At 72.2% G+C, this 57,671-nt stretch carries 54 protein-coding genes, 1 tRNA gene and 1 other RNA gene (1 of these 56 running past the window's edge); 24 read left to right on the top strand and 32 right to left on the bottom strand.

The window, feature by feature from the left end; genetic code table 11:
• Positions 1-50: the end of a Type 1 glutamine amidotransferase-like domain-containing protein gene (locus tag ACXR2U_RS15280; RefSeq protein ID WP_458825912.1), read on the top strand. It extends 679 nt beyond the left edge of the window; only the last 50 of its 729 coding nucleotides appear in the window; its start codon lies beyond the left edge, outside the window; the stop codon is at positions 48-50.
• A gap of 2 nt (positions 51-52) precedes the next feature.
• On the opposite strand, the gene ACXR2U_RS15275 is transcribed toward ACXR2U_RS15280, so the two are convergent.
• Complete coding sequence (locus ACXR2U_RS15275; RefSeq protein ID WP_458825923.1) at positions 53-2,185, bottom strand: MMPL family transporter; 2,133 nt, start codon at positions 2,183-2,185, stop codon at positions 53-55.
• A 244-nt stretch (positions 2,186-2,429) separates the two neighbouring features.
• Here ACXR2U_RS15275 and lipB point away from each other — a divergent pair, with 244 nt between their 5' ends.
• The 8 genes from lipB to ACXR2U_RS15235 all read left to right on the top strand — a co-directional run bounded on the left by lipB (position 2,430) and on the right by ACXR2U_RS15235 (position 10,586).
• Complete coding sequence (gene lipB, locus ACXR2U_RS15270; RefSeq protein ID WP_458825911.1) at positions 2,430-3,119, top strand: lipoyl(octanoyl) transferase LipB; 690 nt, start codon at positions 2,430-2,432, stop codon at positions 3,117-3,119.
• Entirely contained in the window at positions 3,116-4,081 is a 966-nt protein-coding gene (gene lipA, locus ACXR2U_RS15265) for a lipoyl synthase (RefSeq protein ID WP_458825910.1), read from the top strand. The genes lipB and lipA overlap by 4 nt, the downstream gene beginning before the upstream one ends.
• 51 nt (positions 4,082-4,132) lie before the next feature.
• A complete protein-coding gene (locus ACXR2U_RS15260; protein ID WP_458825909.1) occupies positions 4,133-4,894 on the top strand; it encodes a DUF4191 domain-containing protein in 762 nt (253 codons plus the stop codon).
• A gap of 17 nt (positions 4,895-4,911) precedes the next feature.
• The gene (locus ACXR2U_RS15255; RefSeq protein WP_458825908.1) at positions 4,912-5,358 is read left to right on the top strand and encodes an RDD family protein; all 447 of its coding nucleotides are present in this window, start codon (positions 4,912-4,914) and stop codon (positions 5,356-5,358) included.
• Between the two features lie 101 nt (positions 5,359-5,459).
• On the top strand, positions 5,460-6,884 hold the full coding sequence (gene glnA / locus ACXR2U_RS15250; RefSeq protein WP_458825907.1) for a type I glutamate--ammonia ligase: 1,425 nt from the start codon (positions 5,460-5,462) through the stop codon (positions 6,882-6,884).
• A gap of 109 nt (positions 6,885-6,993) precedes the next feature.
• Positions 6,994-7,983 (top strand): alpha/beta hydrolase, encoded by a 990-nt coding sequence (locus ACXR2U_RS15245; protein WP_458825922.1) that lies wholly within the window; start codon positions 6,994-6,996, stop codon positions 7,981-7,983.
• Between the two features lie 76 nt (positions 7,984-8,059).
• Complete coding sequence (locus ACXR2U_RS15240) at positions 8,060-9,127, top strand: alkene reductase (protein ID WP_458825906.1); 1,068 nt, start codon at positions 8,060-8,062, stop codon at positions 9,125-9,127.
• A gap of 190 nt (positions 9,128-9,317) precedes the next feature.
• Positions 9,318-10,586, top strand: a complete 1,269-nt coding sequence (locus tag ACXR2U_RS15235) for a choice-of-anchor P family protein (protein ID WP_458825905.1) — start codon at positions 9,318-9,320, stop codon at positions 10,584-10,586.
• A gap of 90 nt (positions 10,587-10,676) precedes the next feature.
• Here ACXR2U_RS15235 and ACXR2U_RS15230 read toward each other — a convergent pair whose 3' ends face one another.
• From ACXR2U_RS15230 to ACXR2U_RS15185, 10 genes are all read right to left on the bottom strand, one after another.
• Positions 10,677-11,345, bottom strand: a complete 669-nt coding sequence (locus ACXR2U_RS15230; protein WP_458825904.1) for a response regulator — start codon at positions 11,343-11,345, stop codon at positions 10,677-10,679.
• On the bottom strand, positions 11,342-12,592 hold the full coding sequence (locus ACXR2U_RS15225; RefSeq protein WP_458825903.1) for a sensor histidine kinase: 1,251 nt from the start codon (positions 12,590-12,592) through the stop codon (positions 11,342-11,344). The genes ACXR2U_RS15230 and ACXR2U_RS15225 overlap by 4 nt, the downstream gene beginning before the upstream one ends.
• Entirely contained in the window at positions 12,589-13,590 is a 1,002-nt protein-coding gene (locus tag ACXR2U_RS15220) for a D-alanine--D-alanine ligase family protein (RefSeq protein WP_458825902.1), read from the bottom strand. Before ACXR2U_RS15220 ends, ACXR2U_RS15225 begins: the two co-directional genes overlap by 4 nt.
• Positions 13,587-14,744, bottom strand: a complete 1,158-nt coding sequence (gene alr / locus ACXR2U_RS15215) for an alanine racemase (RefSeq protein WP_458825901.1) — start codon at positions 14,742-14,744, stop codon at positions 13,587-13,589. Before alr ends, ACXR2U_RS15220 begins: the two co-directional genes overlap by 4 nt.
• Positions 14,741-15,379, bottom strand: coding sequence for a M15 family metallopeptidase (locus ACXR2U_RS15210; protein WP_458825900.1), 639 nt, complete (start codon positions 15,377-15,379; stop codon positions 14,741-14,743). The genes alr and ACXR2U_RS15210 overlap by 4 nt, the downstream gene beginning before the upstream one ends.
• Complete coding sequence (locus tag ACXR2U_RS15205; protein WP_458825899.1) at positions 15,376-16,056, bottom strand: DUF6518 family protein; 681 nt, start codon at positions 16,054-16,056, stop codon at positions 15,376-15,378. The genes ACXR2U_RS15210 and ACXR2U_RS15205 overlap by 4 nt, the downstream gene beginning before the upstream one ends.
• Positions 16,057-16,223: 167 nt before the next feature.
• Complete coding sequence (locus tag ACXR2U_RS15200; protein ID WP_458825921.1) at positions 16,224-19,265, bottom strand: bifunctional [glutamine synthetase] adenylyltransferase/[glutamine synthetase]-adenylyl-L-tyrosine phosphorylase; 3,042 nt, start codon at positions 19,263-19,265, stop codon at positions 16,224-16,226.
• Positions 19,266-19,321: 56 nt separating this feature from the next.
• Complete coding sequence (locus ACXR2U_RS15195; RefSeq protein WP_458825898.1) at positions 19,322-20,218, bottom strand: type 1 glutamine amidotransferase; 897 nt, start codon at positions 20,216-20,218, stop codon at positions 19,322-19,324.
• Between the two features lie 28 nt (positions 20,219-20,246).
• Complete coding sequence (glnA, locus tag ACXR2U_RS15190) at positions 20,247-21,608, bottom strand: type I glutamate--ammonia ligase (RefSeq protein WP_458825897.1); 1,362 nt, start codon at positions 21,606-21,608, stop codon at positions 20,247-20,249.
• A 54-nt stretch (positions 21,609-21,662) separates the two neighbouring features.
• The gene (locus tag ACXR2U_RS15185) at positions 21,663-22,949 is read right to left on the bottom strand and encodes a L,D-transpeptidase (protein ID WP_458825896.1); all 1,287 of its coding nucleotides are present in this window, start codon (positions 22,947-22,949) and stop codon (positions 21,663-21,665) included.
• 298 nt (positions 22,950-23,247) lie between these two features.
• On the opposite strand from ACXR2U_RS15185, the gene panB reads away from it, so the two are divergent.
• From panB to ACXR2U_RS15170, 3 genes are read left to right on the top strand one after another with little or no spacing between them, the layout of a single operon-like run.
• Positions 23,248-24,147, top strand: a complete 900-nt coding sequence (gene panB, locus ACXR2U_RS15180) for a 3-methyl-2-oxobutanoate hydroxymethyltransferase (RefSeq protein ID WP_458825920.1) — start codon at positions 23,248-23,250, stop codon at positions 24,145-24,147.
• Positions 24,148-24,199: 52 nt separating this feature from the next.
• A complete protein-coding gene (locus ACXR2U_RS15175; protein ID WP_458825895.1) occupies positions 24,200-25,165 on the top strand; it encodes an ABC transporter ATP-binding protein in 966 nt (321 codons plus the stop codon).
• Positions 25,162-25,959, top strand: a complete 798-nt coding sequence (locus ACXR2U_RS15170) for an ABC transporter permease (RefSeq protein WP_458825894.1) — start codon at positions 25,162-25,164, stop codon at positions 25,957-25,959. Before ACXR2U_RS15175 ends, ACXR2U_RS15170 begins: the two co-directional genes overlap by 4 nt.
• 135 nt (positions 25,960-26,094) lie before the next feature.
• Here the strand turns inward: ACXR2U_RS15170 and ACXR2U_RS15165 are convergent, their stop codons facing one another.
• The 3 genes from ACXR2U_RS15165 to rnpB all read right to left on the bottom strand — a co-directional run bounded on the left by ACXR2U_RS15165 (position 26,095) and on the right by rnpB (position 27,816).
• Positions 26,095-26,901: a hypothetical protein gene (locus ACXR2U_RS15165; RefSeq protein WP_458825893.1), complete on the bottom strand. Its 807-nt coding sequence runs from the start codon at positions 26,899-26,901 to the stop codon at positions 26,095-26,097.
• Positions 26,902-27,033: 132 nt separating this feature from the next.
• A complete protein-coding gene (locus ACXR2U_RS15160) occupies positions 27,034-27,216 on the bottom strand; it encodes a hypothetical protein (protein WP_458825892.1) in 183 nt (60 codons plus the stop codon).
• Between the two features lie 177 nt (positions 27,217-27,393).
• An RNA gene (rnpB, locus tag ACXR2U_RS15155) (RNase P RNA component class A) lies at positions 27,394-27,816 on the bottom strand.
• Between the two features lie 97 nt (positions 27,817-27,913).
• Here rnpB and ACXR2U_RS15150 point away from each other — a divergent pair.
• Together ACXR2U_RS15150 and ACXR2U_RS15145 are read left to right on the top strand one after the other, a co-directional pair.
• Positions 27,914-28,690 (top strand): sulfite exporter TauE/SafE family protein, encoded by a 777-nt coding sequence (locus ACXR2U_RS15150; RefSeq protein ID WP_458825891.1) that lies wholly within the window; start codon positions 27,914-27,916, stop codon positions 28,688-28,690.
• Between the two features lie 3 nt (positions 28,691-28,693).
• Complete coding sequence (locus ACXR2U_RS15145) at positions 28,694-29,926, top strand: SLC13 family permease (RefSeq protein ID WP_458825890.1); 1,233 nt, start codon at positions 28,694-28,696, stop codon at positions 29,924-29,926.
• A 69-nt stretch (positions 29,927-29,995) separates the two neighbouring features.
• Here ACXR2U_RS15145 and ACXR2U_RS15140 read toward each other — a convergent pair whose 3' ends face one another.
• From ACXR2U_RS15140 to ACXR2U_RS15125, 4 genes are all read right to left on the bottom strand, one after another.
• The gene (locus ACXR2U_RS15140; RefSeq protein ID WP_458825889.1) at positions 29,996-30,736 is read right to left on the bottom strand and encodes a zinc ribbon domain-containing protein; all 741 of its coding nucleotides are present in this window, start codon (positions 30,734-30,736) and stop codon (positions 29,996-29,998) included.
• Between the two features lie 13 nt (positions 30,737-30,749).
• Positions 30,750-31,922, bottom strand: a complete 1,173-nt coding sequence (locus ACXR2U_RS15135; RefSeq protein WP_458825888.1) for a Nif3-like dinuclear metal center hexameric protein — start codon at positions 31,920-31,922, stop codon at positions 30,750-30,752.
• Between the two features lie 10 nt (positions 31,923-31,932).
• A complete protein-coding gene (locus tag ACXR2U_RS15130; RefSeq protein ID WP_458825887.1) occupies positions 31,933-32,793 on the bottom strand; it encodes a hypothetical protein in 861 nt (286 codons plus the stop codon).
• A 572-nt stretch (positions 32,794-33,365) separates the two neighbouring features.
• Positions 33,366-33,437, bottom strand: a tRNA-Val gene (locus ACXR2U_RS15125).
• A gap of 71 nt (positions 33,438-33,508) precedes the next feature.
• Here ACXR2U_RS15125 and ACXR2U_RS15120 point away from each other — a divergent pair.
• Entirely contained in the window at positions 33,509-34,414 is a 906-nt protein-coding gene (locus ACXR2U_RS15120; protein ID WP_458825886.1) for an SURF1 family protein, read from the top strand.
• Positions 34,415-34,451: 37 nt separating this feature from the next.
• On the opposite strand, the gene ACXR2U_RS15115 is transcribed toward ACXR2U_RS15120, so the two are convergent.
• Positions 34,452-34,946, bottom strand: a complete 495-nt coding sequence (locus ACXR2U_RS15115; RefSeq protein ID WP_458825885.1) for a peroxiredoxin — start codon at positions 34,944-34,946, stop codon at positions 34,452-34,454.
• Positions 34,943-35,332: a DUF3052 domain-containing protein gene (locus tag ACXR2U_RS15110; RefSeq protein WP_458825919.1), complete on the bottom strand. Its 390-nt coding sequence runs from the start codon at positions 35,330-35,332 to the stop codon at positions 34,943-34,945. The genes ACXR2U_RS15115 and ACXR2U_RS15110 overlap by 4 nt, the downstream gene beginning before the upstream one ends.
• Positions 35,333-35,524: 192 nt before the next feature.
• Here ACXR2U_RS15110 and aceE point away from each other — a divergent pair, with 192 nt between their 5' ends.
• Positions 35,525-38,272, top strand: coding sequence for a pyruvate dehydrogenase (acetyl-transferring), homodimeric type (gene aceE / locus ACXR2U_RS15105; RefSeq protein WP_458825884.1), 2,748 nt, complete (start codon positions 35,525-35,527; stop codon positions 38,270-38,272).
• A gap of 60 nt (positions 38,273-38,332) precedes the next feature.
• On the opposite strand, the gene ACXR2U_RS15100 is transcribed toward aceE, so the two are convergent.
• Genes ACXR2U_RS15100 through ACXR2U_RS15090 form a run of 3 tightly spaced genes read right to left on the bottom strand, consistent with a single transcriptional unit; the run spans position 38,333 to position 40,837 of the window.
• On the bottom strand, positions 38,333-39,328 hold the full coding sequence (locus ACXR2U_RS15100; protein WP_458825883.1) for an aldo/keto reductase: 996 nt from the start codon (positions 39,326-39,328) through the stop codon (positions 38,333-38,335).
• A 2-nt stretch (positions 39,329-39,330) separates the two neighbouring features.
• Complete coding sequence (locus tag ACXR2U_RS15095) at positions 39,331-39,744, bottom strand: MerR family transcriptional regulator (RefSeq protein WP_458825882.1); 414 nt, start codon at positions 39,742-39,744, stop codon at positions 39,331-39,333.
• Positions 39,745-39,796: 52 nt separating this feature from the next.
• Positions 39,797-40,837 carry a PHP domain-containing protein gene (locus ACXR2U_RS15090; protein ID WP_458825881.1) on the bottom strand — a complete coding sequence of 347 codons (1,041 nt, stop codon included), beginning with the start codon at positions 40,835-40,837 and terminating at the stop codon, positions 39,797-39,799.
• A gap of 104 nt (positions 40,838-40,941) precedes the next feature.
• Between ACXR2U_RS15090 and ACXR2U_RS15085 the strand changes: the two genes are divergently transcribed.
• The 5 genes from ACXR2U_RS15085 (at position 40,942) to ACXR2U_RS15065 (ending at position 45,283) form a co-directional block, all read left to right on the top strand.
• Entirely contained in the window at positions 40,942-41,883 is a 942-nt protein-coding gene (locus tag ACXR2U_RS15085; protein ID WP_458825880.1) for an ACP S-malonyltransferase, read from the top strand.
• 5 nt (positions 41,884-41,888) lie between these two features.
• Entirely contained in the window at positions 41,889-42,848 is a 960-nt protein-coding gene (locus ACXR2U_RS15080) for a beta-ketoacyl-ACP synthase III (protein WP_458825918.1), read from the top strand.
• 74 nt (positions 42,849-42,922) lie between these two features.
• Positions 42,923-43,165, top strand: coding sequence for an acyl carrier protein (locus tag ACXR2U_RS15075; RefSeq protein ID WP_458825879.1), 243 nt, complete (start codon positions 42,923-42,925; stop codon positions 43,163-43,165).
• 36 nt (positions 43,166-43,201) lie between these two features.
• Complete coding sequence (locus tag ACXR2U_RS15070; protein WP_458825917.1) at positions 43,202-44,437, top strand: beta-ketoacyl-[acyl-carrier-protein] synthase family protein; 1,236 nt, start codon at positions 43,202-43,204, stop codon at positions 44,435-44,437.
• A 240-nt stretch (positions 44,438-44,677) separates the two neighbouring features.
• The gene (locus tag ACXR2U_RS15065) at positions 44,678-45,283 is read left to right on the top strand and encodes a helix-turn-helix domain-containing protein (RefSeq protein WP_458825878.1); all 606 of its coding nucleotides are present in this window, start codon (positions 44,678-44,680) and stop codon (positions 45,281-45,283) included.
• Positions 45,284-45,313: 30 nt separating this feature from the next.
• Here the strand turns inward: ACXR2U_RS15065 and ACXR2U_RS15060 are convergent, their stop codons facing one another.
• The 3 genes from ACXR2U_RS15060 to ACXR2U_RS15050 all read right to left on the bottom strand — a co-directional run bounded on the left by ACXR2U_RS15060 (position 45,314) and on the right by ACXR2U_RS15050 (position 47,702).
• Positions 45,314-45,838 carry a DUF3145 domain-containing protein gene (locus ACXR2U_RS15060; protein ID WP_458825877.1) on the bottom strand — a complete coding sequence of 175 codons (525 nt, stop codon included), beginning with the start codon at positions 45,836-45,838 and terminating at the stop codon, positions 45,314-45,316.
• A gap of 137 nt (positions 45,839-45,975) precedes the next feature.
• On the bottom strand, positions 45,976-46,617 hold the full coding sequence (locus ACXR2U_RS15055; protein ID WP_458825876.1) for an MBL fold metallo-hydrolase: 642 nt from the start codon (positions 46,615-46,617) through the stop codon (positions 45,976-45,978).
• A complete protein-coding gene (locus ACXR2U_RS15050) occupies positions 46,614-47,702 on the bottom strand; it encodes an S-(hydroxymethyl)mycothiol dehydrogenase (protein ID WP_458825875.1) in 1,089 nt (362 codons plus the stop codon). The genes ACXR2U_RS15055 and ACXR2U_RS15050 overlap by 4 nt, the downstream gene beginning before the upstream one ends.
• Before the next feature lie 109 nt (positions 47,703-47,811).
• On the opposite strand from ACXR2U_RS15050, the gene ACXR2U_RS15045 reads away from it, so the two are divergent.
• The 3 genes from ACXR2U_RS15045 to ACXR2U_RS15035 are packed head-to-tail and all read left to right on the top strand — an operon-like array spanning position 47,812 to position 50,239.
• Entirely contained in the window at positions 47,812-48,714 is a 903-nt protein-coding gene (locus tag ACXR2U_RS15045) for an HAD family acid phosphatase (RefSeq protein WP_458825874.1), read from the top strand.
• Positions 48,715-48,757: 43 nt separating this feature from the next.
• Positions 48,758-49,540, top strand: a complete 783-nt coding sequence (locus ACXR2U_RS15040) for a VOC family protein (protein WP_458825873.1) — start codon at positions 48,758-48,760, stop codon at positions 49,538-49,540.
• 42 nt (positions 49,541-49,582) lie between these two features.
• The gene (locus ACXR2U_RS15035; protein ID WP_458825872.1) at positions 49,583-50,239 is read left to right on the top strand and encodes a DsbA family oxidoreductase; all 657 of its coding nucleotides are present in this window, start codon (positions 49,583-49,585) and stop codon (positions 50,237-50,239) included.
• Here the strand turns inward: ACXR2U_RS15035 and ACXR2U_RS15030 are convergent.
• Genes ACXR2U_RS15030 through ACXR2U_RS15005 form a run of 6 tightly spaced genes read right to left on the bottom strand, consistent with a single transcriptional unit; the run spans position 50,223 to position 57,467 of the window.
• Positions 50,223-52,205, bottom strand: coding sequence for a hypothetical protein (locus tag ACXR2U_RS15030; protein WP_458825871.1), 1,983 nt, complete (start codon positions 52,203-52,205; stop codon positions 50,223-50,225). The two genes, ACXR2U_RS15035 and ACXR2U_RS15030, sit on opposite strands and share 17 nt — an antisense overlap.
• Positions 52,202-53,215, bottom strand: a complete 1,014-nt coding sequence (locus ACXR2U_RS15025) for a glycoside hydrolase family 130 protein (RefSeq protein WP_458825916.1) — start codon at positions 53,213-53,215, stop codon at positions 52,202-52,204. Before ACXR2U_RS15025 ends, ACXR2U_RS15030 begins: the two co-directional genes overlap by 4 nt.
• A 59-nt stretch (positions 53,216-53,274) precedes the next feature.
• Positions 53,275-54,174: a carbohydrate ABC transporter permease gene (locus ACXR2U_RS15020; RefSeq protein ID WP_458825915.1), complete on the bottom strand. Its 900-nt coding sequence runs from the start codon at positions 54,172-54,174 to the stop codon at positions 53,275-53,277.
• Complete coding sequence (locus ACXR2U_RS15015; RefSeq protein ID WP_458825870.1) at positions 54,171-55,118, bottom strand: carbohydrate ABC transporter permease; 948 nt, start codon at positions 55,116-55,118, stop codon at positions 54,171-54,173. The genes ACXR2U_RS15020 and ACXR2U_RS15015 overlap by 4 nt, the downstream gene beginning before the upstream one ends.
• A 10-nt stretch (positions 55,119-55,128) precedes the next feature.
• Positions 55,129-56,409: an extracellular solute-binding protein gene (locus ACXR2U_RS15010; RefSeq protein ID WP_458825869.1), complete on the bottom strand. Its 1,281-nt coding sequence runs from the start codon at positions 56,407-56,409 to the stop codon at positions 55,129-55,131.
• Entirely contained in the window at positions 56,406-57,467 is a 1,062-nt protein-coding gene (locus ACXR2U_RS15005; RefSeq protein ID WP_458825868.1) for a LacI family DNA-binding transcriptional regulator, read from the bottom strand. The genes ACXR2U_RS15010 and ACXR2U_RS15005 overlap by 4 nt, the downstream gene beginning before the upstream one ends.
• Between the last annotated feature and the right edge of the window lie 204 nt (positions 57,468-57,671).

The raw sequence follows: 57,671 nt of genomic DNA, 5'->3' as shown, positions 1-57,671 counted from the left end.
GACCCGAGGGCACCGCCGTCGAGACCCCGCTCGACGTCACCCGCCTCTAGGGCTACTCCGCCCCGGCCGCCAACCGCGACGACCACCAGATCTTCCGGCCGATGTCGTGCGAGAGGGCCGGCACGAGGATCGAGCGGACGATGAACGTGTCGAGCAGGACGCCGAACGCCACGGCGAAGCCCACCTCGGCGAGCACGACCAGCGGCAACACGCCGAGCACGGCGAACGTCGACGCCAGCACCAGACCGGCCGACGTGATGACGCCGCCGGTGACCGCGAGGCCGCGGGTGATGCCCCGGTGGGTGCCGACCTCGAGGGTCTCCTCCCGGATGCGGGTCATGAGGAAGATGTTGTAGTCGATCCCCAGAGCCACGAGGAAGACGAACGCGTAGAGCACGAACGACGTGTCGGCCGCGGCGAACCCGAAGACGTGCTGGAAGAAGAACCCGCTGACCCCGAGGGTCGCGAAGAACGAGAGCACGACCGTTGCAATGAGCAACAACGGTGCCACCAGCGCCCGCAGCAGCAGCGCCAGCACGACGAGGATCACGACCAGCACGATCGGGATGATGACGTTGCGGTCGCGGTTGGCTGCGTTCGCGACGTCGAGGTTGGCGGCCGTCGACCCACCCACCAGCGCGTCGGCACCGGGCACGGCGTGGACGGCGTCGCGCAACCGCTCGATGGTGGCGGTGGCGGCCGGTGAGTCGTACGACGACACCAACTGCGCCTGCAGGACGGTCCGGCCCTCCTTCGGCTGCACCGAGAAGTCCGACGGCAGGCAGCCGTCCGCGCCGGGCCGGACCTGCTGTCCGGACGCGAACGCGTCGGCGAGCTTGCGGTAGTCCGGCTGCAGGCAGACCGCACCGGGGACGTCGGTCGCGACGCCGTCGGTCGCCTCCACGGCGTCGGTCACCGCGCCGAGCGCCGACGCGTTCAGCACGATGATCGCGGGCGCCCCTGCTCCCTGGTCGAACTTCGCGTTGTAGATCTCCTGACCCGTGACGGCGTCCGGGGTGTTCGTGAACTGCTCGGTGTTGGACAGCGTGCCCAGGTGCAGGTTGGGGATGAGCGCGACCAGCGCGAACAGCACGACGGCCACGGTGATCCAGCCGGCGCGGGCGTGGTCGCTGACGAACCCCGCGATGCGACCCCACACCGCGTGGGTCTGCATCTCGCTCTGGCCGTCGGGCCGGGGGCGCTTCGGCCAGAAGATCCAGCGCCCGGACACCGCCAGGAACACCGGCAGGAACGTCAACATCACCAGCACCGTGCACGCGATCCCGACCGCGCAGACCGGGCCCAGGCCGCTGTCGGCCTTCAGCGTGCCGAACAGCAGGCACAACAGGCCGAGGATGACGGTCGCGGCCGACGCCACGATCGCCGGCGCCGCGCCCTTCCACGCGCGCCACATCGCGTCGAAGCGGTTCTCGTAGTTGTGCAGTTCCTCGCGGTACCGGCTGACCAGCAGCAGGGCGTAGTCGGTTCCCGCGCCGATCACGAGGACCGAGAGGATCCCCTGACTCTGCCCGGACAACGTGATGAGGTCGGCCTTGGCGAGGTAGTAGACGACGATCGAGGAGACCCCGAGCGCCAGACCGGCCGACAGCAACGGGTAGATCCACAGCACCGGGCTGCGGTAGACCAGCAGCAGCAGGACGATCACCACCACACCGGCGATGCCGACCAGCTTGCCGTCGATGCCCGCGAAGGCGTCGATGAACGCCACGAGCAGCCCGCCCGGCCCGGCCGGGTGCACGGACACGCCGTCAGGAGCGTTGTCCTCTGCAACGGCGATGACCTTCTTCTCGACGTCGGCGAGGACGTCACCGTTGACCGTGTCGTCCCCGGTCGCGGCGACCAGCGGCACCTGCAACGACGCCGCGGTGCCGTCCTCGGACCAGGTGGTCACCCCGACCTGGTCCTGCGCGACGCCGTCGACGGCGACCAGCTTCGGCCGGGTCGCCTCGATGGCCTGCCTGTCGGCCGAGGTCAGCCCGCCGTCGCGCTGCCACACCACGAAGCCGGGGATGGTCGAGGAGTCCGAGAACACGTCCGCGACGTTCGACGCCTCGGTGGACTCCGCCGACTCCGGCAGGTACGCGGAGTTGTCGTTCTTCTGGACCTCACTGAGCTTGCCCTGGTAGCTGCCGCCGAGCCCGCCCAGCAGCAGCCAGACGATCATGATCACGACACCCGCACCGACCCGTTTCCACCCCCAGGCGCCGGAGGAACGGGCGACGTCCCCCCGCTCGTCACCGGAGGGCGACGGCGGCTTCTCGAGCGTGGGGGTGTCGGTCACGGGTCGCTCCTCGGTCGAGCGGGGCGGAGAACGGGTGGCGGTCGGCGCCCAGTCTCCCGAACCGACCCACCGCGGTCATCCGGGTTGTCCCTGAGCCCCCTCTCCGGGGCGGCGTACCGTCCGCGACGTGACCACGACCGCGCTCCCCGACACGCGACTGGCCGGCGCCCTCGACGTGCGCCGGCTCGGCCGGATGGCCTACGTCCCGGCGTGGGACCTGCAGCGCGAGGTCCACGCCGCCCGGGTGGCGGGTGACGCCCCCGACACCGTCCTGCTGGTGGAGCACGACCCCGTCTACACCGCGGGCAAGCGCACCGAACCGCACGAGCGTCCCGTCGACGGCACCCCGGTGGTCGAGGTCGACCGTGGCGGCAAGATCACCTGGCACGGCCCCGGCCAGCTGGTCGGCTACCCGATCCTCGCCCTGCCGGACCCGGTCGACGTCGTCGCCTACGTCCGGCGCATGGAGCGCATGCTCATGACCGTCTGCGGCGAGTTCGGCCTCGCGACCACGCAGGTCGAGGGCCGCAGCGGCGTCTGGCTGCCCGCCGACGACGGCTGGAACGGCGACCGCCCCCCGCGCCCGGAGCGCAAGATCGCGGCCATCGGCATCCGTGTCGCCCGGGGGGTCACCCTCCACGGCTTCGCGCTCAACGCCGACCCCGACCTCGCGGCGTACGGCGGCATCGTCCCCTGCGGGCTGGACGACGTCGGCGTGACCTCGCTGAGCGCCGAACTGGGCCGCGACGTCACGGTCGAGGAGGTCCTGCCGGTCGTGGAGGCGAACCTGGCGATGCTGCGTACCGTGGACGCGTGACCTCCGCACCACCGCAGGACCCCCAGCCCCAGGACGTCGCCGCGCCGGCCGGACGCAAGTTGCTCCGGCTCGAGCAGCGCAACGCCGAGACCCCCATCGAACGCAAGCCGGCGTGGATCAAGACCCGCGCCAAGATGGGCCCGGAGTACACCGCCGTGCGCAACCTGGTCGCGGCGGAGGGGCTGCACACCGTGTGCCAGTCCGCGGGCTGCCCCAACATCTACGAGTGCTGGGAGGACCGGGAGGCGACGTTCCTCATCGGCGGTGACCAGTGCACCCGCCGGTGTGACTTCTGCCAGATCGACACCGGCAAGCCCGCGCTCCTCGACCGCGACGAGCCCCGTCGCGTCGCCGAGTCCGTGCAGACCATGCAGCTGCGGTACGCCACGGTCACGGGCGTCGCCCGCGACGACCAGCCCGACGGCGGTGCGTGGCTCTACGCCGAGACCGTCCGCCAGATCCACGCCCTGAACCCCGGCACCGGCGTCGAGGTGCTGATCCCCGACTTCAACGCCGTCCCCGAGCAGCTGGCCGAGGTCTTCGGCTCGCGCCCGGAGGTGCTCGCCCACAACGTCGAGACCGTCCCGCGGATCTTCAAGCGCATCCGTCCCGGGTTCCGCTACGAGCGGTCGATGGGCGTGCTCACCTCGGCCCGCGAGGCGGGCCTGGTCACCAAGTCCAACCTGATTCTCGGCATGGGCGAGGAGCGCGAGGAGATCAGCCAGGCCTTGCAGGACCTCCACGACGCCGGCTGCGACCTGGTCACCATCACCCAGTACCTGCGCCCCTCGCCCCGGCACCACCCCGTCAGCCGGTGGGTCCGGCCCGAGGAGTTCGTGGAGCTGCGCGAGGAGGCCGAGGAGATCGGCTTCGCTGGCGTGCTGTCCGGGCCGTTGGTCCGGTCGTCGTACCGGGCGGGCCGGCTCTACCAGCAGGCCGTCGCCGCGCGCACCACCGCCTGAGCCCCGCACTCCCGGCGGCCCGGGCGTCCGGCCGCCGGTAACCTCGGTGCCATGGCGGCGACGAAGTCCGGGGCAGGGAAGCCCAAGCTGACGGGCGAGCAGAAGAAGGCCGCGCGCGCGGCGAAGCGGGTCCAGCGCAAGCAGACCTGGAAGAACCTGCTCCAGGCGTTCCAGATGACCCGCAAGACCGACAAGCTGCTCGTGCCGATCATGGTCGGCGCCTTCGTCGTCGTGGTGGCCGTGGTCTGGGCCATCGGGTCGCTCGCCCTCGGCCAGCCGCTGTACTTCACCCTTCCGCTCGGCGCCCTGCTCGGCCTCGCGGTCGCCATGCTGCTGTTCTCCCGCCGCGCCCAGACCTCGGCCTACAGCCAGGCCGAGGGCCAGCCCGGCGCCGCGGCGTACGTGCTGGACAACCTGCGCGGCGACTGGCGGGTCAAGCAGGCCGTCGCCGGCAACACCCACCTCGACGCCGTCCACCGCCTCATCGGCCGGCCCGGCATCGTCCTGGTCGGCGAGGGCGCCGCGCACCGCATCCGCGGCCTGGTGGCCCAGGAGAAGAAGAAGACCGCCCGGGTCGCGGGCGACACCCCGATCTACGACGTCATCGTCGGCCGCGACGACGACGAGGTCCCGCTGGCCAAGCTCAACGGCTACCTGATGCGGCTGCCGCGCAACCTGTCGGCCGAGCAGGTCAGCGCCCTCGACCGCCGCCTCGCCGCGCTCGGCGGTGGCAAGATGCCGCTGCCGCAGGGCCCGATGCCGCAGGGCGCCAAGATGCGCAACGTCGCCCGCACCGCCCGCCGCCGCAGCTGAACCCGACGCCCGCGACCATGTCCTCGACCGGCACCGCCCGCGGCGCGTCGCTCGGCCTGCCCGCCGACGGCCCGGGCTCCCCCGCGACCTTCGGCCCCCGCCTCGTCGCGCTCGTCGTGGACTCCGTGGCGTCCGTGCTGGTCGCGGCGCTCGTGCTCTCGTTCACCCCCCGCGACAACGACCTGCCGGGGGTCGCGAGCCACCTGCCGGGTACCTGGAGCCTGGTCCCCCTCGCGGTCGACTACCTCGTCGGCGCGCTGTTGACCGGCCAGACCCTCGGGATGTACTTCGTCAAGCTCCGGATGGTGGCGGTGGACCGGCAGCCCTCGCCGTCGCGGGTGCGGCCCCTGCAGCTCGTGATCCGGACCGTGCTGCTGTTCCTGTTCGTCCCGGCCGTGATCGTCGACCGCGACGGCCGCGGCCTGCACGACCGGATCAGCGGCACCGTGATCGTCCGCGCGTGAGCTCCGGCGTAGCGTCCCCACCGCGACACCGTGGAAACAACTCCGAAACCCCCTGTCCCTAGCCTTCCGCTGGAAGCACGTGGCCTACTCACGGAGGATGGATGTTCCAGAGCGCTGACGAGGTCCTGAAGTACATCAAGGACAACGACGTCGAATTCATCGACGTCCGGTTCACCGACCTGCCGGGTGTGCAGCAGCACTTCAACCTGCCGGCGTCGAACTTCGGACCGGAGGCCTTCACCGACGGCCAGATGTTCGACGGCTCGTCGATCCGCGGTTTCGCCTCGATCCACAAGTCCGACCTCAAGCTCATCCCGGACCCCGCGACGGCCTACGTCGACCCGTTCCGCAAGGCCAAGACGATCGCGATCAACCACTCGATCGTCGAGCCGCGCACGGGTGAGCCGTACGAGCGTGACCCGCGCCAGGTGGCGACCAAGGCCGAGGCCTACCTGAAGTCGACCGGCATCGCCGACACCACGTACTTCGGCCCCGAGGCCGAGTTCTACATCTTCGACGAGGTCCGGTACGAGACGAGCATGAACGGCTCGTTCTACAAGGTCGACTCCGAAGAGGGTTACTGGAACACCGGTCGTGACGAGGAGGGCGGCAACCTCGGCTACAAGACCAACGTCAAGGGCGGCTACTTCCCCGTCTCGCCGTACGACCACCAGGCCGACCTGCGCGACGAGATGAGCACCGAGCTCATGAACGCCGGGCTCAAGCTCGAGCGCGCGCACCACGAGGTCGGCACCGGCGGTCAGGCCGAGATCAACTACCAGTTCAACACCCTCACGCACGCCGCGGACGAGGTGCTGTTGTTCAAGTACATCATCAAGAACGTTGCATGGCGCAACGGCAAGTCGGCGACCTTCATGCCGAAGCCGTTGTTCGGTGACAACGGCTCGGGCATGCACTGCCACCAGTCGTTGTGGAAGGACGGCGACCCGCTGTTCTACGACGAGCTCGGCTACGCCGGTCTCTCGGACATCGCGCGCTACTACGTCGGCGGCCTGCTGCACCACGCGCCGTCACTGCTGGCCTTCACCAACCCGACGGTCAACAGCTACCACCGTCTGGTGCCGGGCTACGAGGCGCCGGTCAACCTGGTCTACAGCGCGGGCAACCGCTCGGCGTGCATCCGCGTGCCGATCACCGGGACCTCGCCGAAGGCCAAGCGCATCGAGTTCCGCGTGCCCGACCCGTCGTGCAACCCGTACCTGGCGTTCGCCGCGATGATGATGGCGGGCCTCGACGGCATCAAGAACAAGATCGAGCCGCCGACCCCGGTCGACAAGGACCTCTACGAGCTCCCGCCGGACGAGGCCAAGTCGATCCCCCAGGTGCCGGGCTCGCTCGCCGCGGTCCTCGACAACCTCGAGGACGACCACGCCTACCTCACAGAGGGCGGCGTGTTCACCGAGGACCTCATCTCGGCGTGGATCACCTACAAGCGCGACAACGAGGTGGACCCGGTGCGCCTGCGCCCCCACCCCTACGAGTTCGACCTCTACTACAACATCTGATCCATCCCGCCCGCCCGCACATCTGATCCATCCCGCCTCCCGCACCTCTGACCAGCCCTCACAGCCCCGGTCGACCGTCGTCGACCGGGGCTGTGCGGCGTCCGGCACAATCGCCGCCGTGACCTGGGCACCGGACATCCTCGGCGACGGCTACTCCCGCCTCGACCTCGAACTCGGCGACGACCCCGACGGCGAGGGGGCGATCGAGGCGGTGCTGGTACGGCGGGAGGTGCGTCCCGGCGAGACCGTCCACGGCGCCGTGCTGTACGTGCACGGGTTCAGCGACTACTTCTTCCAGACCGAGCTCGCGGACTTCTGCGCCGCCCGGGGCCTCGCCTTCCACGCCCTCGACCTGCGCAAGTCCGGCCGGTCCCGTCGGCCGGGGCAGACCGCCCACTACGTGTCCGACCTCGCCCTCCACGACCTCGAACTGGACCGGAGCCTCGAGGTCGTCGCCGAGGCGCACCCCGGGCTCCCGGTGGTCGTGGTGGCCCACTCGACCGGCGGGTTGATCGTCCCGTTGTGGCTGGACCGCCGCCGCGCGGGCGACCGCCTGGCGCCCGTCGCGGGGATCGTGCTCAACAGCCCGTGGTTCGACCTGCAGGGCAAGCCGGTCCAGCGCGGCCCGCTGACCCAGGCCATGCGTGGCATCGCGAAGGTCCAGCCGAGCCGCACCGTCGCCACCCTGCCGGGCGTCTACGGCGCGACCCTGCACACCAGCGGCACCGGCGAGTGGGACTTCGACCTCGACCTCAAGCCCCTCGCGGGGTTCCCGGTGACGGTCGGGTGGCTCAACGCCGTCCGCCGCGGGCACGCCCAGCTGCACCGGGGCCTCGACGTCGGCGTGCCCTCACTCGTCCTGCGCAGCGACGCCTCGCACTTCGCCACCGGGTACAGCGAGCGCAGCGACCGCGCCGACAACGTGCTCGACGTCCGGCAGATCGCCCGGTGGGCGGGCTGCCTCGGCGACGAGACCACCATCGTGCCGATCCCCGGCGCCCGGCACGACGTGTACCTCTCGCAGGTCGAGGCCCGCCAGCGGGCCTACGAGGTCACCGGCGACTGGCTGGCCCGGCACGGCTTCCCGCCGACCGGCTGATCCTCACGTCCGCCCCCGCCACGCGGGGAGGCTCACAACCGGGAAGTCCCGCACGGCCGCCGCTGCTGGACCTGACGTGACTTCTCTGTTCGAGCCGATCGAGGTCGGCAAGTTGACCCTGTCCAACCGCATCGCCATGGCGCCGCTGACCCGCAACCGTGCCGGCGCCGGCCAGGTCCCGCGGGAGATCGCCGCGCAGTACTACGGCCAGCGGGCGGGCGTCGGGCTGATCATCACCGAGGGGACCCAGCCCAGCGCCGTCGGTCAGGGCTACCTCGACACCCCCGGCATCCACACCGAGGAGCAGGTCGAGGGCTGGCGCGCCGTCGCCGACGCCGTGCACGCACGCGGTGGCCACATCGTCGTCCAGCTCATGCACACCGGCCGGATCGGCCACCCCGACAACACCCCCGTGCCGGACCTCGTCGCGCCGAGCGCGATCGCCGCGCCCGGCCAGATCGTCACCGCGACCGGTCAGCAGGACTTCCCCACGCCCCGTGCCCTCGCCACCGAGGAGATCCCCGCGGTTGTCGGCGAGTTCGTCCACGCGGCCCGCAGCGCGGTCGAGGCGGGTCTCGACGGGGTCGAGATCCACGCGGCGAACGGGTACCTGGTGCACCAGTTCCTCGCCCCGTCCTCCAACGTCCGCACCGACGCCTACGGCGGCAGCCCGGAGAACCGGGCGCGCTTCGCGGTGGAGGTCGTGACGGCGGTCGCCGAGGCCATCGGCCCGGAACGGGTGGGCATCCGCATCAGCCCGTCGCACAACATCCAGGGCGCGGTCGAGGACGACCCGGAGGCGACGGCGACGACCTACCGCACGCTGGTCGACGCCATCGCACCGCTCGGGCTCGCGTACCTCTCCTACCTCGCCGACCCGCGCGCGGAGCTGACCCGCGACCTGCGGACCCGCTTCGGCGGACCCGTGATCGGCAACGACGGCTTCGGCGAGGTCACCACGCAGGAGTCGGCGCAGGCCCTGCTGGACGAAGGCCTCGCCGACCTCGTCGCGGTCGGTCGGCTCGCGATCGCCAACCCGGACCTGGTCGAGCGTTGGCGCACCGGCGCACCGCTGAACGAGCCGGACAGCGCGACCTTCTACGGCGGCGACGCCGAGGGATACGTCGACTACCCGACGCTCTGAGGTCGCCCGGCCGCCGGATCGATCGAGGGCGACTGCTGCTGCCTGCAACAGTCCCCGGTGATGGTCCGGCGGCCGGATCTCTTCACTTCGAGAGGTTGCCGCTCCGACAAGATCCCTACACCGATTTCACCTAATCTGCTCTCGCCGACCCCCCGGTCAGGACGACACCGCGCGAGAGACAGGACCTCCCATGCCCCACACCCGAGCCGCCGCCGCGGTCACCACGCTGCTCACCGCCGCCGCGGTGACCGTGGCGACCGCCGCGCCGGCCACCGCCGCGCCGACGACGAAGAGCCCGCTGTTCGGCGCGACCGCCGCCGGGATCGCGGCCACCCTGCTCGGTGGCCTCGCGAACTCCGGCCCGACCGCCCCGGTGGCGATCACCACGCGCAGCACGAGCAAGTCCGGCAGCACCACCGCCGCGTCCGCCACCATCCCCGGCCTGCTCAACGCCGGCGAGGTCCGCACCGACGTCTCGACGGCGCGCAACGCGAAGAACACCGCCACGATCGTCACCGGCCACGCCCGCACCGCCGGTGTCAACATCCTCGGCGGCACGCTCACCCTCAGCGCGATCGACACCCGTTCGTCGCTGACCGTCAAGCCGGACAAGGTCGCGGGCACCGCCCAGAGCACCTTCACCAACCTCAAGATCACCGGGCAGGCCGTCATCAACGGCACCGTGGCACCCAACACGACCATCGAGGTCCCCGGTGTCGCCCGCATCGTGCTCAACGCCTCCGGCGTCGCCGGCGGCATCCACGAGGGCATGGCGGTCTCGACCGGCATCCTCGTCACGGTGCTCAGCGGCTCCGCGGTCGGCTCGACCATCGCCATCAACCCGACCACGGCCCAGACGCAGTACGTCAGCCCGCTCTACGCGCCGCTCAACGGGCTCGCCTTCTCCGCCGCGGTCACCGCCGAGAGCGACGCCTCGGCCAGCATCGGCCCGCTCGGCGCGATCGGCATGCCGACCACCGGCACCAAGGGCACGGACATCAGCGCGAACGTCGCGTCGTCGAACCTCGCCGGTCTCGGCACCCTGGGCACGGCCACCTCGACGGCCAACGGCACCGCGACCAACAAGGGGTCGCGCAGCACGATGGTCAACACCATCGCCGGGCTGAACCTGCTGGGCGGGCTCATCACCGCCGACAACGTGACCACCCGAGCCGAGGTCACGCTCTCCGGCGCCGGCGTCTACACGCCGACGTCGACGGTCGACTTCGTCAACCTGCGCATCGCGAACACGCCGATCGCGTTGAACGTCGCACCCAACACGACCGTCGCCCTGCCGGGTGTCGGCGGGGTGGTCATCCGCGGCACGGCGACGACGGCCAACGCCGCAGCGGGTGCCGCCCTCACGATCGCCCTGACCACGGCCGCCTTCGGCCTGCCGGCGGGCGCGACGATCACCATCGGGTTCGCCTACGCGAGCGTCATGCCGAACGACCTCTGAGCGGGCCCGGCAGTACCCGCGACCCCCGGACCGGCCCCGGACGACACCCGTCGTCCGGGGCCGGTCCGCGTCCGGGACCGACGGCGACCGTCAGGATCCGACCAGGCCGTGGTCGTGCGCGAACACCACGATCTGCACCCGGTCGCGCAGGCCGAGCTTGCGCAGGATCGCCCCGACGTGGGTCTTCACCGTCGACTCGCTGACGTAGACGTCCCCGGCGATCTCGGTGTTGCTGCGCCCCCGGGCGACGGCGTGGAACACCTCGCGTTCCTTCTCGGTGAGGGACTCGAAGGCGGGGGGCACCGTCGGGCGGGCCTGGAACCGACCCTCGAGCAACGTGGCCAGGTCGGTCGGGGCGAGGACCGCGTTGCCCACGAACACCGTTCTGATCGCGTCGGTGAGCATCGCCGGCGTGGTGTCCTTGAGCAGGAATCCGCTGGCGCCGTAACGGATGGCGGTCGCGGCCCGGTCGTCCAGGTCGAAGGTCGTGAGCACCAGGACCCGCACCGGGCGAGCCCGCCTCGCCGCGCGGCCCGGCGAGAAGATCTGGCGCGTCGCCTCGACCCCGTCACTGCCGGGCATGCGCATGTCGAGCAGGACGACGTCGGGTTCGAGTTCGTCGACCAGCCGGACGGCGTCATCACCGGAACCGCCCGTCCCGACGACCTCCATGTCGGGCTGGGCGTCGACGATGACCGCCACACCCGACCGGAACAACTCCTGGTCGTCGACGAGGACGATGCGGATCGGTGCGCTCACCCGCCGGTCCAGCTGGTCGGGATCAAGGCGGTGGCCGCGTAGTCCCCCGAGCCGTCGCCGTGCTCGGATTCGCGGCGCCGGACGGCCAGACGTCCGCCGACCTCCTCGACCCGACGCTGCATGCCCACGATGCCCAGCCCGCCCTCGCGCGCCGGCCGCGACGCGTCGACCCGGTTGCGCACCTCCAGCAGCAGGTCCCCGCTCCACCGTTGCTCCACGAAGACCGGCTCACCCCGCACGCCGTGCTTGAGCGCGTTGGTGAGCATCTCCTGCGCCAGGCGGAACACCAGCGTCTGCTCGGCGGGCGTGAGTGGCCACGGCTCGCCCACGACCTCGGCACGCACGTCGTTGCCGGCCTCGCGCAGATCGGTCACGAGCTCGGCGACGTCGGGCGCCCGCACACCGGTCTGCTCGGGGTCACCGGTCGAGGACAACACGGCGCGGACGTCCTGCAACGAACGCCGCGCCGACGTCGCGATGTTGGTCATCGTCAGCCGGATCCGTTCGAGGTCGTCGTCGGGCAGGAAGCTCGCCGACTCGGCCTGGACGAGGATGACGGCGAGCGAGTGCCCGACGACGTCGTGGACGTCGCGGGCGAGGCGGGCCTGCTCCGCCCGCAGGGAGGCGATCTCCTCGGCGGCGGCCCGTCCGACCTCTGCCCGGTCACGTTCCTCCTCGGCGGCCAACTGTTGCACCCGCGAACGGTCGGCCTGGCTGCGCGCGCGCACGGCGAGGCCCGCCACCCACGGGACCCCGAGCAGACCGGCCACGAGCAGCCAGCCCGCGGTGACCAGTCCGGGCGCGCTGCCCGCGTAGGACAGCGCACCGGTGCGGTCGGTGAGCGCGTAGGCGATCGAACTGCCGTTCCACACCAGCCAGGTCATCGCGAGGGTGGCGCCCGCCGGGATCGACAACCCCGACACCCACAGCAGGGCGCGGGACCCGTGCTGGGCGGTGGCGTACGCGACGATCATCGCCGCCACGACCTCGACGACGATGACGTCGTTGCGCGACAGCACCTGGATCGCGGCACTGGCCCAGACCACCCCGAGCGCGTAGGCGTTGGCGTGCCGGGCGAGCACGACCGCCCCCACCGACCCCAGCACGACGAGCAGCGCCGACGCCGGCATCGACCGGGCAGCCACCTCGACCAGCCCGACGACGCCCAGCAGCGCGGCCGTGACGACGTCGGGCACCCACGCGCGCGGGAGCACCAGGCGCACACCGGGCACGGGCGGCGCGGTCACGTCGCGATCCGCCGGTGCTGGTCCCACGTCCCAGCACGGTAGGTGACCACGGCCGCCGAGACGAGTTCGGCCAGCAACGCGGCGAACCCCAGGCCGTCCGCGGCGTACATGAGCGGCACCTGCGAGCGCGCCGTCGACCCGGGCGTGGTGTTGACCTCGTTGAGCACGAGCCCCGCCGCGGTCAGGAAGAAGTCGAACCGGGCCACCCCGGCACAGCCCAACGCGACGTACAGCGCCTGCGCCGCGTCGACGAGCCCTTCCGCGTCGTCGACGCCGAGGGCCGCGGGGCACCGGAACTCGGCCGGGGCGTCGCCGTACTTGGCGTCGGTGTCGAACAGGCCGCCCGGCACGACGATCTCCAGCGGCGGGCCGACGTGGAGCGTGCCGTCGGCCCGGCGGAACACCGCGACGTCGACCTCGCGTCCGACGACGCGCCGCTCGACCAGCGCCCGGTCATCGTGGGTGAAGGCCGCGGCCAGGGCGGCGGGCAGCGCGGCGGGGTCGTCGACCACGGTCACGCCGTGGCTGGACCCGGCCGCGACCGGCTTGACGACGACCGGCCCGGACCACGGCGGGAGGTCGTCGCCGGGGCGCACGAGCACGCCGGGCGCCACCGCGACCCCGACCTCGTGGGCGAGCACCTTGGTGAGCCACTTGTCCATCGCCACCGCACCCGCCAGTACCGGCGAACCGACGCAGGCGACCCCGGCGAGGTCGCACAGGGCGGCGAGGGTGCCGTCCTCCCCGTGCGGGCCGTGCAGCATCGGCACCACGGCGTCCGTGGCCGCCAGCAGGGTGACGCCGACGGCGAGCGAACTCGCGACGTCAGGCCCGAGCGGGACGCCGTCGTGCCACCAGCGGCCGTCGGGGTCGACGGTCAGGGCCGTCACCGCGAACCCGCCCTCGCGCAGCGCCGCGGCCACCCCGGCGGCGGACGCCAGCGACACCTCGTGCTCCGCACTGCGTCCGCCGCCGACGACCGCCACCCGCGTGGTCACGCGGTCGCTCCGAGCCGGACGACTCGTCCGGTGGCGACCCGGCGCACCCGGGCGCCGATGCCGGTGACGATCTCGTGCTCGATCGTCCCGGCCCAGGACGCCCAGTCCTGCAGCGTCGGCTCACCGTGCCGGCCCGGGCCGAACAGCACGGCGTCGTCCCCCGGCTCCACCGGCAGGTCACCGACGTCGACGACGACCTGGTCCATGGAGACGCGCCCGACGACCGGGCAACGACGTCCGCGCAGCTGCACGGACGCGGTGGCGCCGGCCACGCGCGGGACGCCGTCCGCGTAGCCGACGGGAAGCGTCGCGAGGCGGGTCCGCCGGCCGGTCACGGTGGTGTGGCCGTACCCGACCCCGGTACCCGCCGGCACGTCCCGGACCGCGACCACCGGCGCCGTCCACGTGACGGTCGGGTGCAGCCGGGTCGACCCGGACGGATCGATCCCGACCAGGCCGGCCCCGACCCGGCACAGGTCGAAGTGGCTCGCGGGGTCGGTGAGGGTCGCGGACGTCGCCGCTAGGTGCCGGACCGCCGGACGCACCCCGGCCCGTCGGGCCACGGCCACGAACCGGCGGAACGCCTCACGACCGGCGTCATCGGGTCCGGTGTCGGCCCGGGCCAGGTGGCCCATGAGTCCGACGACCTCGACCTCGCCCCGGGCCTGGGCCCGGCGGGCGGCCGTCACCAACGACCACCACCGGTCCACCGGGGCGCCGTCGCGGGCCATGCCGCAGTCGGCGTGCAGGTGCAGCCGGGCCGTGGTGCGCCGTGCCCGCGCGGCGGCGACGACCGCCGTGAGGTGCTCCCGGCTCGGGACGGCGAGGTCGATGTCGTTGTCCAGTGCAACGGTCCACTCGGAGTCGACGGGGTTGAGCCACGACAGCACCGGCACGGTGAACCCGAGCTCACGCAGCGCCACGCCCTCCTCGATCGAGGTCACCCCGAACCAGGTCGCGCCACCGCGCCGAGCGGCCGCCGCGACCGCGCCCGCTCCGAGACCGAACCCGTCGGCCTTGACCACGGCCATGAGCTCACCGGCCGCGCGGGAGCGGAACACCCGCGCGTTGGCCTCGATCGCCGCGCTGTCGACGGTCAACCGCGACCCGGACACCCGGTCGCGGACCCGGACGGGGGCGGGCCGCGGGCTCATGCCGGCACCTCGACCGGCACCGACTCCACGGGGCCGTACCGCGCGTGGGGCGCACCGGTGACGACGGCCCAGTAGCGGTCGCCCCAGCTCCAGTGCCACCACTCGGTCGGGTAGTTGACGAACCCGGCCCCGCGCAGGGCGATCCCGAGGACCGCGCGGCGGTTGACCACGACGCTGTCGAGGCCGGGCGCGTCGGTGTAGCACGCTCCGGCGCTCTGCTCGGGTGTGGCGTCGAGCGCCGATCCCATCCAGACCGGCCCGCCGTCGACGGTGAGCGTGACGTCGACGGCCGCTCCGGCGACGTGCGGCGCGGTGGCCAGCGGCGCGACGTGTCGGCTCACCAACCGGTCCAGCGTTGCACCGTGCACCAATGGCTGCCGACGCCGTACTTCCTCGGTGTAGCGGGCGATGATCGCGAGCTGCTCCGCAGCCGGCCGGTACCCGTCGACCACGCAGAGGCCCGTACCGGCCGGCAGCGACCGCGCCGCCTGCTCCAACCGCGCCGCGACCCCGGCCCGCACGAGCACTCCCCCACGCCCGCCGGGCGTGAGGTCCGGAGTGAGTGCCACCAGCGGTTCGCCGGTGTCGAGCACGGGAACCGCGGCGACGGCCGGATCACCGATGAGCAGCGTCATCCCCCGAGACCTCCGGTGAAGCCGCCCGCGACGAACCCGGCGAAGCCGAGGGCCGCGATCGGGACCGAGAGCAGCAGGGCACGACCGATGGCGGGGACGGTGCGGGCCGCGGCGACCAGCGTCCCGAGGCCCAGCGCGGCGGTGATGACGGCCGTCCACACGAGGTCGGAGGCGTCGTCCGGGGTGCCGGCGTCGGCGTGCACCAGCAGCACGGCGAACTCGGCGAAGCAGACCGCCCCCGCGACCGCCGCCGCCACCGGCCGTCGCCAGTCCGGGCGACGCGCCCCCGTGCCGGCGAAGCCGAACAGGACACCCGCGAGCACCCCGAACGCCGCCCACGCGAGACTCGCCGGGGCCCACACGGTGGCGACCTCGTCGCCCAGGATCGGCACGGCGGCGAGGTAGTAGGTGACCACCGCCGTCACGAGCAGCACCGCCCCGCCGACGGCCGCCCGCACCCCGGTGACGCCGACCCACGCGCCGTAGGCGAACGCCGCCAGCGCCCACACCGCACTGCTGTTGGCGAGGTTCGCCCACGGGTACGGCAGCGCCACCTGCAGCAGCAGGTCGACCACACCCAGGGCCGCCCCGGCGACCAGCGCCACGAACAGGACGGGGCGCGGACGTCCGGGCGCGAACAGGTCGGTCGGCTCGGGTCGTTGCAGGACGGAGGTCATGCAACGAACGCTAGGGACGCACCCGCGCCGCCGCCTCCACCTGCGGTGCCGGCCACCTCATCCTCACGGCCGGACCTGATCTGCCTCCCAGCCACCCACCTTCCGCAAATTTTGTGTACTCCTGCCGCCTCACGCCGCAAGACAACACAGAATTCGGTCGTGTGGGGTCAGACGGGGCGGTCGTCGGGGGTGCGGTCGTAGAAGAGCCGCTCGACGACCTGGCGGGCGTGGCGGGTGACGCGGCGGTAGTCGTCGACGACGACGCCGGGGTCGCCGTCGGAGTCGGTCTCGGTGGCGAGCAGGGCGAGGACGGGACCGCTGGTCGGCACCTGGTCGCCGGGGGCGTCGCGGACCAGGCGGATCGCGTTGCGCACCCGGGTCGCGAGGCGCCACGCCGCGGCCAGCACGTCGGCGTCGTCGTGGTCGATGAGGCCGGCGGCGACGGCGGCCTGCAGCGCAGCCAGGGTCGAGGTCGTGCGCAACCCGGGGACCTGTGCACCGTGCACCAGTTGCAGCAACTGCACGGTCCACTCGACGTCCGTGAGCCCACCTCGACCGAGCTTGGCGTGCAGGGCGGGGTCGGCGCCGCGCGGCAGCCGTTCGGACTCCACCCGGCCCTTGATGCGCCGGATCTCCAGCACCTGCTCGGGTTGCAGCCCCGCCTCGGGGTACCGGACCGGTGCGACCAGGGCCATGAACCGTTCACCCAGTGCGACGTCGCCCGCGATCGGGCGGGCGCGCAGGAGAGCCTGCGCCTCCCACAGCTCGGACCAACGCTCGTAGTAGACGGCGTAGGAACGCAGGGAGCGCACGACCGGGCCGTCGCGTCCCTCCGGCCGGAGGTCGACGTCCAGTTGCACGGCGGGATCGGGCGACGGCGACGACAGCAGCCGGCGCACGGTCGCGGCGACGCCCAGACCCCACGACACCGCCTCGTGGTCGCCCTCGTCGCCGTCGACCACGAACAGCACGTCGGCGTCGGAGCCGTAGCCGGTCTCCCGGCCACCCAGCCGGCCCATGCCGATGACCGCGAACGGTCGGGCGGGCTCCCCGGCGCGGCGCACCGCCACCGACAGCGCGGCCTGCACGGTGGCGTCGGCGACGTCGGCCAACGCCCGACCGACGGCGTCGACGTCGAGCAGTCCGAGCAGGTCGGCGAAGGCGATGCGCAGCAGTTCCACCCGGCGCAGCCCGCGCACCACCCCGACGGCCGCGACGCCGTCGTCGTCCTCCTTCTGCCGCAGGGCGGCGTCCGAGAAGTTGGCGACCAGCTCCGACCACGCCCGGGGCTCGAGGTCGGCGTCGTCGGCGAGCAGACGCAACGCCTCGGGCGCGCGCACCAACATGGCGGCGACGTAGCGGCTGGCGCCGAGGACGAACGCCAACCGCGACGCCACCTTGCCCTCGTCGCGCAGCAGCCGCAGGTACCAGGGGGTGGTGCCGAGCGCGTCGGAGACCTGGCGGTAGGCGAGCAGGCCGGCGTCCGGGTCGGGGGCGTCGGCGAACGCGCGCAGCAGCACCGGCAGCAGCGCCCGCTGGATCTGCGTCGTCCGGGTGACCCCTCGGGTCAGGGCCTCGAGGTGGGACAACGCCTGTTCGGGACGGGCGAAACCCAACGCGGCCAGGCGGTCGGCCGCCTTGTCCTTGGACAGGCGCAGCTCCTCGCGCGGCAACCGCGCGACCGACTCCAGCAGCGGCCGGTAGAACAACCGCTCGTGCAGGCGACGGACCTCCCGCGCGTGCAGCGCCCACTCGGCGTCGAACACCGCTACGGCGTCACCGCGGTCGTCGGGCCGGAAGCCCATCGCCCGCGCGAGGCCGCGCTTGGCGTCGTGACCCGCGGGCACGGTGTGGGTGCGCTGCATGCGCCACAGCTGCAGACGGTGTTCGGCCACCCGGAGGAATCCGTAGGCGTCGGCGAGGGAAACGGCGTCGTCGCGGCCGATGTAGCCGCCGTCGCGCAGCGCGTTGAGGACCTCGAGGGTCGCCCGCGCCCGCAACGACTCGTCGGTGCGGCCGTGCACCATCGCCAGCAACTGCACGACGAACTCGACGTCGCGCAGCCCGCCCGGGCCGAGTTTGATCTCGCGCGGGGCGATGTCGGACGGCAGGTGCGCGACCACCCGGCGACGCATGGCCCGGACGTCCTTGACGAAGTCGGGGCGTTCGGCGGCGCTCCACACCAGCGGTGAGACCAGGTCCGAGTAGGCGCGACCGAGCTTGTCGTCGCCCGCCGCCGGCCGCGCCTTGAGCAGCGCCTGGAACTCCCACGTGCTGGCCCACCGGGCGTAATACGCCTCGTGCGAGGCGAGGGTGCGCACCAGCGGCCCGTCGCGTCCCTCGGGTCGCAGCGCGGCGTCGACCTGCCAGGCGGCCGCGCCCGCGACCCGCATCATCCCGGCGGCCAGACGCGTGGCCGCGGCGAGCGCGGGTTCGGTCTCGCCGGGCTCGCCGTCGTGCGCACCGGGTTCGGCGACGAAGACGACGTCGACGTCGGAGACGTAGTTGAGTTCGCCGCCGCCGGTCTTGCCCATGGCGATGACCGCGAGCCGGAACGGGGCGGCATCCGCGGCGCCGCTCTCGGCGGACGCCACGGCGAGGCTCGCGGCCAGCACGGCGTCGGCCAGCGCGGTCAACAGGTCGCACACGGTCTCGACGCCGATCTCGGCGGCGAGGTCCCACGCCGCGACGGTCGCGAGCTCGCGCCAGTACGCCTCCCGCAACGCGCGCACCGCGTCCGGCCCGGTGAGCGTGGCGGGTCGCCCGCCGCTGCCGCGCACCGGGTCGGCCGGGTCGGCACCGACGGATCGCACGATGCGCTCGGCCATGACGGCCGCGACGGGCTCGATGGCGGCGACGGACGCGGGCGGCACCTGGCGCAGCGCCGCGATGTCGCCGGGGTGGACCGCGAGGTGCTCGCCCAGGGTGATCGAGGCACCGAGCAAGGACGTCAGCCGTGCGCGGGTGCCCACGTCGTCGACGAGCAGGGACCAGACCAGGTCACGGTCGGCGCCGCCGTCGAGGATCCGTTCCAGGGCGACCAGCGCGAGATCGGGCTCGGCGGCGCGTCCGAGCGCCGCCAGGGCGATGGCGCCGTCGGGGGTGGGTTCACCGCTGTCGCGGTCGAGCACCGGGAGGGCGAGCGTGGCGAGTCGTTCGGCCGCAGCTCCGGGTTCGCGGAAGCCCAGCCGCGCGAGCCGTCCGGACATGGTCCGGCGCGGGTCGGCGGTCTTGCGCGCCGGCGGGGCGCCCGCGCCGGGCTCGCTCACGGTCGAGGGTCACCCGCGAGCGGCAGCGGGCGCCCGTACGGCGCGTCCGGTGGCGTGACCCCGATCCCGCGGGCGGCGTCCGCCTCCGCGGCCAACGCGGCGCGGATCGCCGCCTTGTCACTGATCGGTTCGGCGGTCGACGACGGCACGGTCCGCGCGACGTGCGCCGACGCCGGGTCACGGGCGATGTCGGCGAAGGTCCCGGCGAACGGACGCCACGTCTCCTCGATGTCCTCGAGCAGCCCCAGCGCGGTGGCCTCGACGGCGTCGAGGTCGCGGCCGCTGCGGGTCGCACTGTGCCGCGAGTTCTCCGTCCACTCGCGGACCATGTCGGCGGTGTTCTCGATGTGGAACTGCACGCCCCACGCGACCCGGCCGACGCGGAACGCCTGGGTGGCGCAGCCCGGTGAGCTCATGAGCAACTCGGCGCCCGACGGCAGCCGGGTGACGGCGTCGTCGTGCCACTGCAGGACGTCGGGGGTGATCGGGAGGGCCCGGAACAGCGGATCGCCCGCCGCGGCCTGACGTTTCGCTACCAGGCTGGCGCCGACCTCGGGCCCCTCGGGGTTGCGCTCGACCGTCCCGCCCAGGGCGAGGCCCAGCAGCTGCGAGCCCAGGCAGACGCCGAGCGTGGGCACCTCGCCGTTCACGGCCGCCACGAGCAGGGCCCGCACGTCGGCCAGCCACGGGAACTCGGCGTCGTCGCCCGCGCCCATCCGGCCGCCCATGACGATGAGGGCGTCGAAGCCCGTGAGGTCGGCCGGCAGCGCGTCACCGGCGTACGGCCGCACGACCTGCAGCTCCGCGCCGGAGTCCCGCAACCAGTCACCGAGCCGCGCGACGGGGTCCGCGGCATCGGGTTCGACGACTAGGACCCGCGGTGAGTTGCTCACCGGTCGAGGTTAGCGAGCGGCGTCCGGACTAGAGCGGACCGAGGTAGCGGCGCAGCTCGAACGGGGTGACCTCGGCGCGGTAGTCGACCCACTCGGACTTCTTGTTCCGCAGGAAGAAGTCGAAGACGTGTTCGCCGAGGGTCTCGGCCACGAGCTCCGAGTGCTCCATCACCCGCAGGGCGTCGGCGAGGTTGTGCGGGAGCTCGTCGTAGCCCAGGGCGAGCCGTTCGGAGTCCGACAGCGCCCACACCTCGTCCTCGGCGCCGGGCGGCAGTTCCATGCCCTGCTCGATACCGTCGAGCCCGGCCGCGAGCAGCACGGCGAAGGCCAGGTACGGGTTGCACGCGGAGTCGAGCGACCGCATCTCGACGCGGGTCGAGTTGGCCTTGCCAGGCTTGTACATCGGCACCCGCACCAGCGCGGAGCGGTTGGCGTGGCCCCAGCACACGAAGGTTGGGGCCTCGACCAGCTCGCCGCGCGCCGCGTACCCGAACAACCGCTTGTACGAGTTGACCCACTGGTTCGTGACGGCCGTGATCTCGCGTGCGTGGGCCAGCAGGCCCGCGATGAACGCGCGGGCGGTCTTGGACAGGTTGAGCTCGTCGGTGGGGTCGTGGAAGGCGTTGTGGTCGCCCTCGAACAGCGACAGGTGGGTGTGCATGCCGCTGCCGGGCTGGTGCATGAACGGCTTGGGCATGAAGGTCGCGTTCGCGCCGTGGCCGAGCGCGACCTCCTTCACGATGTGCCGGAAGGTCATGATGTTGTCGGCCGTCGAGAGGGCGTCGGCGTAGCGCAGGTCGATCTCCTGCTGGCCGGGAGCGACCTCGTGGTGGCTGAACTCGACCGAGATGCCGAGGTCCTCGAGCGCCCCGACGGCGTCGCGCCGGAAGTCGTGCGCGCGGTCGTGGCTGGTCATGTCGAAGTAGCCGCCACGGTCGATCGGGGTCGGCTCCGAGCCGTCGCGCGGCATGTCCCGCAGCAGGAAGAACTCGATCTCCGGGTGCGTGTAGAAGGTGAAGCCCTTCTGCGCCGCCTTCGACAACGTCCGCCGCAGCACGTACCGCGGGTCGGCCCAGCTCGGCGCGCCGTCGGGCATCTGGATGTCGCAGAACATCCGGGCGGAGTCGCCGTGCTCCCCCGAACCGCGGGCCGGCAGCACCTGGAACGTGGCCGGGTCCGGACGCAGGATCATGTCGCTCTCGCTGGCCCGGGCGAAGCCCTCGATGGCCGAGCCGTCGAACCCGATGCCCTCGTCGAACGCGCCGTCGAGTTCCGCGGGCGCGATGGCGACGGACTTCAACGTGCCGAGGATGTCGGTGAACCACAGCCGCACGAAGCGGATCTGTCGCTCCTCGACGGTGTGGAGGACGAACTCCTGCTGACGGTCCACGGCGCCAGTGTGTCAGGCGCGCCGTACGGGCGTGTTACGCGCGGGAGACGTGTCTCAGCCGACCGGCAGGGCGCTGCGGGCGATCCACTGGTCCCACGGGACCGTCCAGGAGCCCGAGTTCCACTCCGCGAGGTTCTGCGGCGTGCCCTTGACGTCGACGATGTCGCCCGGGAGCGAGAAGTTGTACATCCACTCGGCGTCGTCGGTCGACAGGTTGAGGCAGCCGTGCGACTCGTCGCTCTGGCCGAGGTTGTTGTTCCACGGCGCGGCGTGGGTGTACTCGCCGTCCTGGCTGATCTTCACGCCGTACTTGACGACGGTGTCGTAGCCCAGCGGGTCGGTCTTCGGCAGGCCGTAGCTCGAGGAGGTCATGCGCACCGTCTCGGCCTTCTGGATCACCATGTGCGGGCCGGAGTTGGTCCACAGCGAGATCTCGGTGCCGTTGCTGGAGGTGAACCGGCCGCCCTGCCCCATCGAGGTCGGCATGGTCCGCACGACCTTGCCGTTCTCGTACACCGTGACGATCTTGGTGGTGTCGTCGGCGATCGAGATGTGCGAGTCGCCGATGACGAACGAGCTGGAGACGTTCTTCTGACCCCAGAGACCCGGGCCGACCTGCACGCCGTAGACGTTCGCGGTGACGGTGACCTTCGTGCCCGGCTTCAGGTAGTCCTTGGTCCGCCACATCATGTTCTGGTCGTCGGTCCAGCTGAACGCGGCGGTCTGCGGCGGCGAGGTGGTGACGGTGACGGCCTTCTGCGCCGCGGCGCGGTCGGTGATCTCCTCGTCCCAGTGGATCTGCAGCGCCTGCCCGACGCCGTAGGTGTTGCCGTCCTGGATCGAGAAGCCGGCGGCCGTGTTGACGTAGGGCAGGGTGAAGTTGGCGGGCTTGACGGTGGTGAAGGTCGACTGCGACGAGGTGGCCTGACCGACGAGGTTGCTGGCCGTGGCGTCGACCGTGTACGTGGTGGCGTAGGCGAGCGGGCCCTTGCTGGTCCAGCTCAGCGAGTCGGCGGCCAGCGCGCCGGGCACCTCGGTGCCGTCGGCGGCGGTGACCACGACCTTGCCGATCATCCCGCCGGTGGTCTTGACGACGATGGGGCTGCCGGGGTTGACCTCGGCGGTGTTCGCCGCCGGGGTGATGGCGAGGGCGGCGGGCGGCGTGGTGGGCGAGGTCCGGGGGGCGGGGGCGGCCGAGGAGGAGGTCGCGCTCGACGCGGCCCGCTGCTGACCCGCGGTGCACCCGGCGAGGGCGAGGGCGAGCACGGAGATCCCGACACCGGCGAGGACGCCGGCGCGACGGGAACCACTCGCACGACGCAGACGAGGGGGGTGGAGCACGTGACGCCCTTCCGCCGCGGACCCGGGCGCCTCGACGGAGATGAGGCTGGCGACCCGGGCACGGGTCGCCTCATGGTAGAGGACGACCACCCTGTTCCGAGGTGTTTCCACGTCACAAAACGGGCATGACAACCGCTCGCTCCCGCCCAGGTGCTCGGACGTCCGAACACCTCGTGGTGAACGCCTCATGACGTCCGTGTTGCGGAGGACCCCCCGAACGGCAACGCTGGTGCTGTCCGCATCACCCACGCCCGGGTACCGGCTCGCCGGACCCGAGGACCCACAGGTGGAGACCGACATGAGCGACGACGCCGCCGCACGCACCGACACGCCGAGTGCACTCCTCGACCCGCCACCCCGTGAACACGCCCCCGTCCTGTACGGCGGCGTCACCTCCCGACGCGTGACCACCTTCGACCTCGCCAAGGCCAAGGCCGCCGGCGAGCGTTGGCCGATGCTGACGGCCTACGACTTCACCACCGCGCGCATCTTCGACCAGGCCGGGATCCCCGTGCTGCTCGTCGGGGACTCCGCCGCGAACGTGGTCTACGGCTACGACACCACCGTGCCGATCAGCATCGACGAACTCCTGCCGTTGGTGCGGGCGGTCGTCCGCGGGACCTCGCGCGCGCTCGTCGTCGCCGACCTGCCGTTCGGCACGTACCGCTCCTCGCCGGAGCAGGCGCTCGCCACGGCCATCCGCTTCATGAAGGAGGGCGGAGCGCAGGCGGTCAAGCTCGAGGGTGGCGCCGAGATCGCGCCGCACATCCGGTTGCTCGTGCAGTCCGGGATCCCGGTCATGGGCCACGTCGGCCTGACCCCGCAGTCGGTCAACACCCTGGGCGGGTACCGGGTGCAGGGCCGCGGCGAGGCGGGCGACCGGCTCGTCGACGACGCCCACGCCGTCGCCGAGGCCGGGGCGTTCTCCGTGGTCCTCGAGGCCGTGCCGGCCGACATCGCCAAGGAACTCACCCACGACCTGGCGGTGCCGGTCGTCGGCATCGGCGCCGGCGTCGAGACCGACGCCCAGGTACTGGTGTGGCAGGACATGGCGGGCTTCGCCCCCGAGGGCGGCCGGACGGCCAAGTTCGTCAAGCAGTTCGCCCACCTCGGCGCCGACCTCACCGACGCCGCCCGCCGTTACGCCGCCGAGGTCCGCGCCGCGACCTTCCCGGCCGAGGAGCACACCTACCGCTGACCCCGTGCCGGGATCGGTCGAACCTGCTGGACCCGTCGGTCAGGATGGGGCCGTGGGTTCCGCCGTCACCGTCACCGATCTGGTCAAGCGCTACAAGGGCCGGCCGACCAACGCCGTCGACGGCGTGAGCTTCGAGGTCGGCGAGCGGGAGATCTTCGGCCTGCTCGGACCGAACGGCGCGGGCAAGTCGACGACGATCGGCGTCCTCACCACCCGGGTCCTCGCCACCTCGGGGCACGCGACGGTCGCCGGTGTCGACGTCGTGGCCGACCCGGTGCGGGCGCGGGCCGGCCTCGCGGTGGTGCCGCAGCGACCCAACCTCGACCGCGAACTCACCGCCGAGCAGAACCTGCTCTTCCACGCGGCGTACCACGGGGTCGGACGCGCCGAACGCCAGGCGCGGGCGAGGGAGTTGCTCGAGCAGTTCGGTCTGGGCGACCGTGGCCGCGACAAGACCGACAAGTACTCCGGCGGCCAGGCGCAACGGTTGATGATCGCCCGGGCGCTCATGCACCGCCCGCAGGTGCTGTTCCTGGACGAACCGTCGACCGGTCTCGACCCGCAGGCCCGGCTGTTCGTGTGGGACCGCGTGCGGGACCTGCGCGACAGCGGCGTGACGGTGGTGCTGACCACGCACGACATGGACGAGGCGACGACGTTGTGCGACCGGGTCGGGATCGTCGACCACGGCAAGATCCTCGCGCTCGACACCCCCGCCGACCTCGTGCGCGCCCTGCCCGGCAGCGGGACGGTCGAACTCGGGGTGCGAGGGGCGGGCGACGACCGACGCCTGGTGCAACAGTTCGGCGAGCTGGCCGACGTCGAACGTGCCGAGGAACTCGGACGCACCGACGACGTCAGCCGCTACCGGCTGTACGTGCGCGGCGACCCGTCGACGCTCCTGGCGCCACTCGTCGGCGTGGTGCAGGCCGAGGGCCTGACGCTCGCCGACGTCGGGCTCGGCGAGCTGACGCTCGAGGACGTGTTCATCTCCATGACCGGGAGGGGCCTGCGGTGACCGTCGTGCCGGAGACGGCGATCCCCTCGCCGTACCGCGTGTTCTGGGCGGTGCTGCAACGCGACCTGTACGTCACGGGACGCGACCTGTGGATCTTCCTCGCCCAGGTGCTGCTGCAGCCGTTGTTCCTGCTGTTCGTCTTCGGCAAGGTGCTGGCGTCGATCGGCGCGACACAGAACGGGTACGGCGATCTGCTGTTCCCGGGGATCGTCGCGCTGACCGCGGTCTTGACCGCCCTGCAGGCGACGGCGCTACCGCTGGTGCTGGACTTCTCCTTCAGCCGGGAGATCGAGGACCGACTGCTCGCCCCGATGCCGGTGATGTGGGTCGGCGTCGAGAAGATCGTCTACGCGGTCTTCCGCGCCCTGGTCGCGACCGCGGTCATCTTCCCGCTCGGTCGCTGGATCATCGGTCCGCTGCCGGTGCACGCCGACGGCATCGTGCTGCTGCTCGTGACGATCCTGCTGGGCTCGGTGCTCGGCTCCGCGCTGGGCATGACGCTCGGGACGTTCGTCCCCGTCAACCGCCTCAACATCCTCTTCGCGCTGGTCGTCACACCGTTGATCTTCACCGGCTGCACGCAGTACCCGTGGCCGTTGCTCGCATCCCTGCGCTGGTTCCAGGTCCTCACGCTCGTCAACCCGCTCACGTACGTGAGCGAGTCCATGCGTGCCGCGTCGATCACCGACGTCCCGCACATGTCCGTGTGGGTCTGCGTGCCGGTCATGGTCGCCTGCACCGTGCTGTTCCTCGTCGTGGGGCTGATCGGCTTCCGGCGCCGCGCGCTGGACTGACGAGACGCAACACGGCGGTCGCCGGAGCGGCGACCGCCGTGATCGTGTCCGAGCCGACGCTGGAAACCGATGGCACCAGCGTCACGGGCTTGCTGGCCACGCGAGGGGACACACGCGTGGAACCCGGGGAGGCGGCTAGGTGACCGCGCGCTTCACGGCGTCGGTGGCCTCGTCGGCCAGCGTGACCGCAGCGGCGGCCACGGTCTCCGCAGTGTGGGCGAGCTTCTGCGCCAACGGGTTGCGGCGACGCTGACCGACCTTGCGGGCGGCGGTGGTCTTGGTCGCCGACGCCGTCTTCTTCGCGGCGGTGACCCGCTTCGCGGCGGTCTTCTTCGCCGCGGTCGCGGTCTTCTTCGCCGCCGTCGCGGTCTTCTTCGCGGCGGTGGCCGTGCTGGCGGCGGTCTTCTTCGCGGCCGTCGCGCGCTTCGCCGCGGTCTTCTTCGCCGCCGTGGCCTTCGTGGCCGCGGTCTTGCGCGCGGGCGTCGCCTTCTTGGCCGCGGTCTTCCTGGCCGTGGTGGACTTCGTGGCCGCGGTCTTGCGCGCCGGCGCCGCCTTCTTCGCGGCGGTCTTGCGCGCGGTGGTCTTCTTCGCCGCGGTGGTCTTCTTGGCGGCGGTGGTCTTCTTCGCGGCCGTGGTCTTCTTCGCGGCGGTGGTCTTCTTGGCCGCGGTCGTCTTGGCGGCGGTCTTGCGAGCCGGCGCCGCCTTCTTGGCGGCGGTGGTCTTCTTGGCGGCGGTGGTCTTCTTGGCGGCGGTGGTCTTCTTCGCCGCCGTGGTCTTCTTCGCCGCCGTGGTCTTCTTCGCTGCCGTCTTCCGGGCGGGAGCCGCCTTCTTCACCGCAGCCTTCTTGGCGGGCGCCGCCTTCTTGGCCGCCGTCTTGCGAGCGGCCGCCTTCTTGGCGGGCGCGGCCTTCTTGGCCGCGGTGCGCTTACGTGGTGCGGTCATGCGATGCCTCCTCGGGGCAACGAACACGCGAGATGTCGAAGACAAGTGGACGATGAGTGACTGACTTCGTCAACACGCCACGCCGCATGATCCACGTCCACACGGCGCCGCGCATCTCGGGAGCGACGACGCTCAGTCGTCCTCCGCGGCTTCCTTCTCGTACTTCTCCTCGCGGTCGGCGATGGTCTTGAGCGCGTGCGACGCTTCGCTCTCGGTCGCGAAAGGCCCGAGCCGATCAGGGGAATCGGTGTTCTCGTACAACTCCGGACGCTCGTGCTTCATGCACCACCACCACGTGCCGTCGAGGTCTGCCACGGTGCGCTCCCATCAGCCGACGCTCGTCACGGTGACGAGCAGGTTCGACTCTTCATACCCGCACCGCAGCACTGCGCCCCGCGTGCGTTGCACGGTGCACCTGTGACGGGCGCGGTCACCACGCGCTGCGCGTGACGCTCCCGGGCGTCCGCTCCCCACGTGAGGCGTGGGGAGCGACGGACGAGTCGACCTGTAAGCCGGGTCCTGTCCCCGCGGTCTCGCGACCGCGGGTGGCGGCCATCCATCTCGGCCTGCCGTCGCCGGCAGGCTCCAGCGGTCCACCCGCAGGCTCGGGCGGGCCGCCCTCGAACGCCTGCGCGGAACGGCTCACGCCGTTCCTTCTCGACCTTGCTCCGGGTGGGGTTTACCGAGCCATCCCGGTCACCCGGGATGCTGGTGGTCTCTTACACCACCGTTTCACCCTCACCGGCCCGGCGAACCGGACCGGCGGTCTGTTCTCTGTGGCACTGTCCCGCGGGTCACCCCGGGTTGCTGTTGGCAACCACCCTGCCCTGTGGAGCCCGGACTTTCCTCGGCGACCCCGGGAACCCGGTCCGAGGACCGCACTCCCGACGTCGACGCGACCGCCCGGTCGGCTCGTCCGCCGCGTGGCAGATCGTACGCAGGTCCTGGGGTCCGGGTCACCTCCCGACCGTGAGGCGGGTGGGTCCGCGCGACGAGGACCTACGCTGCCCCGGTGCCTTCCCTCGACCCCGGCGACGTCGCGGCTCTCGTCGGCGCCGGTCTCGCGGGTGGGTTCGTCAACGCCGTCGCCGGCGGCGGTTCGCTCATCGTGTTCCCCGTGATGGTCGCGTCGGGTCTCGGCACCGTGCCCGCCAACGTCACGAACTCGGTCGCGTTGTGGCCGGGCTACATCGGCAACGTCGCCTCGCTGCGTGACCAGATCGCCGAGCAGTGGCGCTCCGAACGGCGCCGCATCCTCGTGATGTGCGCTCTCGCCGTGCTGGGCAGCATCGGCGGTGCGGTGCTCCTGCTCGTCACCCCCGACTCGGCGTTCGACGCCGTCGTGCCGGTGCTCGTCATCGGGGCGACGCTGCTGCTGGGTTTCGGACCGCGTATCAAGGCGCGGCTCGGCCACGGGGTGACGCGTGACGGTGCGCTCGGTACGGCCGTGGTCCTGGCCAGTGCGTACGGCGGGTACTTCGGTGGCGGTCTCGGCGTCATCCTGCTGGCCGTGCTCGGGCTGACCTACGCCGGCGGCATCCGCGCGCAGAACGCGCTCAAGGCGCTGCTGCAGATCGTGGTGTCGACGGCGTCCCTGCTGGTGTTCGTCGTGGGCGGCCCGGTCGACTGGGCGGTCGTCGGCGTGGTCGCCCCGGCGGCGTTGGTCGGCGGCTACGCGGGCGGTCGCATGACCCGCATGATCTCCGAGACCTGGCTGCGCCGGGTCGTCGTCGTGTTCGGCCTCGCCGTCGGCATCTGGCTGGCGGTCCGCGCCGTGCGGAACGGCTGAACCGTGGCCGAGGTCGTCGGACTGCTGGTCCTCGTCGTGGTCCTGGCCGGGGCCATCCGGCGGCCGTTCGGTCTCAACGAGGCCGTGTTCGGTGTGCCCGCCGCACTGCTGGTGGTGCTGGTCGGGGTCGTCCCGCGCGACGACGCCCTCGACCGGATCGGCAGCCTCACCCCGACCGTCCTGTTCCTCGCGGGCATCCTGGCCTTCGGTCACCTCTGCGCCGAGGAGGGCGTGTTCGACTACCTCGGCGCGGTGACCGGCCGGGCCAGTGGCGGGCGGTCACGACGGCTGCTCCTGCTCACCGTGCTGCTCGCGGCCGCCGTCACCACGGTGCTGACGCTGGACGCCACCGTCGTCCTGCTCACCCCGGTCGTCCTGCGCACCGTGCAACGGTTGGGGGTACGAGGTCGGCCGCACCTCTACGCCTGCATCCACCTCGCGAACGCCGGGTCGTTGCTGCTGCCGGTCTCGAACCTCACCAACCTGCTGGCGTTCGACCGTTCCGGCCTGTCGTTCGGTCGGTTCACCGGCCTGATGCTGCTGCCGTTCCTCGCCGTGGTGCTCCTGGAATGGCTGGCGCTGCGCGTGTTCTTCCGCTCCGACCTGCCCGCCGGCGGCGACGCGGACGTCACGGTGCCGCCGGTCCCCCGCTACGCCCTCGGGGTGCTCGGCGTGACCGTCGTCGGCTTCGTCGTCACCTCGGCCGTCGACGTGCCACCGGCCTGGGCGGCGCTCGGCGGGGTGCTGCTGCTCGGCGTCCCCCGTCTCCTACGCCGCCGCACCACCGCGGTGAAGATCGTTGCAGAGGCCAACATCGGCTTCTGCTTGTTCGTCCTCACGCTCGGCGTGGTCGTCGACGCCGTCACCCGGCACGGACTCGGCCAGTGGCTCGGCGACTTCCTGCCGGACGCCTCGGGCGACCTCGCGACCCTGCTGCTGCTCGCCGCGGTCTCGGCCGTGCTCGCCAACCTCGTGAACAACATCCCGGCGACCCTGGTGATGGTCGGGCTCACCGCCGGCCACCCCGCCGCGGTCCTCGCGGTCCTGCTCGGCGTCAACATCGGGCCGAACCTCACCTACGTCGGGTCACTCGCGACCCTGCTGTGGCGGCGTCTGCTGCCCGACGACGAACGGCCGGGGGCGGTGCAGTTCCACCTGCTGGGCGTCCTGTCGGTGCCCGTGGTCCTGGTCGTCGCCACCACCCTGCTCTGGGTGTCGACGCTCGTCCTGCTCTAGACGTCCCGCTCCGGGCGTCCTGCTCCGAGCGTCGTGCTCCGGACCTCCTGCTCCGGGCCGCCCGAGCCGCTACAGCCCCGAACGTTCCGTCCGGATCAGGATGCGGCGGCAGTTCTCACAGCGGACGACGTCGTCGGGCGCGGCGTCACGGATCTTCGCCAGCTCGCTGCCGGCGAAGTCGATGCGGCAGCCCTCGCAACGGCGGTGGGCGACCTCGGCCGCGCCGACCCCGCCGTTGGACGCGGCGATCTTCTCGTAGAGCGCGAGCAGGTCCGCGGGCAACTTCGCCGCGACGCTGCCGCGGTCGGCGGTGCGGTGGGCGAGGTCGGCGTCGATGGTCGCGAACGCAGCGTCCCGCGACGTGGTCAACCGGCTCACCTCGTCGTCGATCTCACCGCGGTCACGGCGGGCGAGGCCGAGCTCCTCCTCGACCCCCTCGCGCTGCTCCATGAGCTCGAGCAGTTCGTCCTCGAGTCCGGACTGCCGGCGCCCGAGGGACTCGATCTCGTGCTGCAGCCGCTCCAGTTCCTTGCCGGGCATGCCGCCCGCCGTCAGCCGTTCGTTGTCACGCGTCGTGCGGGTGCGGACGGTGTCGACGTCCTGCTCCAGGCGGCGCTGGGCGTCGTCGAGCTCGTCGGCACGGACCTGCACCTCGGCGGCGCGGGTCTGCAGCAGACGCGCCCGTTCGGCACACCGGGCGAGCTGCGCGATCTCCGGCAGCGTCGCCCGGCGGTGCCGCAACTGCGCGATCGCGGTGTCGACGCTCTGCAGGTCGAGCAGCGTGAGCTGCGCGGCGGGATCGGCCTTCACGAACGGAGCTCTTTCACGTGCGGGCCTCCACGGCGGTCGGTGACGGGCGGTGCACCGTCCACGGGTCGGTGACGATCGTGCTGACGTGCACGTCGAGCCTGCCACCGAACCACACGCGCATCTGCTCCGCCAGCACCGGGAGCCACGGCCACTCGGTCGCCCAGTGTGCGGCGTCGACGAGCGCCATCGCCCCCGGGCCCACCTCGGTGGTCGCCTCGGAGGTCACGTGGTGCTTCAGGTCGGCGGTGAGGTACACGTCCGCGCCGGCCGCACGCGCGACGTCGATCTCCGACGCCCCGGAACCGCCGCACAGGGCAACGGTCTCCACGGCGCGGTCGGGGTCGCCCGCGCCGCGGACACCCCAGCTGGTCGCCGGCAGGGTCGAGGCGACCAGGTCCACGAAGCCCGCGAGCGTCGTCGGCGTGGGCAACCGGCCGACCCGACCCAGCCCACGGCGGCCCGGCTCGCCGACCTGCTCGACCACGGCGAAGGCGGGCTCCTCGTAGGGGTGCGCCGCGCGTAGGGCCCGCACGACCTCCGCTCGCACCGCACGCGGCACGGCCAGCTCCAGCCGCGTCTCCTCCACGGTCTCCTGCACGCCTACCGCACCGACAGCGGGAGCGGCGCCGGCCAGCGGACGGAAGGTGCCGAGACCGTCGGACCGGAAGCCCGCCCGGTCGTACCGGCCGAGCCGGCCGGCGCCGGCCGCGGTGAGCGCCTCGAACAGGGCGTCGGCGTCGGTCCGCGGCACGTACACCGTGAGCTGGTCCAGGACGGGGTCCGTTGCAGGAAGCAACGGTCGGGTGTCGCGCAACCCCAGGACGTCGGCGAGGGCCTGGTTGACGCCGTCGGGTGCGACATCGGCGTTGGTGTGCGCGTTGAACAGCGCGACACCCGCGCGGATCGCGTCGTGGACCACGTCGCCCTTGCCGCCGGTCCGGGCGACGCTCGTGACACCGGACAGCAGCAACGGGTGGTGCGTGACGACCAGTCCGGCGCCCCGCTCCACCGCCTCGACCACGACCGGTGCGACCGGGTCGACGGCCAGGACGACGGCGGACACCGGCGCCGCCGGGTCGCCCACCGCGAGACCGACCGAGTCCCACGACTCCGCCCACCGCGGCGGCAGGTGGGTCTCGAGCTCGGTGACGACCTCCCCGACCGTGAGGGGCGGGGTCGAGGTCACCCCGACGACGCTACCGGGACCGGCCCCAGAGCCAGAACAGTCCGACCGGGGTCCACGAGCACCGCAGCGGGAACCCCAGGCGGGTCACGGCCAGCGCCCCGTCGACCGCGCACGGGGTGAACGGGTTCGCGACCGGCACCGGCGGCGGGCCGGGCGGCGGCTTCGGCGGGTTCGCCGGCTTCGGCGGGGCCGGCTTCGGCGGGTCCGGGGGGTTCGGTGGCGGCTTCGGCCGGTTCGGGGTCGGGGTCGGCTCCGGCGTGCGCGGCGGCGCCGCCGGGGTCGCCTCCGAGCCGGGGGTCGGACGCGACGACGGCGAGCCGGCGGAGGCGGCACCCCCGCCGGGGGACGAGACACCGGGCGTCGACGCCGGCAGGCCCGCTTCGTCGTGGCCGGCGGCCGGAGGGTTCGCACCGGCGGTCGCGAGGTCCGCCTCGCCGACCCCGACCGCCCGAGCCGGGGCGGGCCGCACCGCAGCTACCGCGGCACGACGACCGGTGGAGGCGGCCGGTGCGGAGGTGGAGGGCGTGGCGCTCACCAGGGGCGCCGCGGCCTGGACGGTCGTCGCCGCGTCGGCGTCGGCGGGAACGGCACCGGGCAACGTCAGCACCACCACGGCGAGGACCACCACGGCGGTCCACGCGGCGGCACCGGCGGTGAGCCAACGACGTCCGTGCCCCGGACGCGACGCGCCGGCCCACACCATCGCGACGCCGAGCGGCGGCAGGAGCAGCAGCGACGGCGCGAGCCAGCGGCGACGGTGTCCGCTCAGCCACGACCGGACCAGCACGTGGGTGCGCCACCACCGCGACGTCGTGGGCGCCTCCGACAGCGCAGGGCGCTGCGCGGTCGGCAGCAGCCGGGAACCGGGCACGTGAACGGGTCTTCTCTCGGGGGTTCGTCCGTCGGGGTGGACGTGATCTTGTCGCCCCCCCGACGACCCGGTGCAAGCTGCTGGGCCCGACCTCGGTCACACGGCGGCCCGCCAGACTGGTACGAACGGTGCGGATCGGGCGTCGACGCCTCGCCCCCACCGGCGGATCCCCCGATCCGGCGGTGGGGCGAGGCGGACGCGCGTACGGCGCGAGGCGCCGTACCCCCGATGCGGGCGTCACCCCCGTGACCCCGCGGTGTCGACCTGTTCCCCCGAACCGGCCGACGGAAAGTAGTTACCCAGGAAGCGAGTTGCGTAACCGTCCGACTCGAAGAACTTTCCCCGACCCCGGACCTGCCCCGGACGTGCGACGGCGCCTCCGGTCGTCGGGGGCACGTCCGGAGGCGCCGCGTCGGAGTATCAACCAGAGGTGAAGCCCCTGCCAGTCGGCACGGGCGACCGGTCACGCGAGCCCCACACGAACCCGCCCAGGCGGGACGAACCGGCCCGCGGCCGGGCGCCCGGTGGCCACGGCCGGGCGCCACGGGCCCGCGGCCGGGACCTCGGTGCGGTGGGCGCTGACGGGTTCGAACCGCCGACCGCTCGGGTGTAAGCCGAGTGCTCTACCGCTGAGCTAAGCGCCCGCCCGCGACGGGTCGCGAACCGCGTCAGGCTACCGGCCGGTCCCCACGCGACCCGGCCGTATCGTGGGGGCGTGCGGCGACTCGTGCGAGACCTCGCGTCCTCGCGCTACGCGGCGCTCACGCTGCTCATGGTCGTCATCGCCGTGGTGTGCGTCGTGGCCGGGACGTGGCAGGTGTTCCGGTACGACGGCAAGCACCTGGCCAACGACGACCTGCGCGCGAACGCCCGCGACGCCCCGGCACCGGTCGCGTCGGTGCTGCCGCTCGTCGGCGCGGGCGCCGCCCCCGGGCAGGACGCGATCGAGTTCCGTCCCGTCACCGCGACGGGGGTCTACGACCTCGACGACCAACTGCTCGTCCGCCGGCAGCAGGTCGACGACCGCAACGGCTACTTCGTGCTCACGCCCCTGCGCACCACCGCCGGCCCGGTGCTGCTGGTCGTACGTGGTTTCGTCGCCGACACCACCCTCGACCGGGCCCCCACCGACGTCCCCACCCCGCCCGCCGGCACGGTCACGGTCACGGCCCGCACGCAGGCGAGCGACACCGGCGACGACAAGTTCCGCGCCCTGGGCAACGGTCAGGTCGACCTGGTCAACGCGACGTCGGCCGCGGACCGCCTCGGCACCGACGTCTACGCGGGCTACGCCGAACTCGAGGGCGGGCAGGCGGGGACGGCCGGGTTGACCGCCATCCCCGCGCCCGACCTGTCGAACCCCGCGGGCGGCGCGTTCGAGCTGCAGCACCTGGCCTACATCGTGCAGTGGTACCTGTTCGCGGGCCTCGCGCTCGCGGCCCCGGTCGTCATGGTCCGGACCGACCGCAAGCGCGCCGCGGACGACGCCGCCGCACGCGAGCAGGAGGCCGAACGCAACCGGGCGCAGCGCAAGCCCGGCGCCGACCTGTTGCCGGTCAACCCGAGCCGGCCCCGCGCACCGAGCGCCGAGGAGCGGTTGGCCGAGCGTTACGGGCGGTGACCGCAGCCGACCGGTCCCCGGGATGGGACGCGACGGCTCAGGCCAGCGCGTCGACGGCGTCGAGCCAGGCGCGCGGGTCGCGGGAGTGCCCGGCGCCGTAGCGCTCGACGAACCGGATGACGCCGTCGCGGTCGACGAGGAACGTGCCGCGCGTGGCGATACCGGCGGTGTCGTCGAAGCAGCCGTACGCGCTCGCCACCGCACCGTGCGGCCAGAAGTCGGCGAGCAGCGGGAACTCGAACCCGTACTGGTCGGCGAAGACCCGGTGGGTGGGCACCGAGTCGACGCTCACGGTGACGACCTGGACGGCGGGGGTGCTGAAGGCGTCGATCGCGACCTGGATGCCGGTGAGTTCGCCCGAGCAGATCCCGGTGAACGCCAACGGGTAGAAGACGACCAGGACGGCCTTCTCGCCGCGGTACTCCGACAGCGTGACGATCTCGTTGTTCTGGTCGCGCAGGGAGAAGTCCGGCGCGAGGTCCCCGACGTTCGGGCCGACCACCGCGGCGGTGTCGGCCGGTGCGGCCGTCACCGCCCGCCCTTGCCCGCCCGGGCGCGACTCGCGAGCTTCGCGGCCGACCAGTCCGAGCCGACCATGGCGTTCGAGGTCTGGGTCAGGCCGGCGATGGGGGCGGCCTCGGAGATGTCCGAGGGCTCGACGTACCCGGCCTGGCCGCGCCGCGGCGTCAGCAGCCAGATGAAGCCTTCGTCGGCGAGAGGGGCGATCGCGTCGACGAGATCGTCGACCAGGTCGCCGTCGCCCTCACGGAACCAGAGCAGGACGACGTCGACGACCTCGTCGGAGTCCTCGTCGAGCAGTTCCTCGCCGATGACGTCCTCGACGTCGTCACGGAACTCGTGGTCGACGTCCTCGTCGTAACCCAGTTCCTGCACGATCGTGCCGGGCTTGAAGCCCATGCGCGCGGCGGCACCCGTCGGCGTCGTCACGGAACAGCCTCACTCCTCGTACCCGGGCGCGTCCGACCGGGGCGGTCGCGTCGTCGGGTAGTCCACCACATCCACCTCCCGGGGCCAACCGGTGGCAGGGCACGACACGGGTGCACAGGTGCTCGTTGTCACAGCGCGCGGACGATGGAGGACACTGGTGGAGTGACGCGCGACCGCTTCTCGATCATCACCGACGGCCTTCCCACCCAGCTCCCGGACATCGATCCGGAGGAGACGCGGGAGTGGCTCGAGTCGTTCGACGCCGCGCTCGACGCGGACGGCCGGACCCGGGCCCGGTTCCTCATGCTCAAGCTGCTCGAGCGGGCCCGTGAACGGCAGGTCGGCGTCCCGGCGCTGCGCAGCACCGACTACATCAACACCATCCCGCCCGAGCGCGAACCGTGGTTCCCCGGTGACGAGGACATCGAGCGCCGCATCCGCGCCTACATCCGGTGGAACGCGGCCGTCATGGTCTCGCGGGCCAACAAGATGGTCGGCGTCGGCGGCCACATCGCGACGTACGCCTCGGCGGCCTCGCTCTACGAGGTGGGCTTCAACCACTTCTTCCAGGGCAAGGACCTCGCCAGCGGCATGGGCGACCAGGTCTACTTCCAGGGCCACGCCGCGCCGGGCATCTACGCCCGCGCCTTCCTCGAGGGCCGGCTCACCGAGACCCAACTCGACGGCTTCCGCCAGGAGAAGTCCAAGGCGCCGAACGGGTTGTCGTCCTACCCGCACCCGCGGCTCATGCCGGAGTTCTGGGAGTTCCCGACCGTGTCGATGGGCCTGGGCCCGATCAGCGCGATCTACCAGGCCCGCTTCAACCGCTACCTCGACGCCCGCGGCATCGCCGACACGAAGAACTCGCACGTGTGGGCGTTCCTCGGCGACGGCGAGATGGACGAGGTCGAATCGCTCGGTGCCATCGGGGTCGCGGCCCGCGAGGAGCTCGACAACCTCACGTTCGTCGTCAACTGCAACCTGCAACGGTTGGACGGTCCGGTCCGCGGCAACGGCAAGATCATCCAGGAGCTGGAGAGCTACTTCCGCGGCGCCGGCTGGAACGTCATCAAGGTCGTGTGGGGCCGCGACTGGGACCCGCTGCTCGCGGCCGACGGCAGCGGCGTGCTGGTCAACCAGATGAACAACACCCCGGACGGTCAGTTCCAGACCTACACGGTGGAGTCCGGCGCGTACATCCGCGACCACTTCTTCGGCGGCGACCCGCGGCTGCGCAAGATGGTCGAGGGCATGAGCGACGACGAGCTGCGCAAGCTCTCGCGCGGCGGCCACGACTACCGGAAGGTCTACGCGGCGTTCCAGGCCGCGCGCACCCACACCGGGCAGCCGACCGTCATCCTCGCCAAGACCATCAAGGGCTGGACGCTGGAGAGCTTCGAGGGCCGCAACGCGACCCACCAGATGAAGAAGCTCACCGTGGCGGACCTGAAGGCCTTCCGCGACCGGCTCTACATCCCGCTCACCGACGCCCAGCTCGAGGCCGACCTCGCGCCGTACTACCACCCGGGCGAGAAGAGCGACGAGATCGCGTACATGAAGGAACGCCGGGCGGCACTGGGCGGCTACCTGCCCAAGCGCGTCGTGCGCGCGAAGCCGTTGCCGAGCCCGGCCGACAAGCTGTTCGAGGAACTGCGGCAGGGCTCGGGCAAGCAGCAGGTCGCCACCACCATGGCGACGGTCCGGCTGTTCAAGGACCTCATCAAGGACAAGGAGATCGGCAAGCGCTTCGTGCCGATCATCCCCGACGAAGCGCGCACGTTCGGTCTGGACTCGATCTTCCCGACGGCCAAGATCTACAGCCCGCACGGGCAGGAGTACGACGCCGTCGACCGCGAGTTGTTGCTGTCGTACAAGGAGTCCAAGACCGGGCAGATCCTGCACGAGGGCATCAGCGAGGCGGGTTCGGTGGCCTCGCTGATCGCGGCCAGCACCGCGTACTCCACGCACGGCGAGCCGATGATCCCGTTCTACATCTTCTACTCGATGTTCGGGTTCCAGCGCACCGGCGACCAGTTCTGGCAGATGGCGGACCAGCTCGGCCGGGGGTTCGTCCTCGGCGCCACCGCGGGCCGCACCACGCTGACCGGCGAGGGCCTCCAGCACGCCGACGGCCACTCGTTGCTGCTGGCCTCGGCCAACCCCGCGGTCGTCGCCTACGACCCGGCGTTCTCGTTCGAGATCGCGCACATCGTGAAGGACGGCCTGCGCCGGATGTACGGCGTCGGGTCAGACGGCCAGCTCGGTGAGGACGTCTTCTACTACCTCACGATCTACAACGAGCCGATGAACCAGCCGAAGGAGCCGGAGAACCTCGATGTCGAGGGACTGCTGAAGGGTCTCTACCTGTACTCCCCCGGCATGCAGCACGAGGGCCGTCCGCGCGCCCAGTTGCTCACCTCGGGCGTCGGGATGGGCTGGGCGCTCGAGGCCCAGCGGCTGCTCGGCGAGGACTGGGGCGTCGACGCCGACGTGTGGTCCGCGACCTCGTGGAACGAGCTGCGCCGCGAGGCCGTCGAGTGCGAGCAGGCCAACCTGCTGAACCCGGCCGACCCGCCGCAGGTGCCGTACGTGACCCAGGCGCTCGAGGGTGTGAGCGGTCCGGTCGTGGCGGTGTCGGACTGGATGCGTGCGGTCCCCGACCAGATCTCGCGGTGGGTACCGGCCGACTACACCTCGCTCGGCACCGACGGGTTCGGCTTCGCCGACACCCGCGGGGCGGCCCGCCGGTTCTTCCACGTCGACGCGCCGTCGATCGTGGTCGCCGTGCTGGAGCAGTTGGCGAAGCGCGGCGAGGTCAAGGCCGAGGCGCCGGTCGAGGCCATCGCGAAGTACGACCTGCTCGACGTCGCCGCCGCCGGCACCGGCAACCAGGCGGGCGGCGACGCCTGATCCACCCGCTCCTCCCGGACCTCGGCGTCGTGGTGACGCCGGGTCCGGGAGGATCGCGGACTACCTCGCCGACGCCGGCGCCATGGCGGTCGGGTAGCGCTCGCCCCGGACGCGGTCGGCGAGGTCGGCGAGGGCGGTGAGCGCCTCGTCGTCGAGGCGGACGTCGACCGCAGCGGTGTTCTGCTCCAGCCAGCGGCGGCGCTTGGTGCCGGGGATCGCGACGCTGCCCGCCACCCCCAGCCGCCCGGTCTGGGCCGCGACCCAGGCCAACGCCACCTGCGCCGGTTCCACCCCGAGTCGGGCCGCCTGCTCCTTCACCACGGCCGCCAGGGCGAGGTTGGCCCGGCCCGCCTCGCCGGCGAAGCGCGGGTTGGCGGCACGGAAGTCGCCGTCGGTGAGGTCCGCCGGGTCGACGGTCGCGGTGAGGAAGCCGCGCCCGAGCGGGCTGTAGGGCACCAACCCGATGCCGAGCTCGGCGAGCGTGGGGGTGACGGCCTCGACGCCGCGCTCCCACAAGGAGTACTCGCTCTGGACGGCGGTCACGGGGTGCACGGCGTGGGCGCGGCGCAGCCGGTCCGCCGAGATCTCGGAGAACCCGATCGCGCGCACCTTGCCCTCGGTGACCAGTTCGGCCATGGCGCCCGCGGTCTCCTCGATCTCCACGTCCTGCGGCGGGCGGTGGGCGTAGTACAGGTCGACGTGGTCGACGCCCAGACGCAGCAGCGACGCGTCGATCGCGCGTCGCACGTAGGCCCGCGAGCCGCGGATGCGGCGGGCGTCGTCACCGCCGCTGCGGTCGATGCCGAACTTGGTGGCCAGCTGGACCTCGTCGCGCCGCCCGGCGATCGCGCGTCCGACCAGCACCTCGTTGTGTCCCGAGCCGTAGACGTCGGCCGTGTCGAGGAACGTGACCCCGAGCTCGAAGGCCCGGTGGATCGTCGCGATCGACTCGTCCCAGTCGGTCGGGCCGTAGTACTCGCTCATGCCCATGCAGCCCAGGCCCTGGGCCGAGACCTCGAGACCGGCAGCGCCGCTCCCCAGCGTGGTGCGTTCCATCGTCATGCTCCTTCGCCCGGTCCGCGCACGGTCCGGCGGTAGTTGTCGATCTTGAAGTCCAGCAGCTCGAGACAGGCCTGCTGGGCGGCGATCTGCTCCCTGACCTGCTCGCGGTGGGCGACCAGCAGCTCGAGCCGCTCGGCGTACCCCGCCCCGCTGCGCACCAGTTCCGCGTACTCGCGCATCTGCGCCACCGGCATGCCGGTCTCTCGCAGCTTGGTGAGCAAGCGCAGCCACTCGACGTCCGTGGCGCTGAAGCGGCGTCGGCCGTCCGAACCCCGCGCGACCCGGTCGAGCAGCCCGATGCGCTCGTACCAGCGCAGCGTGTGGTCGGTGAGGCCGACCAGCTCGGAGACCTCCCGGATCGAGAGGTGGGGTGGGGGCTCGGGACTGACGGCCGTCGCGGGTGCGGTCACGTCTCCACGCTAGGAGTTGGAGCGCACTCGAACGCAAGGCGCCCGTGACGCGTCAGCCCGGGCGGTGCCAGTGGTCGGCGGTCCAGGCCAGCAGGTCGTCGGCCGACCAGGTGTCGACGACCCGCTCCGCCGGCACCTCGCACTCGGCGGCGCGGGCCGCGCCGTACGCCTGCCAGCCGAGCTGGCCGGGCGCGTGGGCGTCGGTGTCGATGCTGAACAGGCACCCGGCGGCCACGGCGTCGCGCAGGATCCGGCGGGGCGGATCGAGGCGCTCCGGTCTCGAGTTCACCTCGACGGCCACACCGAACCGCTCGCACGCGGCCAGCACGACCTCGTGGTCGAAGGTCGACTCCGGACGCGTGCGGGTGCCCGCGACCATCCGCCCGGTCATGTGGCCGAGGACGTCGGTGTGCGGGTTGGCCACCGCCGCCACCATGCGCGGGGTCATCTCCTCCGACGGGCTGCGCAGGAGACTGTGCACGGACGCGACGACGACGTCGAGACGGTCGAGCAGGTCGTCGTCCTGGTCCAGCGAACCGTCCTCGAGGATGTCGACCTCGATGCCGGTGAGCAGCCGGAACGGCGCGAGGGTCTCGTTGACCTCGGCCACGACGTCCAACTGCTCGAGCAGCCGCTCACGGGTGAGGCCGTTCGCCACCTTCAACCGCGGCGAGTGGTCGGTCAGGACCATGTACTCGTGGCCGAGGGCCTTGCCGGCACGGGCCATCTCGAGGATCGGCGACCCACCGTCGGACCAGTCGGAGTGGGTGTGGAGGTCGCCACGCAGCGCGTCGAGCAGAGCGCGGCCGGGGCCGGGGTCGGGGTCCTCGGAGGACTTCTCGAGCTTGGCCAGGTAGTCGGGGAGCCTGCCGGCGACCGACTCGGTGACCACCGCGGCGGTGGTCTTGCCGATGCCGGCGAGTTCCTGCAACGTGCCGGCCGCGACCCGGGCCGCCACCTCACCCGCGGGCAGGCCCGCGATCGTGGTCGCGGCCGAGCGGAACGCCCGCACCCGGTACGTGGGCTGGGCGTCGCGTTCGAGCAGGAACGCGATGCGGTCGAGGTCGTCGACCGGGTCGCGGGGGTCGGGCACGGCCCGAACCTACCCAGCCGTCGGCGGCACCGACCTGCTCGTCCCTACTCGTCGGTAGCGGGGCGTGGTTGGGTGCGCCCCGGTCGGTGTAGGAGACTGGCGGGGTGATCGCGATCGTCGCCCCGGGTCAGGGCGCCCAGTCCCCCGGCATGCTCGCGCCGTGGCTGGAGCTCCCGGGCATGCGCGAACGGGTCGAGCACGCCGCCGACCTCGTCGGCCTCGACCTGGTCCGGCTCGGTACCGAGGGCAGCGCCGAGGAGATCACCGACACCGCCGTCACGCAGCCGCTGCTGGCCGTCTCGGCCCTGCTCACCGCCCGCGCGCTCGGTCTGCTCGACGGCCGCCCGGAGGGTGACACCGAGGTGGTGGTCGCGGGCCACTCCGTCGGCGAACTGCCCGCCGCCGCCGTCGCCGGTGCGCTGACCAGCGACGACGCCGTGCGCTTCGCCGCCCGCCGCGGCGCGGCGATGGCCGCCGCGTGCGCGCTCGCCCCCAGCACCATGGCCGCCGTGCTCGGAGGCGACCCCGAGGACACCGTCGCCGCCATCGAGAAGGCAGGCGCGGTGGCCGCCAACCGCAACGGCGCCGGCCAGATCGTCGCGGCCGGGTCGAAGGAGTCCATCGAGGCCCTGGTCGCGGATCCGCCCGCTGGCGCCCGGGTGCGCCCGCTGGCGGTCGCCGGCGCGTTCCACACCGAGTACATGACGCCCGCCGCGACCCAGCTGCGGACGTGGGTCGACACCGGCGAACTCGTGGTCACGGACCCGCGCCGACCGATGCTCTCCAACCTCGACGGCGAGACGGTTGCAGACGGCAACGATCTGCTCCGCCGGCTCGTCACGCAGGTCGACCACCCCGTGCGCTGGGACCTCTGCATGGAGGCCATGGCTGCGCGAGGCGTCACGACGTTGATCGAACTCGCGCCCGGCGGCACCCTCACCGGTATCGCCAAGCGCGCCATGAAGGGCGTCGAACTCGTGCCCGTCAAGTCGCCGGCCGATCTGGACGCCGCGCGTGCCGCCCTCACCTCGGGGAGTTCCTCGTGACCGAACTGCAGCAGTCGCCGACGGTTCCGGGGACCCGCATCCTGGGCCTCGGTCACTATCAGCCGTCGCAGGTCGTCACCAACGACGACCTCGTGGCCCGTGGCGTCGACACCAACGACGAGTGGATCCAGAGTCGGGTCGGGGTCCGCGAACGCCGGTTCGCCGCGCCGGACGAGACCGTGGTGGACATGGCCGAGGCGGCCGGCGCCAAGGCGCTCGCCGCGAGCGGCGTCGACCCGACCGAGGTCGACCTGGTCATCGTGGCGACCTGCACGATGACGTCGGTGGTGCCCAACGCCGGCCCGCAGGTGGGCGACCGCCTGGGGCTCGGCAAGCCCGCCGCGTACGACCTCAACGCCGGGTGCGCCGGGTTCGCGTACGCGCTGAACCAGGCCTCCGCCTCGGTGCAGGCCGGCCTCGCGCGGAACGCGTTGGTCGTGGCCTCCGAGCGGTTCTCCGGGTGGCTGGACTTCGACGACCGCACCACGTGCGTGATCCTGGGTGACGGTGCGGGCGCGGCCGTCGTCGGGCCGTCCGAGACCCCGGGCGTCGGTCCGGTGGTCTGGGGCACCGAGGGCGACAAGGCCAACACCATCTGGATCGACGAGAAGACCCGCTTCTTCGGCCAGGAGGGGCAGGCCGTCTTCCGCTGGGCGACGTCGGCGATCCCGCCGCTCGCCCTCGAGGCGTGCGCCCGGGCCGGCGTCGACCCCCGCGACCTCGCGGCGTTCGTCCCGCACCAGGCCAACAAGCGGATCATCGACCTCATCGCCAAGAAGCTCGACACCCCCGACCTGCTGGTCGCGCGCGACATCGAGGTCTCCGGCAACACGTCGGCCGCCTCCATCCCGCTCGCGTTCAGCAAGCTGGTCGAGCGCGGCGAGATCCCCGAGGGGGCGCCGGTCCTGCTGGTCGGCTTCGGCGCCGGGCTCTCCTACTCCGCGCAGGTCGTGCTGGCTCCCTGATCCCGCCGACCCACCTGACCCACCCCAACCCCGCACCATCCACCGCACCACCCGACGGAAGGACACCCCACATCGTGGCCACCACCGAAGAGATCCGCGCCGGACTCGCCGAGATCCTGAACGAGGTCGCCGACGTCGACGCCGCCGACGTCACCGACGACAAGAGCTTCACCGACGACCTGGACGTGGACTCGCTGTCGATGGTCGAGGTCGCCATGGCGGCCGAGGAGAAGTTCGGCGTCAAGATCCCCGACGACGAGCTGCCCAAGCTCAAGACCGTCGGCGACGCCGTCGGCTACATCGAGTCCAACGCCTGATCCGCACCGTTCCCCGGGAGTGACACCGTGACCGCACTGCGAACCGACGAGATCGTCGTCACCGGCCTCGGGGTGACCTCTCCGCTCGGCGGGGACGTCGCCTCGACGTGGGAGGCGCTGCTCGCCGGCCGGTCCGGCGTCGCCGCCCTGACCGATCCGTGGGTCGACGACATCGCGGTCAAGATCGGCGCCCGGATGGCGGTCGACCCGGCGACCGTCATCCCGCGGGTGCGAGCGCGGCGTCTCGACCGCGCCCAGCAGGCGGCCCTGGTGGCCGGACAGCAGGCGTGGAACGACGCCGGCTTCAAGGATCTCGCCGTCGACAACGGCCTCGACCCCGAACGGGTCGCGGTCGTGGTCGGCACCGGCATCGGCGGGGTCACGAGCCTGATCGACCAGCACGACATCATGCTCGCCAAGGGCGCGCGCGGCGTCTCGCCACTGCTGATCCCGATGGACATGCCGAACGGGCCGGCGGCGTACGTCGGCCTCGCGGTCGGCGCCAAGGCCGGCGTCTTCACCCCGGTCAGCGCGTGCGCCTCCGGCGCCGAGGCCATCGCCTACGGCCTGGACCTGCTGGCGCTCGACCGCGCCGACGTCGTCCTGGTCGGCGGCACCGAGGCGTGCATGCACCCGCTGACCATCAGCGGTTTCGCGCAGATGCGGGCGATGTCGACCCGCAACGACGAGCCCGAGCGCGCCTCGCGCCCGTACGACTCCGGCCGCGACGGCTTCGTCCTCGGTGAGGGCGCCGGCATGCTCGTGCTGGAACGTCGTTCCGACGCCGAAGCCCGCGGCGCCACCCCCTACGCCGTCCTCGCCGGCGCCGGCATGACCGCCGACGGCTACGACATCGTGCAGCCCGACCCCGAGGGCACCGGGCAGATGCGCGCGATGCGGATGGCCATCGAGCGTTCCGGCGTCGCGCTGTCCGACGTCGTACACGTCAACGCCCACGCCACCTCCACCCCCGCCGGTGACATGGCCGAGGCGAAGGGCATCTCCCGCATCCTGGGCGACGCCACCGTGGTGTCGGCGACCAAGTCGATGACCGGCCACCTGCTCGGCGCCGCCGGTGCGTTGGAGTCGGTCGCGACCGTCCTCGCCGTCCGCGACGACATCGTCCCGCCGACCATCAACCTCGACGACCCGGACCCCGCCCTCACGGTCGACGTCCCGCGCGAGGCCCGGAAGATGTCCGTGCCCGCCGCGATCAACAACTCGTTCGGTTTCGGCGGCCACAACGCCTCCCTGCTGTTCCGCAAGGCCTGACCGTGTTCCGCACGGCCTGATCGTGTTCCGCGCACGGCCTGATCGTGGGCCGCACGGCCTGATCGGACCCTCGGGCGTCGATCGCCGATGCCCGCTCGACTCGCTCAGAGCTTGCACCGTTCCCGCGGTGCATCCTCTGAGCGCGTCGGGCAGGCAATCGCTCAAGGCCAGCTGGGGCCGGCGGCTCCGATGGTCTCGTGACGCGCGGGAACTGTCAGACGTCCGGTCCAGAGTCGTGCCATGGACGACGACCACGTGGGTGACGCTGCCACCGACCCCGCGGACGACGACCCCGAGTGGCTCGAGCCGGAGGACCTGACCGACGAGGAGCTGGGCGTCGGTGTACCGGCGGACCCGGCGCGCGTGGCGGCGTACCACCGCACCGTGCGCGAGCGGGCACAACGCTTCCGCCACCTGCCCGACGAACCGCCGCCGGAGGAGCCCGAGGTGACCCCGCAGGGGATCGGGGGTGTCCTGCGCGCAGTCCGCTGGCGGACCGGGTTGAGCCAACGCGAGCTCGCCCGTGCGGCCCGCGTCCCGCCGTCGTCGGTGACCCGGTTGGAGAACGACGCCGAGACCGACGTCCGGCTGTCCACGGTGGTGCGGGTGGTCGAGGTCGCGGGCCTGCGACTCGCGGTGGTCGACGACGAGGGGACCCACCTCACCGTCCCGTTCGCCCAGGACCGTTTCCACGACCAGGCCGACCGACTGCTCCCCGCGCACCGCCCGGTCTACGACCCGCGCGGACGCTTCTGGTGGGGGTACGGGCTCCTGCAGCAACCGGACCCGCGGCACCCCGCGCCGAGTCGCGTCTTCCGCGGCCGCACGCCGACCCGCCGACCGTGAACGGCGGGCAGGTCCGCGCGCAGCCCGCGCTCAGACGACCTGGTGCAACAGGTGGACCGGGAGGCCGTCGGCGGCCATGCGGTAGGGCTCGAGGGCTTCGTCCCAGGCGGTGCCGACGAGTTCGTGCAGGGCGTGGCGGTAGTCGTCGGCCGAGGCGCAGCGGGCGAGGACGCCACGCAGACGCTCCTCCCCGACCACGATGTCGCCGTTGGCGGCCATCATCGCGCGGTGGAAGCCGCGGCCGGGCAGGTGGGCGAGACGCTCACCGTCGGACGTGGCGGTGCCCTCCTCGGTCACCTCGAACACCAGCATCGGCCAGGCGCGCAGCGAGGCGGCGAGGCGCGGGCCGGTGCCGACGGGCGCGCGCCAGCCGACCTCGGCACGCAGCGTGCCGGGATCGGCCGGCTGGGCCGTCCACTCCATGCGCGGAGGCACGCCGAGGACCCCCGCGAGGGCCCACTCGACGTGCGGCGCGATGGCCGGCGGGCAGGCGTGCACGAACACGACCCCGCGCGTCGTCGTCGGGGCCCCGTGCGTGCTGTAGGCATTCGTCATCGCACACCTCCACTCGTGACGGCGACGCCTTCCCCAACGCGGCCGGAACTCGTGCGGTGTGACAGGTGGTGCGGGTGGTACTGGGACCAGTGTGGCCCATGGGATGGGTGTTACGCCACCCGAACCCCCGCGGCGGTTCAGTGACCCCGGTCGAGCCACTCCTGGACGTGCGGCGCCTCGGCGCCGATCGTCGTGTCGTCACCGTGGCCGGTGTGCACGGCCGTTGCAGGCGGCAACGTCAACAACCGGGTGCGGATCGAGGTCACGATGGTCGGGAAGTCCGAGTACGACCGCCCGGTCGCGCCCGGTCCGCCCGCGAACAGGGTGTCGCCCGTGAACACCGCACCGAGGTCGCTCGCCAGGTAGCAGACGCTCCCCCACGTGTGACCCGGCGTGTGCAGGGCCTGGAGCGTCAGACCGGCGACGTCGAACAGCTGGCCGTCGGTGACGGTCTCGTCCGGGCGTCGGGTCGGGTGGGTGCGGTCCCAGAGCTCCCGGTCGTCGGCGTGCAGCAGGATCGGCGCGTCGACCAGGCCGGCGAGTTCGACGGCCGCGTCGACGTGGTCGTCGTGCGCGTGGGTCAGCAGGATGCCGCGCACCTGACGGTCGCCGACGGCCGCGGCGATCGCCCCGGCGTCGTGCGGGGCGTCCACGACGACGCACTCCGTCTCGTCGCCGATGATCCAGACGTTGTTGTCCACGTCCCACGTGCCGCCGTCGAGGGAGAACGTGCCGCTGGTGACGATCTTGCCGATCTCGGCACGGCCCGCTGCCGTCATCGGAACATCACGACCGAACGCAGGACGTCGCCGCCGTGCATCTTCTCGAACGCGGCTTCGATGTCGTCGATGCCGATCTTCTCCGACACGAACCGGTCGAGCGGCAGCCGGCCCTGCAGGAACAGGTCGGTGTACAGCGGGAAGTCGCGCTCGGGCAGGCAGTCGCCGTACCAGGCCGACTTCAACCGCCCGCCGCGACCGAACACGTCGATGAGCGGCAGCTCGAGGGTCATGTCGGGGGTCGGGACCCCGACCAACACGACGGTGCCCGCGAGGTCACGGCCGTAGAACGCCTGCTTCCAGGTCTCCGGACGCCCCACCGCTTCGATGACGACGTCGGCGCCGAACCCGTCGGTGAGGCCCTGGATGGCTTCGACCGCGTCGGTCTCCCGCGAGTTGACGGTGTGCGTCGCCCCGAGCTCCCGCGCGACCTCGAGCTTCCGGTCGTCGATGTCGACCGCGATGATCGTCCGCGCGCCCACCAACCGCGCGCCGGCGATCGCGGCGTCACCGACGCCACCGCACCCGATCACCGCGACGGTGTCCTCGCGGGTGACCTCGCCGGTGTTGAGCGCGGCACCCAGGCCCGCCATGACCCCGCAGCCGAGCAGCCCGACGACCTCCGGCGGCGCGGCCGGGTCGACCTTGGTGCACTGGCCGGCGGCCACGAGCGTGGTCTCCACGAAGGCGCCGATGCCCAGCGCGGGCGACAGTTCCGTGCCGTCCTCGAGCGTCATCTTCTGCGTGGCGTTGTGGGTGTTGAAGCAGTACCAGGGACGGCCACGCTTGCAGGCGCGGCACTCACCGCACACCGCCCGCCAGTTCAGGACGACGAAGTCGCCGGGGGCGACGTGCGTGACGCCGGGGCCGACCTCGCGGACCGTGCCCGCCGCCTCGTGACCGAGCAGGAACGGGAAGTCGTCGTTGATCCCGCCCTCGCGGTAGTGCAGGTCGGTGTGGCAGACCCCGCAGGCGGCGACGTCGACCGTCACCTCGCCCGGACCGGGGTCGGGGACCACGATCGTGCGCACCTCGACCGGCGCCCCCTTGGCGACGGCCACGACTCCCTGTACCGAAAGGCTCATACGGTCACTCTGCCCCATCGCGAACACGCGGCCACGCGCACGTCGTGTTGGCACGATCCGAACACCACGCTTGCCTTCCGCCGCCCGCTTCGGTGTGAGACTGCCGGACATGTCGCTTCCCTCCCTCTCGTCCGTCCGGACCGGCTCTGTCGTCCTGCTCAGCGCCGGCCTGCTCGCGGCCGGCATCACCGCGGCGAGTGCCGGCGGGCCGACGGCGCCGCCGAGCAACGGCCGCATCGGCATCGACCCCGCGGCGCCGGTGGCGACGAAGGGCGACTCGATCCCCAACATCTCGCTGGTCAGTTCGGCCATCAAGGCCTACTACGGCGACACGGTGGTGACGACCGAGTTCGGCACCGAGCACTACCCGTCGGCCACCGGCAACTACGCCAAGGAGATCAAGAGCATCCAGGGCCGGGCCGCGCTCTACCTGCTCTACCGCGACCAGGCCGCCGCCGGGAAGCCCGCCACCAAGCCCGCGGCGCAGGCGGCACCCGACTCCGACAACGGCGCCGCGAAGTTCTCCGGCCGCCCGGCCCTGGTGTTCGACATCGACGACACCGTGCTCAACACCTACAACTACGAGATCGCCACCAACTTCACGTACAACCCCACGACCAACGGCGACTACGTGAACACGGCTCGCTTCCCGGTCGTGTCGAAGATGCAGAAGTTCATCAACGCCGAGGCGGCGCAGGGCTACACGGTCTTTTTCATCACCGGTCGGCCCGAGGCGCAGCGCGACGGCACGGTCGCGAACCTCACCAAGGTCGGCGTCACCGTTCCGACGGACCCGACCCACCTGTTCCTGAAGAACACGGCCACCCCGCCGTCGTACCTGACGTGTGGCGCGACCTGCACGACCATCCAGTACAAGTCCGGGACCCGCGCCTACATCGAGTCGCAGGGTTACGACATCGTCGCGGACTTCGGTGACCAATACTCCGACCTCGCGGGCGGGTCGACCGACACCACCTTCAAGCTCCCCAACCCGATGTACTACCTGCCGTGAGCAGTCTGGGCCGGCCGGGGGCCTGACCGGCAGGATGGGCCGGGTGACGCACCGCTCCTCCCCGTGGCCCCACGGCGCTCCCTGCTGGGTCACCCTGGCCACCGCCGACGAACAGCGCGCCCGCGCGTTCTACGGCGAGGTGCTGGGGTGGGACTTCCAGGACGTCGGTCCCCGACAGCACGACTGGACGCTCGCCGAGGTCGACGGTCGGGTCGTCGCCGGGATCGGCGCGATCCGCGAGGACGCCACCTCGTCGTGGCTGCTGTCGTTCGCCGTCGACGACGTCGACGCCGCGGCCGCCGCCGTGGTCAACGGCAACGGACAGGTCCTGCAGCCGCCGCACGACGTGCTCGCCGGCGCGGGTCGGGCGGCCGTGGCCCGCGACCCGGGCGGGCTGCGCTTCGGCATGCTGCAGGCCGGGGAGTTCGCCGGCGTCGACCTGGTCAACCGCCCGGGCGCGGTGGTCTGGGAGGACGGCGGGTCCGACGACCCGGAGGCGTCACGCGCGTTCGCCGCGACCGTGCTCGGCTGGTCGTACACCGCCGAACCCCGCGTCGGTGCCGACTACGCGATGTTCGGTCCGGCCGGCGACCCGCAGCCGTGGGGCGGCCTGGGCGCACGCAGCGGCGACGAACCCGCGGAGTGGACGGTGTGGTTCGGGGTGGAGTCGGTCGACGGCGCCGTCGACGTGGTCATCGGGCGCGGCGGCGGCGTGCTGTCCGGTCCCGACGACACCCCGTGGGGACGCCTGGCCCGGGTCCAGGACCCCGACGGCGCCACGTTCGGCCTCCTGGCGCCGGACTGGGACGCACTGCCACAGCGGTGAGGGAACAGCTCTCCCGGAGCGGGGGTTGAGGCTGTCGTGCTCGTGGAGATCTGGTCCGACGTCGTGTGCCCGTGGTGCTACATCGGCAAGCAGCGGTTCGCCGCGGCGCTGGAGGCGTTCCCGCACGGCGACGACGTCGAGGTGCGCTACCGCTCGTTCCAGCTCGACCCCACCGCGACGTCCGACCGCGCGGACGAACCGGGCGTGCCCCACGCCGAACGGCTGGCCGCGAAGTTCGGCACCGACACGGCGCAGGTCGACCGTATGCACGCCGACATGGCGAGGCTCGGCGCCGCGGACGGCATCGACTTCCACTTCGACGACGTCCGGTCCGCGGACACCGTCGACGCCCACCGACTGTTGCACCTGGCAGCGGAACTCGGCGTGCAGTCCGAGGTGAACGCGCGCTTCTTCCGGGCCGTCTTCACCGACGGCGAGGCCATGGGCGACCCGACCACCCTGCGCCGCGTCGCGGTCGACGCCGGCCTGCCGGCCGCCGAGGTCGACGACGTCCTGGCCGGCGACCGGTACCGCGACGCCGTCACTGCCGACCTCGAGCAGGCCCGCGCCTACGGCATCAGCGGCGTGCCCTACTTCGTCCTCGACGGCCGCTACGGCGTGTCCGGCGCGCAGAGCGTCGACGTCCTCACCGGCGCGCTCGAGCAGGCCTACGCCGAGCGGACTACCTCGTCCGCGTGATCGCGAACCCGCCGGCCGGCACGGTCACGACCGGCCCGGACGACGTCCGCACGGCGCGTCCGTCGCGGTCGTAGGCCGTCGCGGTCACGGCCCCGACCCGCACCGACCGACCGCGGTCGGACCGGCTCGCCAGCAGTCCGACCGGCCCGGTGCGCAGCGCGCTGACCAGCGGCGTGAGCAGCAGGGCGTCGAGTCGCCCCGTCCCGGCCGTCGAGGTGGCGGTCACCGAGGTCGCTCCGGCGGGGACGATCCCGAGCACCACCGGCTGCAACTCCCCCGGTACCGCCGACACACCCCTGGCGCCCGCGCCGCCGAACCCGACCCGGCCGAGCGTGGTGCGGCCGGCGCCGAACGTCAGCACGGACGACGAGCGCGGCACCCGTTCGACCACCGCCTCGAGCACCCGCGGTGACGACGACGGCGCGACCTCCCACGTGGCGGTCGCGACGCCCCGGAACTGCAACGCCTCCCCGCCGCTCCACGCGGACTCCGCGGAGTACGGCGGGTCGACCGCGACCACACCTGCGGCACCGTTCACGGTGGCGCTCTCCCCCTCGACCGTCGTGGTGCCGACGTGCGTCGGCGCCCCCGACGCAGCGCGCGCCAGCCGCGCGGCGGCCGGGTCCGCGTCCAGGGCGAGCATCGACAAGAGCCCGTGGATCGTGGACTCCGCGCCACTGTTGCGGTTGACCACGCCGTCGACGCTGACGCCGTCGGCCGTCACCCCGGTGGCCGGGTCGTACACGGGGACGCCCGCGGCGTTCTGACCGAAGTACCAGCCGGCCGCGACACCGGCGAGATCGCGCAGCCCGGTCGAGCGGGCGGCACGCGCCGCGGCGAGCAGCGACTGCACGCGGGAGTCGACGCCGTAGGCGATCACGGTGCGGTCGGTCGCGACCGGCGTCAGGCCGTTGACCGGGCCGTAGGAGGCCAGCAGGTCCGGGGTGAACCCGGCCGTGTCGGCCACGGCGGGCGCGAGCAGCGAGCGGTCACCCAGCACGCCGGACGCCGTGGCGAGGGCGGCCGGGGCGAGGCCGCCCCACGCGTGCCAGAGCGAGTTCGACGAGGCCGACGGCAGGATCGCCCCGTACGGCCACGACGCGCTGCTGGAACCGCTGCCCTGTGCAGCGATCCCCTCCGCGAACTGGCGTAGCGCGGCCCGGGCGCCGTCGTCACGCCCGGCGCCGACGTAGGCCGCGAGCCCCAGCACGGCCTCGGCCGTGGCGTCGGCCCCGCCGGCGATCAGCCACGCTGGCCGGTTGTCACCGTCGACGACCTGCGTCTGCCCGTACCGGGCGAGGGTCTCCCGCTGCAACGCGGTCAGCGCGAGGCGCAGGCGTTGCGCAAGGAAGTTCGCGAACCCACGGTCGACACCGGCGAACGCCGCGTAACCCTCGCCGAGCGCCCACACCGTGCGGGCGAGCCAGTACGAGTTCGCCGAGTCCGACGGATCGGGGAGCTCGACCGGGAACGCGCTCGGGTTGAGCGTGCCGTCGGGCTGCATCCAGAGCACGACGTTGCCGGCGTGCGGCCCGGTCGTGGTCTGGAGGTAGGTCAGCCCACGGAGCTGCTGGTACGCCTGCTGGCGGCTGTGGGCGTCGCCGAACTGCCGCCAGTGCCGGAGGTAGACGACGGCCGCCCGCGCGATGTCGTCGGTGTCGTAGGCGCCCTGCTCGTAGTCGCCGGTGGCGGGATCGAGCGCCCCGCCGCCGACCCGGCGGAACGAGCCGTCGTCGTTGCGGTCGGCGTACACCCACAGCACACCGACGCCGGGTTCGTCGGCCAGCCGGTAGGTGGTGTGACCCGCCTGCCGCGGCGGCGTGACCGTCGTGGTGAGGAAGTCGAGGTGCGCGAGGTTGGTCAGCGGCGCCGGCGCGGCGTCCGCGCTCACCGGGGCGGCGACCGCGGCGAGCAGACCCGTGCACAGCGCAACGATCGCGACGACCACGACGACGCCGCGCCTCACGACAGGTCCAGCCGGGCCACGCCGATCGAGGTGTCGGCCATGCCGTAGAAGACGTACCGCACGCCCTCGATCTCCTCGATGGCGGTGGGGAACACGACGTTGGGCACCGTGCCCGCGGTCTCCTCGGCCGTCTCGGGTTCGAGCAGCGGCTCGGCGCTGCGGGCGATCACCACCGACGGGTCGGTGGCGTCGAGCAGCATGGCCCCCGCGGCGTAACGGACCTTCTGCTGCTGCTCCCAGCCCTGCTCCAACTCACCGGTGACGCCGTGGTGGATCAGCAGCCACCCCTGCTCGACGCGGATCGGCGGCGGCCCGGCCCCGATCTTGAGGGCCTCGAAGTCGTACTCGCTGGTCGCGACCAGTCGGTGCTGCTGCATCCGGGTGAGCGCCACCATCCCGCGGGCGACGTCCTCCACCGGCACGTAGGAGATCCAGATGCCGGGACGGTCGTCGTCGATCCCCGCGGGGAGGTAGGTCGTCTCGTTCGGCCGGATCCACGACAGGTCCCACATGGGCCGGTGCAGCATGACGAACGCCGGACGGCCGTCGGGTGCCGTCACCGGTTCAGGGAAGAAGACGCAGTCCTTGTTGGGGAACAGGTTGAGGTCGGTGTCGAGGTCGGCCTGGTAGTCGAAGTGGATCGGGCCGTGGCGTTCCCACGTGCGCAGGTCGGTCGAGGTCGCGAGCGCCGGGTGCGGCCCGAGTGGACCGTTCGCCACGTAGGTCATGACGTGCCGGCCGAGATCGGGGATCCAGGTGATGCGGGGATCCTCGACCCCGCCGTAGGAGACACCGCGCTCCCAGCCCTCGTCGGGCGCGAGCACCACGCCCTCACGGCGCACCGAGGTCGGCACGCCGCCGTCCACCACGATCTCGGCCAGGCCGATGCGGGAGAAGTTCCCGGCGGCGACCAGACGCGGCAACAGCCACAGCCGGCCGTCGGCGTCGCGACCGCTCGCGGGGTTCAGCACCCCCTCGACCTCGTACTCGGCACCCGGTTCCGGGCTCATGACCACCCCCAGCCGCGTGAGACGGGCGGGCACGGTGGACGCGACTGAGGTCGTCACGGTCATCCCTTCACTCCGGAACCGAGATCGGTCGACACGAACTTGCGCTGGAAGATCACGAACAGGACGACGGCCGGAGCGGCGAGCACGCAGGCTCCCGCGAGCACGGCCCCGAACGGGTTGCTCGCGGCGGAGGCCGCGGTGGTGATGTAGTTCGACAGTGACACCGCGAGCGGCTGCAGCGATTGGTCCTTGGTGACGAGGAACGGCCAGAGGAACTCGTTCCACGGGCCGATGAACGTCAGCAGGGCGCCGGTGAGCAGCGCGGGCCGGACCAACGGCACCGCCACGCTCCACAGGATCTTCCACTCGCTGGCACCGTCGATGCGGGCCGCCTCGAACAGTTCGGGTGGCAACTGCAGGAAGTACTGCCGGAACACGAACACGGCCGTCGAGTTGATGGCGAACGGCGCGATCATCCCGAGGTAGTTGTCGCCGAGGCCGTAGTTGCGGGCGACCAGGACGTAGATCGGGATGATGAGCAGCTGGAACGGTACGGCCTGCAGCAGCAGCATGGCCGCGAACAGCATGCCCCGGCCGCGGAACTTCAGCCGGGCCAGCGCGTACCCCGCGAGCATTCCGAAGAACAGCGTGCACACCAGCACGCCCGCGGTGAAGATCAGCGAGTTGAGCAGTGACCGGCCGAGGTCGATGGCGGCGTTGATCTCGGTGTAGTTGGAGAACGTCCAGCCGTTCGCACCGGGGATCAGCCCCTTGGCGGTGCCGTCGCTCTTCGCGGAGAACGAGCCGATGATCATGTAGTAGAAGGGGAACAGGAAGACCAGCGCGCCCAGCGTAAGCAGGACGTAGCGGCCGACCGACCGGCCCTCGCGGGCGTGGTCGGCCTCGCGGTCCGGTGTCAGGACCGGATCGGTGTCAGGAGCAACGGTCGCGGTCATCAGAGCCTCTCGAGCAGTCGTTGGATCCCGGCGAGCACCAGCACACCCAGGACGAGGACCACGCCGATCGCGGCGGCCAGGTCGGGCTGGTTCTGCTCGATCCCCAGCTGGTACATGATCAGCACCGGCGACGCCGAGGCGCCGTCGGGCCCGCCGCCACCGGTCAGCAGGTACGGCTCGGTGAACAGGTTCGCGCCGGTGACGATGGCCAGCAGTGCGACCAGCGAGGTCGCGTGCCGAACGCCGGGGACGGTCACCGAGAGGAACTGCCGCCACGCGTTCGCGCCGTCCACCGATGCCGACTCGTAGAGCTCCTTCGGCACGTTCTGCAGGGCGGCGAGGTAGAGCAGCACGAAGAAGCCCAGCTGCTTCCAGGTGACGAAGGCCGCGATCGACGGCATCGCCCAGTGCGGGTTGATCAGCCACGACGGCTCGGGCGCGAGCGGACCCAACAGGTTGTTGACCAGGCCGTCGCCGTTGAACAGGAACAGCCAGACGCCGACCACGGCGACGCTCGCGGTCACGTAGGGGACGTAGTAGGCGACCCGGAAGAACCCGCGGAAGCGGAGCTTGCGGTTGAGTGCGGTCGCGAGCGCCAGGGACAGCACCACGGTGAGCGGCACGTTGATCACGAGGAAGATGCCGACGTTGAGGAACGACCGCTGCACGTCGGGATCGCCGAGCACGTCGCGGTAGTTCTGCAGGCCGAGGAACGGCTTGGGGACGTCGACTCCGGGCGCGGTGAACACGTACCGGTGGAACGACATGTAGACCGCGAGTCCAAGCGGGTACGCGAACAGCGCGGCGATGAACAGGATGTACGGCGCGCTGAACACCAGGCCGACCGGCTGCCGGCCGAACAGCCGGGAGCCGGAGCGACGGGCGGTGGGAGGTGGGGCGGCGGACGCCGCGGTGGGAGCGTCGGGCGCGGTCGGAGCGATGGTCATGTCCTCCCCCTCACTTCTTCACGACGAGGTCGTCGACCGTGGTCGCGGTCGTGCGCAACGTGGTGTCGACGTTGCCGCTGCCGAAGATGACGTTCTTCGACCACGCGTCCCGGAACGCCTGCCAGATCTGCACGGAGTTCGGGACGTTGGGCACCTCGACCACCCCCTGGGCCAGTTGGGCGAAGGTCTTGTAGGCCGGGTTGGCCGTGAAGTAGTCCGCGTACGTCGTGAGGATGTCGGTGCGCGTGGGCATCTGACCGGTGAGGTCCAGGAACCGACCGTCCTGCTGCTCGCTCGTCGAGTACTTCAGGAAGTCCCAGGCCGTGGCCCGGTTCTCGCACGAGGCGTACATGGCGACGTTCTTGGCGTCGCTGAACGTGTGGTCGCTCGGCGTCCCGTCCGCGGTGGGGATCGGCACGACCCCCCAGTCGACCTTGTCGTAGGCGTTGATCGCCCACGGCCCGACCGTGGCCATCGCGGCGGTGCCGTCGGCGAACGCGTCGCCGTTGTAGACCTCCTGCCCCGCGAGCCCGTCGGCGTAGATCTGCCGCCAGAAGTCGAAGACCTGCTGCCCGGCCGGGTCGTCGAACGTCGCCTTGCCGTTCTCGATGAGCTGCCGGCCGTTCGACGCCGCGATGTAGGCCGGGTAGAAGTCGAACCAGGACTGGAAGAAGTCGGTCGCGGCGCTCGGGTAGATCGCGTAGCGCGCCGCCTTGGTCGCGACGATCTGCTTGCCGGTGGCGAGGAAGTCGGCGTACGAGGCGAGCTTCGGGTGGTTCGGGTCGAGCCCGGCCTTCGCGAGGACCTCTTTGTTGTAGAAGATCATCACCGGATTCGACTTCCACGGCAGCTGGTAGTAACCGCCGTCGGGGCTGCGGTACTGCGGCGCGAGGTCGCCGCTGCGGTCCTCGATGTACTCCGCGGCGCCGGGGAACTGGTCGAGGTCGACCAACCCGCCGATGGCCTGGAACGACGGCACCGAGGCCGGTGAGGTGTTGTAGATCAGGCAGGGCTCGGTGCCCGCGATGATGCTCGCCTGGATGACGGCCTCCGACGACTTGCCGGTGGGGATCTCCTGCCCCTTGACGGTCTCGTCGGGGTGGGAGGCGTTCCAGGACTTCACCACCTGCTCGCCCCACTGCACTTCCTGCGGGTTGTTCGAGTACCAGATCGTGATCGGTCCCCGGGCGGTCCGTGCGCTCTGGGCGTCGACCGGCTCCACGATGCTGCAGCCGGTCAGGACGCCCGCGAGCAACCCCAGGGCGAGCACCGACGTCATCGTCCGTCTCACCGTTGTCCCCTCCTCCGTGTGGTCGCCTGTGGTGCGAGCCCGAGAGAGGCACGGGCGACCATCCGTGCCGGGGCGAGTTCGAGGTGTTCGGCGGCCGCGCCGTCGACCGCGGCGAGCAGGGCCCGCGCGCAGGCGCGCCCCCACCCCTCGACGTCGGTGTTGACCGACGCGAGCGGCGGTTCGACGTGGCGGGCGAGGTCGGTGTCGTCGAAGCCGGTGACCGACAGGTCGTCCGGGACCCGCAGGCCGTGGCGCGTGGCCACGGCGAGACCCGCGAGCGCCATGACGTCGTTGGCGAAGGTGATCGCGGTGGGTCGGCGACGCTCGGCCAGGTCGAGCAGGTCGGCGGTGGCCCGAGCCCCTTCCCCGGCGGAGAAGTCGGTGTGGACGAGCAGGTCGGCCTCGAGCCCGGCGTCGTGCAACGCGTCCGCCCAGGCGGTCGAGCGGTGGCGCACGTGCAGGTAGCCCGCCGGCCCCGTGACGTGGGCGATCCGGCGGTGGCCGAGCGCGACGAGCTCCTCGACGGTCTCCCGCACACCGGGGACGTCGTCGACACTCACGGAACCCACGCCGGGCGCCGCGGGCTCGGGCCGGCCGACCGTCACGGCGGGCAACCCGAGCTCGCTGAGCAGCGCCGGCCGCGGGTCACCGAACCGCAGGTCGGTGAGGAACACGCCGTCGACGCGGGATTCCCCGGCGAGGCGCCGGTAGGTGGCGAGCTCGGTGTCGGCGTCGGGGACCACCGTGAACAGCAGCGAACGCCCGACCGGGGTGAGAACGGCGTTCACGCCGGCGACGAAGGCGGGAAAGAACGGGTCGGCGCCGACGGTGGCGGTCGGCCGGGCCAGCACGAGACCGACCGTGTAGGACGTCGACCGCGACAGCGACCGGGCGCGCACGTTGGGCGTCCAGCCCAGTTCCTCGGCAACCGCCAGGATGCGTTCCCGCGTCGAGGCAGCGACGCCCGGACGGCCGTTCAGCGCGAACGACACCGCCCCCGCCGACACCCCGGCCCTGGCCGCGACGTCGGCGATGGTGACGCGCCCCGATGCGCTCATGCCACGTCACTAAACCGCTTTAGGACGAATCGGTCAAGACCCCCCCCGTTCCTGGCGAGTGGTCAGCTACCCCGGCGAGTGGTCAACAATTTCGGGTCTACTGACTGATGTGTGGGTGCCGTCGGGGTAGTTGGGGTCGGTGGCCGCCGAGGTGGAGCATGGCCAGGGCGATCAGTGGTGTTGCGGTGTGGAACCCGAAGGCGG

Source organism: Jatrophihabitans sp. YIM 134969, from assembly GCF_054456675.1.
This window is presented reverse-complemented; position numbering and strand designations above follow the sequence as displayed.

What these genes read in the sequence shown, in the direction of transcription:
- ACXR2U_RS15050 (WP_458825875.1), bottom strand. Translation starts at nt 47,702, where the DNA reads ATGAGCCTTTCGGTACAGGGAGTCGTGGCCGTCGCCAAGGGGGCGCCG.
- alr (WP_458825901.1), bottom strand. Translation starts at nt 14,744, where the DNA reads ATGAGCCCGCGGCCCGCCCCCGTCCGGGTCCGCGACCGGGTGTCCGGG.
- ACXR2U_RS15260 (WP_458825909.1), top strand. Translation starts at nt 4,133, where the DNA reads ATGGCGGCGACGAAGTCCGGGGCAGGGAAGCCCAAGCTGACGGGCGAG.
- ACXR2U_RS15205 (WP_458825899.1), bottom strand. Translation starts at nt 16,056, where the DNA reads ATGACCTCCGTCCTGCAACGACCCGAGCCGACCGACCTGTTCGCGCCC.
- ACXR2U_RS15060 (WP_458825877.1), bottom strand. Translation starts at nt 45,838, where the DNA reads ATGACGAATGCCTACAGCACGCACGGGGCCCCGACGACGACGCGCGGG.
- panB (WP_458825920.1), top strand. Translation starts at nt 23,248, where the DNA reads ATGAGCGACGACGCCGCCGCACGCACCGACACGCCGAGTGCACTCCTC.
- ACXR2U_RS15275 (WP_458825923.1), bottom strand. Translation starts at nt 2,185, where the DNA reads ATGATCGTCTGGCTGCTGCTGGGCGGGCTCGGCGGCAGCTACCAGGGC.
- ACXR2U_RS15025 (WP_458825916.1), bottom strand. Translation starts at nt 53,215, where the DNA reads ATGAGCCCGGAACCGGGTGCCGAGTACGAGGTCGAGGGGGTGCTGAAC.
- ACXR2U_RS15210 (WP_458825900.1), bottom strand. Translation starts at nt 15,379, where the DNA reads ATGACGCTGCTCATCGGTGATCCGGCCGTCGCCGCGGTTCCCGTGCTC.
- ACXR2U_RS15005 (WP_458825868.1), bottom strand. Translation starts at nt 57,467, where the DNA reads ATGAGCGCATCGGGGCGCGTCACCATCGCCGACGTCGCGGCCAGGGCC.
- ACXR2U_RS15165 (WP_458825893.1), bottom strand. Translation starts at nt 26,901, where the DNA reads ATGACCGCACCACGTAAGCGCACCGCGGCCAAGAAGGCCGCGCCCGCC.
- ACXR2U_RS15045 (WP_458825874.1), top strand. Translation starts at nt 47,812, where the DNA reads ATGTCGCTTCCCTCCCTCTCGTCCGTCCGGACCGGCTCTGTCGTCCTG.
- ACXR2U_RS15235 (WP_458825905.1), top strand. Translation starts at nt 9,318, where the DNA reads ATGCCCCACACCCGAGCCGCCGCCGCGGTCACCACGCTGCTCACCGCC.
- ACXR2U_RS15055 (WP_458825876.1), bottom strand. Translation starts at nt 46,617, where the DNA reads ATGACGGCAGCGGGCCGTGCCGAGATCGGCAAGATCGTCACCAGCGGC.
- glnA (WP_458825907.1), top strand. Translation starts at nt 5,460, where the DNA reads ATGTTCCAGAGCGCTGACGAGGTCCTGAAGTACATCAAGGACAACGAC.
- ACXR2U_RS15110 (WP_458825919.1), bottom strand. Translation starts at nt 35,332, where the DNA reads ATGGGCTTCAAGCCCGGCACGATCGTGCAGGAACTGGGTTACGACGAG.
- ACXR2U_RS15200 (WP_458825921.1), bottom strand. Translation starts at nt 19,265, where the DNA reads ATGTCCGGACGGCTCGCGCGGCTGGGCTTCCGCGAACCCGGAGCTGCG.
- ACXR2U_RS15065 (WP_458825878.1), top strand. Translation starts at nt 44,678, where the DNA reads ATGGACGACGACCACGTGGGTGACGCTGCCACCGACCCCGCGGACGAC.
- ACXR2U_RS15015 (WP_458825870.1), bottom strand. Translation starts at nt 55,118, where the DNA reads ATGACCATCGCTCCGACCGCGCCCGACGCTCCCACCGCGGCGTCCGCC.
- ACXR2U_RS15100 (WP_458825883.1), bottom strand. Translation starts at nt 39,328, where the DNA reads ATGGAACGCACCACGCTGGGGAGCGGCGCTGCCGGTCTCGAGGTCTCG.
- ACXR2U_RS15255 (WP_458825908.1), top strand. Translation starts at nt 4,912, where the DNA reads ATGTCCTCGACCGGCACCGCCCGCGGCGCGTCGCTCGGCCTGCCCGCC.